Source organism: Mesorhizobium tamadayense, assembly GCF_003863365.1.
In the GTDB taxonomy this organism is placed as follows: Bacteria; Pseudomonadota; Alphaproteobacteria; order Rhizobiales; family Rhizobiaceae; genus Mesorhizobium; species Mesorhizobium tamadayense.
This window is the reverse complement of sequence record NZ_RQXT01000001.1, coordinates 281,201-330,801: the sequence shown is the minus strand read 5'-3', so window position 1 is coordinate 330,801 and position 49,601 is coordinate 281,201. Positions and strand designations below refer to the sequence as shown.

At 64.8% G+C, this 49,601-nt stretch carries 46 protein-coding genes (1 of these 46 cut by a window edge); 20 read left to right on the top strand and 26 right to left on the bottom strand.

Annotation, left to right across the window (positions count from 1 at the left end; genetic code table 11):
• Positions 1 to 67: 67 nt before the first annotated feature.
• The gene (locus tag EH240_RS01680; RefSeq protein WP_206075213.1) at positions 68 to 541 is read right to left on the bottom strand and encodes a hypothetical protein; all 474 of its coding nucleotides are present in this window, start codon (positions 539 to 541) and stop codon (positions 68 to 70) included.
• On the opposite strand from EH240_RS01680, the gene EH240_RS37795 reads away from it, so the two are divergent.
• The 4 genes from EH240_RS37795 (at position 525) to EH240_RS01665 (ending at position 3,789) form a co-directional block, all read left to right on the top strand.
• Positions 525 to 692, top strand: coding sequence for a hypothetical protein (locus tag EH240_RS37795; RefSeq protein ID WP_167483889.1), 168 nt, complete (start codon positions 525 to 527; stop codon positions 690 to 692). The two genes, EH240_RS01680 and EH240_RS37795, sit on opposite strands and share 17 nt — an antisense overlap.
• A gap of 246 nt (positions 693 to 938) precedes the next feature.
• On the top strand, positions 939 to 1,490 hold the full coding sequence (locus tag EH240_RS01675) for a MaoC family dehydratase (protein WP_124995671.1): 552 nt from the start codon (positions 939 to 941) through the stop codon (positions 1,488 to 1,490).
• Positions 1,491 to 1,492: 2 nt separating this feature from the next.
• A complete protein-coding gene (locus EH240_RS01670) occupies positions 1,493 to 2,647 on the top strand; it encodes a CaiB/BaiF CoA transferase family protein (RefSeq protein ID WP_425374761.1) in 1,155 nt (384 codons plus the stop codon).
• Positions 2,648 to 2,661: 14 nt separating this feature from the next.
• Complete coding sequence (locus EH240_RS01665) at positions 2,662 to 3,789, top strand: extracellular solute-binding protein (RefSeq protein ID WP_124995690.1); 1,128 nt, start codon at positions 2,662 to 2,664, stop codon at positions 3,787 to 3,789.
• Between the two features lie 35 nt (positions 3,790 to 3,824).
• Here EH240_RS01665 and EH240_RS01660 read toward each other — a convergent pair whose 3' ends face one another.
• Both EH240_RS01660 and EH240_RS01655 read right to left on the bottom strand, forming a co-directional pair.
• The gene (locus tag EH240_RS01660; protein WP_124995669.1) at positions 3,825 to 4,661 is read right to left on the bottom strand and encodes an amidohydrolase family protein; all 837 of its coding nucleotides are present in this window, start codon (positions 4,659 to 4,661) and stop codon (positions 3,825 to 3,827) included.
• A 123-nt stretch (positions 4,662 to 4,784) separates the two neighbouring features.
• Positions 4,785 to 5,570, bottom strand: coding sequence for an IclR family transcriptional regulator (locus tag EH240_RS01655; protein ID WP_124995668.1), 786 nt, complete (start codon positions 5,568 to 5,570; stop codon positions 4,785 to 4,787).
• Between the two features lie 158 nt (positions 5,571 to 5,728).
• Here EH240_RS01655 and EH240_RS01650 point away from each other — a divergent pair, with 158 nt between their 5' ends.
• From EH240_RS01650 to EH240_RS01605, 10 genes are all read left to right on the top strand, one after another.
• Entirely contained in the window at positions 5,729 to 7,042 is a 1,314-nt protein-coding gene (locus EH240_RS01650; RefSeq protein WP_124995667.1) for a type 2 periplasmic-binding domain-containing protein, read from the top strand.
• A gap of 106 nt (positions 7,043 to 7,148) precedes the next feature.
• Positions 7,149 to 8,045, top strand: a complete 897-nt coding sequence (locus EH240_RS01645) for a carbohydrate ABC transporter permease (protein ID WP_124995666.1) — start codon at positions 7,149 to 7,151, stop codon at positions 8,043 to 8,045.
• A 2-nt stretch (positions 8,046 to 8,047) separates the two neighbouring features.
• Entirely contained in the window at positions 8,048 to 8,914 is an 867-nt protein-coding gene (locus EH240_RS01640) for a carbohydrate ABC transporter permease (protein ID WP_124995665.1), read from the top strand.
• Between the two features lie 4 nt (positions 8,915 to 8,918).
• The gene (locus EH240_RS01635) at positions 8,919 to 10,016 is read left to right on the top strand and encodes an ABC transporter ATP-binding protein (protein WP_124995664.1); all 1,098 of its coding nucleotides are present in this window, start codon (positions 8,919 to 8,921) and stop codon (positions 10,014 to 10,016) included.
• A 2-nt stretch (positions 10,017 to 10,018) separates the two neighbouring features.
• Positions 10,019 to 11,140, top strand: a complete 1,122-nt coding sequence (locus tag EH240_RS01630; protein ID WP_124995663.1) for a mandelate racemase/muconate lactonizing enzyme family protein — start codon at positions 10,019 to 10,021, stop codon at positions 11,138 to 11,140.
• Position 11,141: 1 nt separating this feature from the next.
• On the top strand, positions 11,142 to 11,471 hold the full coding sequence (locus EH240_RS01625; protein ID WP_124995662.1) for an L-rhamnose mutarotase: 330 nt from the start codon (positions 11,142 to 11,144) through the stop codon (positions 11,469 to 11,471).
• Positions 11,464 to 12,537, top strand: a complete 1,074-nt coding sequence (locus EH240_RS01620) for a Gfo/Idh/MocA family protein (protein WP_124995689.1) — start codon at positions 11,464 to 11,466, stop codon at positions 12,535 to 12,537. The genes EH240_RS01625 and EH240_RS01620 overlap by 8 nt, the downstream gene beginning before the upstream one ends.
• An 8-nt stretch (positions 12,538 to 12,545) precedes the next feature.
• Positions 12,546 to 12,998, top strand: a complete 453-nt coding sequence (locus EH240_RS01615; RefSeq protein WP_124995661.1) for a MaoC/PaaZ C-terminal domain-containing protein — start codon at positions 12,546 to 12,548, stop codon at positions 12,996 to 12,998.
• A 20-nt stretch (positions 12,999 to 13,018) separates the two neighbouring features.
• Positions 13,019 to 13,753: an SDR family oxidoreductase gene (locus EH240_RS01610; RefSeq protein ID WP_124995660.1), complete on the top strand. Its 735-nt coding sequence runs from the start codon at positions 13,019 to 13,021 to the stop codon at positions 13,751 to 13,753.
• Positions 13,754 to 13,766: 13 nt separating this feature from the next.
• Positions 13,767 to 15,044, top strand: a complete 1,278-nt coding sequence (locus EH240_RS01605; RefSeq protein WP_124995659.1) for an L-fuconate dehydratase — start codon at positions 13,767 to 13,769, stop codon at positions 15,042 to 15,044.
• 90 nt (positions 15,045 to 15,134) lie between these two features.
• Here the strand turns inward: EH240_RS01605 and doeB are convergent, their stop codons facing one another.
• From doeB to ehuR, 10 genes are all read right to left on the bottom strand, one after another.
• On the bottom strand, positions 15,135 to 16,136 hold the full coding sequence (doeB, locus tag EH240_RS01600) for a N(2)-acetyl-L-2,4-diaminobutanoate deacetylase DoeB (protein WP_124995658.1): 1,002 nt from the start codon (positions 16,134 to 16,136) through the stop codon (positions 15,135 to 15,137).
• A 4-nt stretch (positions 16,137 to 16,140) separates the two neighbouring features.
• Positions 16,141 to 17,319, bottom strand: a complete 1,179-nt coding sequence (gene doeA / locus EH240_RS01595; protein WP_124995657.1) for an ectoine hydrolase DoeA — start codon at positions 17,317 to 17,319, stop codon at positions 16,141 to 16,143.
• Between the two features lie 40 nt (positions 17,320 to 17,359).
• On the bottom strand, positions 17,360 to 18,352 hold the full coding sequence (locus tag EH240_RS01590) for a cyclodeaminase (RefSeq protein ID WP_124995656.1): 993 nt from the start codon (positions 18,350 to 18,352) through the stop codon (positions 17,360 to 17,362).
• Positions 18,349 to 19,344: a hydroxyectoine utilization dehydratase EutB gene (gene eutB / locus EH240_RS01585; RefSeq protein WP_124995655.1), complete on the bottom strand. Its 996-nt coding sequence runs from the start codon at positions 19,342 to 19,344 to the stop codon at positions 18,349 to 18,351. Before eutB ends, EH240_RS01590 begins: the two co-directional genes overlap by 4 nt.
• Positions 19,345 to 19,527: 183 nt before the next feature.
• The gene (gene eutA, locus EH240_RS01575) at positions 19,528 to 20,304 is read right to left on the bottom strand and encodes an ectoine utilization protein EutA (protein ID WP_124995688.1); all 777 of its coding nucleotides are present in this window, start codon (positions 20,302 to 20,304) and stop codon (positions 19,528 to 19,530) included.
• Between the two features lie 5 nt (positions 20,305 to 20,309).
• Positions 20,310 to 20,969 carry an ectoine/hydroxyectoine ABC transporter permease subunit EhuD gene (gene ehuD / locus EH240_RS01570; protein ID WP_124995653.1) on the bottom strand — a complete coding sequence of 220 codons (660 nt, stop codon included), beginning with the start codon at positions 20,967 to 20,969 and terminating at the stop codon, positions 20,310 to 20,312.
• Positions 20,969 to 21,628 carry an ectoine/hydroxyectoine ABC transporter permease subunit EhuC gene (ehuC, locus tag EH240_RS01565; protein ID WP_124995652.1) on the bottom strand — a complete coding sequence of 220 codons (660 nt, stop codon included), beginning with the start codon at positions 21,626 to 21,628 and terminating at the stop codon, positions 20,969 to 20,971. Before ehuC ends, ehuD begins: the two co-directional genes overlap by 1 nt.
• Before the next feature lie 218 nt (positions 21,629 to 21,846).
• The gene (ehuB, locus tag EH240_RS01560) at positions 21,847 to 22,698 is read right to left on the bottom strand and encodes an ectoine/hydroxyectoine ABC transporter substrate-binding protein EhuB (RefSeq protein ID WP_124995651.1); all 852 of its coding nucleotides are present in this window, start codon (positions 22,696 to 22,698) and stop codon (positions 21,847 to 21,849) included.
• A gap of 156 nt (positions 22,699 to 22,854) precedes the next feature.
• On the bottom strand, positions 22,855 to 23,640 hold the full coding sequence (ehuA, locus tag EH240_RS01555; RefSeq protein ID WP_124995650.1) for an ectoine/hydroxyectoine ABC transporter ATP-binding protein EhuA: 786 nt from the start codon (positions 23,638 to 23,640) through the stop codon (positions 22,855 to 22,857).
• Between the two features lie 136 nt (positions 23,641 to 23,776).
• On the bottom strand, positions 23,777 to 25,162 hold the full coding sequence (gene ehuR / locus EH240_RS01550; RefSeq protein ID WP_124995649.1) for a MocR-like ectoine utilization transcription factor EhuR: 1,386 nt from the start codon (positions 25,160 to 25,162) through the stop codon (positions 23,777 to 23,779).
• Between the two features lie 84 nt (positions 25,163 to 25,246).
• Here ehuR and EH240_RS01545 point away from each other — a divergent pair, with 84 nt between their 5' ends.
• The 4 genes from EH240_RS01545 (at position 25,247) to EH240_RS01530 (ending at position 30,162) form a co-directional block, all read left to right on the top strand.
• Positions 25,247 to 25,738: an Lrp/AsnC family transcriptional regulator gene (locus tag EH240_RS01545; RefSeq protein ID WP_124995648.1), complete on the top strand. Its 492-nt coding sequence runs from the start codon at positions 25,247 to 25,249 to the stop codon at positions 25,736 to 25,738.
• Positions 25,739 to 26,152: 414 nt separating this feature from the next.
• Positions 26,153 to 27,646, top strand: a complete 1,494-nt coding sequence (locus EH240_RS01540; RefSeq protein WP_124995647.1) for an NAD-dependent succinate-semialdehyde dehydrogenase — start codon at positions 26,153 to 26,155, stop codon at positions 27,644 to 27,646.
• Positions 27,647 to 27,676: 30 nt separating this feature from the next.
• A complete protein-coding gene (locus EH240_RS01535) occupies positions 27,677 to 29,056 on the top strand; it encodes an aspartate aminotransferase family protein (RefSeq protein WP_124995646.1) in 1,380 nt (459 codons plus the stop codon).
• An 8-nt stretch (positions 29,057 to 29,064) separates the two neighbouring features.
• On the top strand, positions 29,065 to 30,162 hold the full coding sequence (locus EH240_RS01530) for an alcohol dehydrogenase family protein (RefSeq protein WP_124995645.1): 1,098 nt from the start codon (positions 29,065 to 29,067) through the stop codon (positions 30,160 to 30,162).
• An 11-nt stretch (positions 30,163 to 30,173) separates the two neighbouring features.
• On the opposite strand, the gene EH240_RS01525 is transcribed toward EH240_RS01530, so the two are convergent.
• A complete protein-coding gene (locus tag EH240_RS01525; protein ID WP_124995644.1) occupies positions 30,174 to 31,004 on the bottom strand; it encodes a GNAT family N-acetyltransferase in 831 nt (276 codons plus the stop codon).
• Positions 31,005 to 31,341: 337 nt separating this feature from the next.
• Here EH240_RS01525 and EH240_RS01520 point away from each other — a divergent pair, with 337 nt between their 5' ends.
• Positions 31,342 to 32,208, top strand: coding sequence for a hypothetical protein (locus EH240_RS01520; protein WP_124995643.1), 867 nt, complete (start codon positions 31,342 to 31,344; stop codon positions 32,206 to 32,208).
• Between the two features lie 158 nt (positions 32,209 to 32,366).
• Here EH240_RS01520 and amaB read toward each other — a convergent pair whose 3' ends face one another.
• From amaB to EH240_RS01465, 11 genes are all read right to left on the bottom strand, one after another.
• On the bottom strand, positions 32,367 to 33,881 hold the full coding sequence (gene amaB, locus EH240_RS01515) for an L-piperidine-6-carboxylate dehydrogenase (RefSeq protein WP_124995642.1): 1,515 nt from the start codon (positions 33,879 to 33,881) through the stop codon (positions 32,367 to 32,369).
• Between the two features lie 188 nt (positions 33,882 to 34,069).
• Positions 34,070 to 35,344: an RNA polymerase sigma factor gene (locus EH240_RS01510; protein WP_124995641.1), complete on the bottom strand. Its 1,275-nt coding sequence runs from the start codon at positions 35,342 to 35,344 to the stop codon at positions 34,070 to 34,072.
• Positions 35,341 to 35,715: a YciI family protein gene (locus EH240_RS01505; RefSeq protein ID WP_124995640.1), complete on the bottom strand. Its 375-nt coding sequence runs from the start codon at positions 35,713 to 35,715 to the stop codon at positions 35,341 to 35,343. Before EH240_RS01505 ends, EH240_RS01510 begins: the two co-directional genes overlap by 4 nt.
• A 108-nt stretch (positions 35,716 to 35,823) precedes the next feature.
• On the bottom strand, positions 35,824 to 36,915 hold the full coding sequence (locus tag EH240_RS01500) for a DNA topoisomerase IB (RefSeq protein ID WP_124995639.1): 1,092 nt from the start codon (positions 36,913 to 36,915) through the stop codon (positions 35,824 to 35,826).
• 74 nt (positions 36,916 to 36,989) lie between these two features.
• A complete protein-coding gene (locus tag EH240_RS01495) occupies positions 36,990 to 37,733 on the bottom strand; it encodes a glycosyltransferase family protein (RefSeq protein ID WP_124995638.1) in 744 nt (247 codons plus the stop codon).
• Positions 37,730 to 38,617, bottom strand: a complete 888-nt coding sequence (locus EH240_RS01490) for a glycosyltransferase family 2 protein (RefSeq protein ID WP_124995637.1) — start codon at positions 38,615 to 38,617, stop codon at positions 37,730 to 37,732. The genes EH240_RS01495 and EH240_RS01490 overlap by 4 nt, the downstream gene beginning before the upstream one ends.
• The gene (locus EH240_RS01485; protein ID WP_124995636.1) at positions 38,617 to 39,549 is read right to left on the bottom strand and encodes a glycosyltransferase family 2 protein; all 933 of its coding nucleotides are present in this window, start codon (positions 39,547 to 39,549) and stop codon (positions 38,617 to 38,619) included. Before EH240_RS01485 ends, EH240_RS01490 begins: the two co-directional genes overlap by 1 nt.
• 101 nt (positions 39,550 to 39,650) lie before the next feature.
• Positions 39,651 to 40,526, bottom strand: coding sequence for a transglutaminase family protein (locus EH240_RS01480; RefSeq protein ID WP_124995635.1), 876 nt, complete (start codon positions 40,524 to 40,526; stop codon positions 39,651 to 39,653).
• Positions 40,527 to 42,938 carry a circularly permuted type 2 ATP-grasp protein gene (locus EH240_RS01475; protein ID WP_124995634.1) on the bottom strand — a complete coding sequence of 804 codons (2,412 nt, stop codon included), beginning with the start codon at positions 42,936 to 42,938 and terminating at the stop codon, positions 40,527 to 40,529.
• 6 nt (positions 42,939 to 42,944) lie between these two features.
• The gene (locus EH240_RS01470) at positions 42,945 to 46,304 is read right to left on the bottom strand and encodes a transglutaminase family protein (protein WP_124995633.1); all 3,360 of its coding nucleotides are present in this window, start codon (positions 46,302 to 46,304) and stop codon (positions 42,945 to 42,947) included.
• 116 nt (positions 46,305 to 46,420) lie between these two features.
• Positions 46,421 to 47,617 carry an acyl-CoA dehydrogenase gene (locus tag EH240_RS01465; protein WP_124995632.1) on the bottom strand — a complete coding sequence of 399 codons (1,197 nt, stop codon included), beginning with the start codon at positions 47,615 to 47,617 and terminating at the stop codon, positions 46,421 to 46,423.
• A gap of 105 nt (positions 47,618 to 47,722) precedes the next feature.
• Here EH240_RS01465 and EH240_RS01460 point away from each other — a divergent pair, with 105 nt between their 5' ends.
• Positions 47,723 to 48,634, top strand: coding sequence for a LysR family transcriptional regulator (locus EH240_RS01460; RefSeq protein WP_124995631.1), 912 nt, complete (start codon positions 47,723 to 47,725; stop codon positions 48,632 to 48,634).
• Here the strand turns inward: EH240_RS01460 and EH240_RS01455 are convergent, their stop codons facing one another.
• On the bottom strand, positions 48,635 to 49,601 hold the 3' end of the coding sequence (locus EH240_RS01455) for a Tex family protein (RefSeq protein WP_124995630.1). Its footprint extends 1,364 nt past the window's final position; 967 of the gene's 2,331 nt are visible here — the last part of the coding sequence; the start codon falls outside the window, past its right edge; it ends in the stop codon at positions 48,635 to 48,637.

Sequence of the window (49,601 nt, the reverse complement as noted above, 5' to 3'; positions counted from 1 at the left end):
AAATGCACACCATCGACAAGCCGCCACCGGTCAATCCAAGCCGGCCAAGAGACCCAGCCTCTCCCAATCAGATGGCCTTCATATATGAATAACTTTCCCCGGACAGCCCTGCGGGCGATGGGGAAATATTGGTATAGACCACGTCCCTGCGTGCATGATGACCGTCGCGATCATTCCTGCTGGCATAGGGCCGGAACTCCGCGTCCACGGACCAGCTCGAGAGGTTGCAGCGGATTTCGTCGCCCTCCAGACCGCTATGCCTGGCATAGAGCGTGAGCACGGCGCCGACGACCCGGCCCGACTTCTCGAGGACGAAACCATATCGCGGAAAATCGGCGACCGCGGGCCGCTGCGACAGGCGGGTCAGCGCCTCGATCCAATAGCCATGGCTGCGCTCCGGAAAGCCCCTGTGCAGGCAATCCGCCACGCCTTCCCAATCCTCCTCGTCGAAGGGTCGGCAGCCGACACCGGGAGGGAATGCACCGAGAACCGCCATAGTCGACTCAAGAAAAAAGGCACCGGATATGATCGAGATCGGCATTATCCTGGCGATCGATTACCAACGAATTACACCGCCATCGACGCGAATTTTATTGGCCGGATTTGGCGATGCCATGTCGCGCGCCGTGCGCACAACGAGCAATCCGCGCTTTACAACCTTTCCGGCGGCAAAGAGTTGTAGGATTAACTAATATTCTTTCCTGCGTGATTTCTCGGAACCGTCACACGATTTCGTGGATGTCCAAAGTCGGCCTTCGCGCAGCCGAGCAAAGCCGCTTCGGCCTGACGGGCAAAATTTCCGTCCGACCCGCTTGTACCGAAATCTCATATGTGAATATAATCTTCACAAGAAAAGACTTTGGGGAGGATCGATTGTGTCTGGCTCCGGCCTTGGCCGGGCGGCGCGGCCTATTCTCCGGCAGCGGACGAACAGGACAATGACCAGCTTCCCGCCCACCGTCGGCGTCGCTTCGACACGCCCCTCCGACATGCCGGCCGATCACGCCGAGCTGCCGGTGTGGAACGCCGAAAACTGGTTTTACGAGGATTGGCCCGTCGGCCAGAAAATCCGCTCGCTCCGGCGCACCATGGCCGAAGGCGACAGCCATCTCTTCAACACCCTGGTGCTCGACATCCACCCTTACGTGCAGGATCAGATGTTCGCTGAGCGTGAAGGCATTTTCGGCAAGCGTCTGGTGGCGGGCGCGTTCGTCTTCTCCGCCGGGCTCGGCCTCGTCGCCACCAATTGCGTCAACGCCTTTTCCTACGGCTACGACAAGCTCCGCTTCATCAAGCCGGTCTTCATCGGCGACACCATCTATTCGATCCGCACCAACATGGAAAAGCGCCCCCGCTACAAGGACATGGGGCTGATCCGCGCCAGCTACGAAGTATTCAAGGGCGAAGGTGAGCTGGTGCTCTACTGCGAGCATCTTCAGACCGTGAAGTACAAGAACCCGGCCGATTTCGCCGGCAAGACGGAGAAGTGACCATGGCTGCCGACCTGCCGCTGTCCGGCCTTGTCGTTGTCGACATGAGCCAGTTCCTGTCGGGACCCTACTGCTCGCTGAGGCTTCTCGACCTCGGCGCCCGCGTCATCAAGATCGAGCGGCCCGATGGCGGCGACCTGTCGCGCCGGCTCTATCTCAGCGACACCGAGATCGGCGGCGATTCCACCATCTTCCACGCCATCAACCGGGCCAAGGAAAGCTTCGCGGTCGATCTGAAGAACGAGGACGACCTGAAAGCGTTGCGCGGGTTGCTCGCGAAGGCCGACGTGCTGATCCAGAATTTCCGGCCCGGCGTCATCGAGCGCCTCGGCCTCGACTATGAGCATGTGCGCACGCTCAATCCGCGCCTGATCTATGCCTCGATCAGCGGCTATGGCGAGGAAGGCCCGTGGGTGAAGCGTCCGGGCCAGGATCTGCTCGCCCAGGCGCGCTCCGGTGTGATGTGGCTGAACGGCGACGAGGATCAGGGTCCGGTGCCGTTCGGCCTGGCGATCGCCGACATGCTGGCGGGCGCCGCCTGCGCGCAAGGCATCCTCGCAGCGCTTGTCCGGCGCGGCATCACCGGCGAAGGCGGCCATGTCGAGACCAGCCTGCTTGAGGCGCTGATCGACTTCCAGTTCGAGGTTCTGACGACCCATCTCAATGACGGCCGGCGCCTGCCGCGCCGCTCGTCCTTCCGCAGTGCCCACGCCTATCTGGCGGCGCCTTACGGCGTCTATCCGGCGAAGGACGGCTTCCTGGCGATCGCCATGACGCCGATCCCGAAACTGGCCGATCTGCTCGAGATCGACGCGCTGGCGCCCTATCGCGACCAGCCGCCGACCTGGTTCACCGCCCGCGACGAGATCAAGGTGATCATCGCCCAGCGCATCGCGCAGAAGTCGGTCGATGAATGGCTGGCGATCCTCGAGCCCGCCGACATCTGGTGCGCGAAGGTCCTGAACTGGAACGAGATGCTGGAGAGCGAGGGCTTCAAGGCGCTCGACCTGCTGCAGACCGTGACGCGCGAGGACGGCGTTGTGATCCACACCACCAGGTCGCCGCTGAGGGTCGACGGCGTGCGCGCCAGGGTCGAGCGGGCAGCGCCGCTCGTCGGCGAGCACAGCGGGAAAATCCGAGCGGAGTTCGGCCTGTGACCGTGATCAAGGGCATGACCTGGAGCCATCCGCGCGGCTACGATCCGATGGTCGCCTGCTCCAGGCTTTGGCAGGAAAAGACCGGCGTCTCGGTCGAATGGGAGAAGCGCTCGCTGCAGGATTTCGAATCCTTCCCGGTGGAGGAACTTGCCCGCGCGTATGACCTGATCGTCATCGATCATCCGCATGTCGGCAAGATCACCGCCGAGAAGTGCCTGGCGCCGCTCGACGTGCCGGGCCGCGAGGCGGAACGCGAAGCGCTCGCGAGGGCAAGCGTCGGCCGATCCTACCCAAGCTACGCCTGGCAGGGGCGGCAATGGGCCTTTCCGATCGATGCCGCGACACAGGTGCAGGCCTGGCGGCCCGATTTGATCGAGGCAGCGCCGACGATCTGGACCGAAGTGCTGGAGCTTGCCCAGCAGGGCCGCGTGCTCCTGCCGCTCAGGCCGCCGCATTCGCTGATGTGCTTCTTCACGATGGCCGCCGATCTCGGCCGGCCATGCGCCGTCGACGGGCCGGACGATCTGGTCGATCCCGAGACCGGCGAAACCGTCCTCGAAATGCTGCGCGAGATGGCAGCGCTCGTCGATCCGCAATGCCTGACGATGGATCCGATCGCGGTGTTCGAGAAGATGGCCGAAGCCACCTCTCGCATCGCCTGCGCGCCGCTGATCTATGGCTACGTGCCTTATGCGAAAGCCGGGTTCCGACCGAACCGGCTCGCCTTTTGCGACATGCCGTCCGTGGGCGGCAACGGCTCGGTCGGCTCCGCCCTCGGCGGCACCGGCATCGCCGTCTCGGCCTTCTCCACTGCGAGCAAGGAAGCGATCGACTTCGCCTACTGGATCGCCAGCGGCGACGTGCAGCGCGGCCCCTATGCCGCCGCCGGCGGCCAGCCCGGCCATGCCGCCGCCTGGGAGGACGAAGCCGTCAATGCCGCGACCGGCGACTTCTATCGCGGCACGCGGACAACGCTGGAAGGCGCCTGGGTGCGCCCGCGGCATGACGGCTACATGCCCTTTCAGCAGGCAGCGTCCGACCGCCTCAACGAGGGCCTTGCCGGCAGAGAGGATGCGCAGCGCGTCGTCGCCGACATCAACCGCCTTTTCCAGGAGAGTTTCGCGCCGGCCGTCGCCGGCTAATGTATGTCACCCAACCTGCGCAGCGCCGTTAGGGCTTACAGCCGCCAGAGCTTCTTCGCATTGCCGGAGAGCAGCCTCGCGCGCTCGGTCTCGCTCGCGCCGGCAAGGAGCGCATGCGTCGCCGCCACCCAGCCAAGCAGCCCGCCGCCCAAGGTGCAGACCGGCCAGTCGCTGCCCCACACGACGCGGTCCCAGCCGAAGCTTCCGATCGTGTGCTCGACATAGGGCCGAAGCGTCTCGGCGGTCCAGATCGCGGGATCGGCATAGGCGACGACGCCGGAGATCTTGCCGACGACATTGGGGCGCCGCGCGATCTCGGCGATCTGCTCGCGCCAGGGATGCTCGGCCTTGCCCTTGATGTCGGGCACGCCGCAATGATCAAGGACGAACTGCACGTCCGGCGCCAGATCGACCAGCGCGATTGCCTGTTTCATCTGCCTCGGCAGGACGCAGAGATCGAAGGTCAGCCCGCTGCCGGCGATACGTTTGATGTTCTCGCGGAACAGGGCGCCCTCGGAAACATCGTCAGGCACGACATGCAGCACGCGGCGGAAACCCTTGACGAAGGGATCGGCCTTCACCTTGTCCAGCCAGGCGGCGAAGCCAGCCTCTTCCGGTCGGCAGGAGACGATCGCGCCCCTCACCAGGCTGCCCGGCTTCTTCGACAATCCTTCGACATGGGTCGTCTCGGCCGCGATATCGGCCGGGTCGACGTCGACCTCCATATGCAGCGCCAGCTCTATGCCCGCGCGACGCGCCTCGGTGGAGTATTCATCTTGGGAAAAATCACGGTCGAGCGCCGGCACCCCGGACAGCCACGGATAGCGCAGCGCCGTCTTGTCGATGAGATGCAGGTGCGTGTCGACGATCATGGCTTCCTCCCTTGTCGCGCTTATGCGTGTCGCCCAAAACTGTGCAGCGGTTTTACGAAAAACGACATGCATCAAAACATAGATTCGATCATCTCACGGGAGAATTCATCATTCAAATAAGAATTATATCCGCATCTGCATATCCGAGCCGGCGAGCTGCGACAGCTTCGCCGCGGCGGCCTGCAGCAGCGTGATCGTCCTGGTGATATCGGGCGCGGCTGGCGCGTTGACCAGAGTGATGTAGGGGATGGTGAGCGCCGCGATGCCTCGGCCGTCCGAGCCGATCACTGGCGCCGACAGATTGTAGACGCCGGCCGTCTGCAGAGAGGCCATCATCTCGTAGCCCCGGTCGCGCACCTGGTCGAGGCGGGCGAAGAAGTCGGGCGACTGCTTCATCTCTTCGTTGGTGCGCAGATGCTCGGCGATCATCATCTCGCGCTCTTCCGGCGAGCGGAACGCTAAGAGCACATGCCCCGATCCGGTGTCGAACAGGCTGATGTGCGAGCCGACGCGGATCGAGATGCCCCAGTAATGCGGCGCTTCCTGCTGGGCGATAACCACGGCATTGCCGCGGTCGAACACCACGAGCTGGTTCGCCTGCCACGTGGTCTCGGCCAGCTCGCGCATGATCGAGGTGGCGTAGGAGACCAGCCTGCGCACCGGCGCATGCAACTGGCCGAGCCCGAAGAGCTTCAGTGTCAGCGAGTAGCGGTCGCCGTCGGGGCGGGTGACGTATCCGCGTTTCACCAGCCGGTCGAGCATCCGGTAGAACTCGTTGGGGCTGCGGTCCAGACGCTTGGCGATCTCGGCCTGGGTCAGGCCGCCATCGACGCTGGCCAGCAGCTCCAGGATGTCCAGCCCCTTGTCCAGAGCCGGCGCGCGATATCGGTCTTCCTCGTCGTCCTGCACCGGATGCCCCTCTGGTGAATTTCTATCTTCATATACGCAAGAGAGCCTTCATGGGAAGAAGTTTCGGCTTGACGATTTATGAATAATTTGTTTGCATATGAATGAAGCGACGAGCTTCAAGGTCACGGCGGCGTACTGCCGTCCCAGGGAGGATACTCATGAACAGACTGCTTTCCGGCGTCGCCGCCGGCGCATTGGTCATGGCGTCGGGCGCGGCGTTCGCGGCCGACCTGCCGGGCAAGTTTCCCGGCGTCACCATCGACGCCAAGCTGATCGGCGGCCAGCAATACGAGAAACTCTACGAGCGCATTGGCGAGTGGGAGAAGGCGACCGGCGCCAAGGTCAATGTCATCTCCAAGAAGAACCATTTCGATCTCGACAAGGAGATCAAGTCGGACATCGCTTCCAACTCGATCACCTGGTGCGTCGGCTCCAACCACACCTCGTTCGCGCCGCAATATCCGGGCATCTACACCGACCTCGCCAAGCTGCTGCCGAAGGAGGAGATCGACGCCTTCGTGCCGGCCAACATCGCGGCCGGCACGCTCGACGGCAAGCTGGTGATGCTGCCGCGCGCGCAGTTCGATGTCTCGGCGCTCTATTACCAGAAGAGCCTCTACCAGGACGAGGCTAAGAAGAAAGCTTACAAGGAGAAATACGGCGAGGACCTCGCGCCGCCGGACACGTTCGACGAGATGGCGCAGCAGGCCGAATTCTTCGCCAGCCCGCCCGATTTCTACGGCACGCAATATGCCGGCAAGGAAGAGGCGATCAACGGCCGCTTCTTCGAGATGCTGATCGCCGACGGCGGCGAATATCTCGACAAGGACGGCAAGCCGGCCTTCAACTCGGAGGCCGGCGTCAAGGCGCTCGACTGGTTCGTCAACCTCTACAAGGCCAAGGCAGTGCCTGCCGGCACGACCAACTATCTGTGGGACGACCTCGGCCAGGGCTTCGCCTCAGGCACCGTGGCGATCAATCTCGACTGGCCGGGCTGGGCCGGCTTCTTCAACGACCCGAAGTCGTCCAAGGTCGCCGGCAATGTCGGCGTCAAGGTTCAGCCCAAGGGCTCGTCCGGCAAGCGATCGGGCTGGTCCGGCGCGCATGGCTTCTCGGTGACCGAGAACTGCGCCAGCAAGGAAGCCGCCGCCTCTCTGGTCTGGTGGCTGACCAACGAGGACAGCCAGAAGCTGGAGGCCGCCGCCGGCCCGCTGCCCACCCGCACCAAGGTGTGGGAGTGGGACCTCGAGCAGGCGAAGTCCGATCCTTACAAGACCGAAGTTCTGCAGGCCTTCCAGGAGGCTGCCAAGAACGCCTTCCCGGTGCCGCAAACGCCGGAGTGGATCGAGATCTCCAACGCCGTCTACCCGGAACTGCAGGCCGCCATCCTCGGCGACAAGACCTCCAAGCAGGCGCTGGACGACGCTGCCGCCAAGGCGACGCAGATCCTCGAGGACGCCGGCAAGCTCTAAGGACTATCCTCCCGGCGGCGCCGGTCCTCGTGACCGGCGCCGCTTTGACCGATGCGGCCGTCCTGCGACACGATCGCCGGCCGCGCAAACATCTTTGGGACATTGCATGACGGCCAAGCGGCTTTCCGCGCCAACCCTTCTCCTGCTGCCGGCCGTGCTCGTGCTGGCGGCGGTGGTGGTCGTGCCGCTGTGCCTGTCTTTCTATTCCAGCTTCACGCCGTTCAGGCTGACGCGTCCCGAAACCTTCTTCACCTTCATCGGCCTGCGCAACTATCGCAACATCCTGTCCGACGCGAATTTCTGGTGGGCCTTCGGCCGCACCGTGCTTCTGCTCACCATCGCGCTCAATCTCGAGATGCTGCTTGGGCTCGGCCTCGCGCTGCTGGTCGAGAAGGCCAGCCGCGGCCAGCGGGTCCTGCGCACCATCATGATGTTTCCGATGATGTTCTCGCCGATCCTGGTCGGCTTCCAGTTCAAGTTCATGTTCAACGACAATATCGGGCTGGTGAACAACGCGCTGCAGTCGCTCGGCCTGACGCAGGAGGCGATCCCCTGGCTGATCGAAGGCCACCTCGCCTTCATCGCCATTTCGATCGCCGAGATCTGGTCCTCGACCTCGATCTTCGCGATCCTGATCCTTGCCGGCCTGCTTGCCATGCCGAAGGAGCCTGTCGAGGCGGCGCGCGTCGACGGCTGCACACCGTGGCAGACCTTCCGCTATGTGACCTGGCCCTTCATCATGCCCTTCGCCTATATCGCCATGACCATCCGCTCGCTCGACGTCGCGCGCGCCTACGACATCGTCAAGATCATGACGGATGGCGGCCCGGCCGGCCGCACCGAACTGTTGTGGACGCTGGTCGCGCGCACCGCCTACAGCGATGCGCGCATGGGCGTGGCCAACGCGATGGCCTATTTCTCGATCCTGCTGTCGATCGTCTTCACCGTCTACTTTTTCAGGAAGCTCGCCGCGGCGCGCACTCAGATCGGCGCGGAGTGGTGACGATGGAAGCCAACGCATCCGCCCGCCTGAAACGCCGCGTAGCGACCGTCGCGCATCGCGTCGGCCTGTTCCTCGCCATGCTTTTCATCTGCCTGCCCGGCATCTGGATCGTGCTGTCCTCGCTGCGGCCGACGGTCGAGATCCTCGCCAAACCGCCGGTCTGGATCCCGCAGCAGGTCTCGCTCGATGCCTACGTCGCCATGTTCAGCGGCGTCGGCAAGGGCGGCATTCCGGTCGTCGACTATTTCCGCAATTCGCTCATCATCTCGGTGACATCGACCGTCATTGCGATCGCCATCGGCATGGCCGGCGGTTACGCCTTCGCCCGCTACAGGTTCCGCGGCAAGTCGGCGATGTTCCTAGGCCTGATGCTGACGCGCACCGTGCCCGGTATCGCGCTGTCGTTGCCGCTGTTCTTCGTCTATGCGCGGCTCGACATCATCGACACGCATTTCGGCTTGATCCTGGCCTATGTTGCGCTCAACGTGCCGTTCACCATCTGGCTGATCGACGGCTTCTTTCGCCAAGTGCCGAAGGATCTCGCCGAGGCCGCGCAGATCGACGGCTGCACGCGCTGGCAGGCGTTCTGGCAGGTCGAGTTTCCGCTGGCCGGACCGGGTATCGCGTCCGCCGGCATCTTCGCCTTCCTTACCTCCTGGAACGAGTTCGCTCTTGCCTCGCAGCTGACGCGCTCGATCAATTCGAAGACGCTGCCCGTCGGGCTGCTCGACTACACCGCCGAATTCACCATCGATTGGCGCGGCATGTGCGCGCTGGCCGTGGTGATGATCATTCCGGCGCTTATCCTCACCTTCATCGTCCAGAAACACCTCGTCGGCGGCCTCACCTCCGGCGCGGTGAAAGGTTGATCCGATGGCGATAGTCTCGCTCAAGAAACTGACCAAGCGTTACGGCAACATGGAGATCGTGCACGGCATCGACCTCGACGTCTCCGACCGCGAATTCATTGCACTGGTCGGACCGTCGGGCTGCGGCAAGTCGACCACGCTCCGTATGATCGCCGGGCTGGAGGACATCTCCGGCGGCACGATCGAGATCGGCGACCGCATCGTCAACGACCTGCCGCCGCGCTCGCGCAACATCTCGATGGTGTTCCAGTCCTACGCGCTCTATCCGCACATGACAGTGCGCGAGAATCTCGGCTTCTCGCTGAAGATCGCCGGCGCGCCGAAAGAGGAGATGGACCGCCGCGTCGCCGAGGCTTCGGCCATCCTCGGCCTCGATGCGCTGCTCGAGCGCCGTCCCTCCCAGCTTTCCGGCGGCCAGCGCCAGCGCGTCGCCATGGGCCGCGCCATCGTGCGCGACCCGGACGTCTTCCTGTTCGACGAGCCGCTCAGCAATCTCGACGCTAAGCTGCGCACGCAGATGCGCACCGAGATCAAGAAGCTGCACGCCAAGGTGAAGTCCACCGTCATCTACGTCACGCATGACCAGATCGAGGCGATGACGCTGGCCGACCGCATCGTCATCATGCGCGACGGCTATATCGAGCAGGTCGGCACCCCGGACGAAGTCTTCCAGCGGCCGGCGACGCGCTTCGTCGCGGGCTTCATTGGCTCGCCGCCGATGAACCTGCACGAGGCGACGGTCGCCGACGGCAATGTCGTCTTCGCCGGCGGCCAGAGCCTGCCGCTGCCCGGCCGATTCAAGGCCAATGTCAGCGCCGGCGACAAGGTGGTGTTCGGCCTGCGTCCGGACGATCTCTACCCCGTGGGCCACGGACTGCATTCGGGCGATGCCGCCGACGTCCACGAGATCGAACTGCCGGTGACAGTGACTGAACCGCTCGGCAACGAGACGCTGGTGTTCGCCGAATTCGACCGCCGCGACTGGGTCTCGCGCATGCTGAACCCCAAGCCGTTGAAGGCGGGCGACCGTGTCGCAATGCACTTCGACCTGTCGCGGGCGCATCTCTTTTCCGCGGAAACCGGCAAATCCCTGAGGGTCTGACGATGGCGAAGATCGAGAAAGTCGAGCTTGCAATGGTCGATCTGGTGCCGAAGGTGAAGCGCACCGACGCCATCCAGAGTTTTGTCAGCCAGGAGACGCCGATCGTCACCATCACCGATGCCGACGGCGCGGTCGGCATGGGCTACAGCTATACGATCGGCACCGGCGGCTCTTCGGTGATGCGGCTTCTGGCCGACCACCTCGCGCCGCGCCTGATCGGGCAGGACGCCGACCAGATCGAGGCGGTCTGGCACGATCTCGAATTCGCGACCCACGCGACCACCATCGGCGCCATCACGGCCATCGCGCTCGCCGCAATCGACACCGCGCTCTGGGATCTTCGGGCAAAGAAGCAGAAACTGCCGCTCTGGAAGCTTGCCGGCGGCGCCAAGGACCGCTGTCCGCTCTACACCACCGAAGGCGGCTGGCTGCACATCGAGACGGCCGCACTTGTCGAGGATGCGCTCGCCGCCAAGGCGAAAGGCTTCACCGGCTCCAAGGTCAAGATCGGCAAGCCGCACGGCTCTGAGGATTTCGCCCGGCTTTCGGCGGTGCGCAAGGCCGTCGGCGATGGCTACGAGATCATGACAGACTGCAACCAGGGCTTTTCCGTCGATGAAGCCATCCGCCGCGCCGAGCGGTTGCGCGAGCTCGATCTCGCCTGGATCGAGGAGCCGCTGCCGGCAGACGACATCGACGGCCATGTGCGTCTGTCGAATTCGACCGCGACGCCGGTGGCTGTCGGCGAGTCGCTCTATTCCATCCGCCATTTCCGCGAATATATGCAGAAGGGCGGTTGCAACATCGTCCAGGTCGATGTCGGCCGCATTGGCGGCATCACGCCCTGGCTGAAGGTGGCGCATATGGCGGAAGCCTTCGACATGCCCGTCTGCCCGCATTTCCTGATGGAATTGCATGTCAGCCTGGCCTGCGCGGTGCCGAACGGCAAATATGTCGAGTACATTCCGCAACTGGACGAGTTGACGGGCAAGAAGATGGTGATCGAGAAAGGCTATGCGCTGGCGCCGAGTGAGCCGGGCCTCGGCATCGACTGGGATTTCGAGGCTCTCAAGGCGCGCAGCATCGCCGAGTTCAGCTCAACCGTCACAAAACGGAGGAATTGAGATGCAGCGAATGGGCATGGTGCTCGGCCTGAAGCCGGACAAGGTCGAGGAATATGTGCGCCTGCACGCCGCCGTCTGGCCGGATGTGCTGAAGATGATCTCGGCCTGCAACATCAAGAACTACTCGATCTACCTCAAGCGGCCGGAGAACCTGCTGTTTTCCTATTTCGAATATCACGGCACCGACTACGCCGCCGACATGGCCAAGATGGCCGCGGACCCCAAGACCCAGGAATGGTGGGCGGTGTGCATGCCGTGCCAGGAGCCTTTGCCGACCAGGCGGGAGGGCGAATGGTGGGCGATGATGGATGAAGTCTTCCACCATGACTGACGCCTTCGATCCGGCATCGCTGGCGCAGTCCTGGCCAAGCCCTGCGAAGCCGCGCCCGATCGTGACCTTCGGCGCCGGCTCGATCGTCGGCGACGCGCATTTCCCAGCCTATCGCAAGGCCGGCTTTCCGGTCGCGGGTCTCTATGATCCGGATCAGGCCAAGGCGCAGACGCTGGCCGAGAAATGGGGCGTGACGGCGTTCCGCTCGGTGGACGAGGCGGCAGCCGTCAAGGATCCGATCTTCGATCTTGCCACGCCGCCCGGCCGGCACGCCGAGGTCCTGAAGGCCCTGCCCGACGGCGCGGTGGCGCTGATCCAGAAGCCGATGGGCAACTATCTCGGCGAGGCGACCGAGATCCTCGAAATCTGCCGCGCCAAGAAGCTGAAGGCGGCGGTGAACTTCCAGCTCCGCTTCGCGCCGATGATGCTGGCGCTGAAGGACGCGATCACCAAGGGCTGGCTGGGCGAGGTTGTCGACTTCGACGCCTGGCTGGCGCTCGCCACGCCGTGGCAGCTTTGGGAATTCCTGCTCACCGCGCCGCGCGTCGAGATCGCCATGCATTCGATCCATTACCTCGACCTGATCCGGCAATTGCTCGGCGACCCCGAGGGGGTTCACGCGAAAACCCTCGGCCATCCCAATCACAGCGTAGCGCAGACCCGCACCAGCGCCATCCTCGACTATGGCGACACTGTGCGCTGCGCGCTCTCCATCAACCACGACCACCAGTTCGGGCGCCGCCATCAGGCCTGCGAGTTCCGCATCTGCGGTACCGAGGGTGCTGCCTACGTCAAGCTCGGCCTCAATCTCGACTATCCGCGCGGCGAGCCGGACGTGCTGGAGATCTACCCCAAAGGTGGATCCGACTGGGTTAGCGTCCCGCTCTCAGGCGCCTGGTTCCCCGACGCCTTTGTCGGGCGCATGGCCAATGTCCAACGCTTCGCTTGCGGGGAAGACAAAGAGCTGGTCAGCTCCGTCGAGGATGCCTGGAACACGATGGCGCTGGTGGAAGCCGCCTATCGATCGAGCGCGGCGCCGGCGACGCCTCTGGCGGGGAAACCGTAAGGAACGGCATGGAACAGGTCACCTATTTTGAAGACTACGAGATCGGTTCGTCGCGGCTGACCGGCGGCCGCACGATCACCGAAACCGATTTCGTCGTCCATGCCGGCCACACCGGCGATTTCTTCCCGCACCACATGGACGCCGAGTTCATGAAGACGACGCCCTTCGGCCAGCGCATCGCGCATGGCACGCTGGTGTTCTCGGTCGGTGTCGGACTGACGGCGACCATCATCAATCCGGTCGCCTTCTCCTATGGTTATGACAGGCTCCGCTTCATCAAGCCGGTGTTCATCGGCGACACGATCCGCACGCGCACGACGATCGCCGCGAAGGAGGACGACCCGAAACGGCCCGAGTCGGGGCGCGTTATCGAACGCATCGAAGTTTTGAACCAGCGCGACGAAGTGGTGCTGGCCGCGGACCACATCTATATCGTCGAGCGGCGCAAGCAGCCGGCCTGAGATTCGGAAGGAGACACGACATGGCTCATTCACTGGACGGCAAGACCGTCGTCGTCACCGCGGCTGCGCAAGGCATTGGCCGCGCCAGCGTGCTCGCTTTTGCCGCGGCCGGCGCAACCGTGCATGCCACCGACATCAACGAGGCCGCGCTGGCCGAGCTCAACGGGCAGAAAGGCATCGTCACCCGCAAGCTCGATGTGCTGAGCGACGATGCCGTCAAAGCCGCCTTCGCCGAGATCGGCCGCGTCGACGCGCTGTTCAACTGCGCCGGCTTCGTCCATTCCGGCTCCATCCTCGAGATGAAGGACGAGGACCTCGACTTCGCTTTCAATCTCAACGTGCGCGCCATGATCCGCACCATTCGCGCCGTGCTGCCCGGCATGCTGGAGCGCGGCGGCGGCGCCATCATCAACATGGCGTCGGTCGCCGGCGCCCCAAAGGGCGTGCCGAACCGCTTCGCCTATGGCGTGACCAAGGCGGCCGTCATCGGCCTGACCAAATCGATCGCCGCCGACTATGTCGCCAGGGGAATCCGCTGCAATGCCATCTGCCCCGGCACGGTGGAGAGCCCCTCGCTCGAAAGCCGCATGCGGGCTCAAGGCGACTACGAGGCCGCCCGCGCTGCCTTCATCTCCCGCCAGCCCATGGGAAGGCTGGGCACGGCCGAGGAGATCGCCGATCTCGCCGTCTATCTCGCCGGGGCTACTTACACGACCGGGCAGGCCTATAATATCGATGGCGGCTGGTCGATCTGATGAGGCACCGAGCATGACCCGCATAACCGATCTTCGCGTCTTCGACCTGCGCTTTCCGACGTCGCAAAGCCTCGACGGCTCGGACGCGATGAACCCCGACCCGGACTATTCCGCGGCCTATGTCATCCTCGACACCGACGCCCCGTCGCTGAAGGGCCACGGGCTCACCTTCACCATCGGCCGCGGCAACGAGATCTGCTGCGCGGCCATCGAGGCGTTGCGCCATCTGGTCGTCGGGCTCGACCTCGAATGGGTCAAAGAGGATCCCGGCCGTTTCTGGCGTCACGTGACCGGCGACAGCCAGCTGCGCTGGATCGGTCCGGACAAGGGCGCCATGCATCTTGCGGTCGGCGCGGTAGTCAATGCCGTCTGGGACCTGTGGGCGAAGGAAGCCGGCAAACCGGTCTGGCGTCTGGTCGCCGAGATGAGCCCCGAGGAGATCGCGCGAATCGTCGACTTCCGCTATCTCACCGACGCGATCACGCCGGCCGAAGCGCTGGAGATCCTGAAGAAGGCCGAAGCCGGTAAACAGGAGCGTATCGCCACGCTTGAGCGCGAAGGCTACGCCTGCTACACCACCTCCGCCGGTTGGCTCGGCTATCCCGACGACAAACTGCGGCGGCTCTGCCAAGAAGCGGTCGACCAGGGTTTTGACCACATCAAGCTGAAAGTTGGCCGCGACCGCGCCGATGACATCCGCCGTCTCAGGATCGCCCGCGAAGTGATCGGTCCGGACCGCTACCTGATGATTGACGCCAACCAGGTCTGGGAGGTCGACCAGGCGATCGACTGGCTGGGTGACCTCGCCTTCGCCAAGCCCTTCTTCATCGAGGAGCCGACCAGCCCGGACGACGTCGCCGGCCATGCAAAAATCCGCAAGGCCGTGGCGCCGATCAAGGTCGCGACCGGCGAGATGTGCCAGAACCGGATCATGTTCAAGCAGTTCATCGCCGGCGGCGCGATCGATGTCGTGCAGATCGATTCATGCCGCATGGGCGGCCTCAACGAGGTGCTGGCCGTGCTGCTGATCGCCGCCAAGTTCGGTCTGCCGGTCTGGCCGCATGCCGGCGGCGTCGGCCTGTGCGAATATGTCCAGCACCTCTCGATGATCGACTATGTCGCGGTATCAGGCACCAAGCAGGATCGAGTGATCGAATATGTCGATCACCTGCACGAGCATTTCCTCGAGCCCTGCGTCATCGAAAACGCGGCTTACATGCCGCCGACGGCGCCGGGCTTCTCGATCGAGATGAAGCCGGATTCCATTGCCGCCTACCAATTCCACGGTTGAACGCGAGCCGTACTCAGGCAATTTGCCTGCGTACGTCATCTTCCTCTTCAATCGCTCAGCACGATGCGTGATCTGGCGCTACGATCGGCATCAACCGACCTCGACGGCCAACACTGAGACGCAATCGCCGGCCTTGACCAGGCCCGGGAAATGGCGCGCGGCCAGCAGGCCCGACATTTTTGCCTTGATCTCCTGTGGCGCGATGCCGGTCCGGCCGGTCGAATGGATGCGCGCCACGACTTGGCCTTCCTCCACTTTCCCGCCGAGATCGACCATGGTCTCGATCATGCCGTCGTCCTCGGCGAAGGCGAAGCAGTCGCCCGACGGCATGTCGAGCCACTGAGTTGGAGTCTTCTCGACCGCACCAGCTACAATGCCGGCATGGCGAAGCACGTTGAGCACGCCGCGCCTGGCGATCCGCACCGTCTCGGCCCGGGACGTGCCGCCGCCGCCGAGCTCGGTGGTGACGAAGACCTTGCCCATCTCCTCGGCCGCCGTGTCATACATGCCGACCGTGTCGATCTCGGTCATGCGCATCGAGAACGGCGCCGAGAAGGCCTCGACCGCGGCGAAGGCCTTCTCTTCCTGCGCCTTGTCCAGCAGCGTGTGTGCCGCGCAGAACGGCATGAAATCCAGCGTCTTTCCGCCTGAGTGGAAGTCGAGCACGATGTCCGCGCGGGGGAGCAGCTCACGCTGGAAATAGTCGGCGATCTTGTCCGTCACCGTGCCGTCGGGCCTTCCGGGGAAAGAGCGGTTCATGTTGCCCTTGTCGATCGGCGAGGTGCGCGTGCCGGCGCGGAAGGCCGGATAATTCATCGCCGGCACGATGATGACCGTGCCGGAGACATTCCTTGGATCGAGCGTGCGGGCGAGTTCATAGAGCGCCAATGGCCCCTCATATTCGTCGCCATGATTGCCGCCGGTAAGCAGCGCCGCCGCCCCATTGCCGTTGCGGATCACGCAGATCGGGATCATCACCGAGCCCCAGGCCGAATCGTCGCGGCTGTAAGGCAGGCGCAGGAAGCCGTGCTGAACGCCGTCGCGCTCGAAGTCGACGGTCGGCGCGATCGGCGATGGACGCAAAGCTGACATCGGCTCAGTCCTTCACGAACAGTTTGCGCGGCACATTGGCCAGGCACTCGACACCGGTGTCGGTGATCAGGATCGACTCGGTGATCTCCAGCCCCATCGTCTCCAGCCACAGACCGGTCATGAAATGGAAGGTCATGCCGGGCTTGAGCTCGGTGCGGTCGCCGGGGCGCAGGCTCATGGTGCGCTCGCCCCAGTCCGGCGGATAGGAAAGACCGATCGGATAGCCGGTGCGGTTGTCCTTGACGATGCCGTACTTCTTCAGCACGGCGAAGAACGCATTGGCGATGTCCTCGCAGGTGTTTCCCGGCTTGGCTGCGGCAAGACCTGCCTGCATGCCCTCCAGCGTCGCCTTCTCGGCATCGAGGAAGGCCTGTGTCGGCTTGCCGAGGAAGACGGTGCGCGACAGCGGGCAATGGTAGCGGTTGTAGCAGCCGGCGATCTCGAAGAACGTGCCCTCGCCCGCCTTCATCGGCTGGTCATCCCAGGTCAGATGCGGTGCCGAGGCATCGGCGCCCGACGGCAAGAGCGGCACGATCGCCGGATAGTCGCCGCCGATCCCCTCGACGCCGCGCGTGCCGGCATCGTAGATCTCGGCGACCAGATCGCATTTGCGCATGCCGACCTCTATCCTGTCGACGATGCGCTGGTGCATCGCCTCGACGATGCGGGCGGCGTTGCGCATGTAGCCGATCTCGGTCGGGCTCTTCACGGCGCGCTGCCAGTTGACCAGCGCGGTGGCGTCGACGAAACGGGCGTTGGGCAGGTGCTTCTGCAGAGCGGCGAAGGCGGCCGCCGAGAACCAGTAATTGTCCATCTCGACGCCGATGGTGAGCTTGTCCCAGCGGCGATCGGCCAGCACGCTGGCGAGATAGTCCATCGGGTGCCGCTCGGTCGACTGCACATAATGGTCGGCGTAGCCGATGATGTTGTCATGCGCGAGATAGGCGGTGCGCTTGGCGCCATTGGCGTCCTGGCCGCGGCCGTACCAGACCGGCTCGCCCGAAGGCGGCACGATGACCGCCTGATGCACGTAGAAGGACCAGCCGTCATAGCCGGTCAGCCAGGCCATGTTGGAGGGATCGCTGGCGATCAGCAGATCGACCCCCTTGGCCTCCATGGCTTTTCGCGTCTTGGCGAGGCGATCGGCAAATTCGCCTCGCGAGAATTTCAGGTTTGGCTGCATCGTTCTTGATCCTCGTTTGTTGGGCCTTGCGGCCAGGTAATCAGCTTTCAAAAATGGTTCCGGCGTTCGCCGCCCGCGCGCGGTCGCGGGCTAAAGTGGCGATCGCCGTGTCCTGCACGCCGGTGCCGGTAAGGTCGGCGATGGTTATATCGCCGGCCGAGCGTCGTCCGTGCTTTTCGCCGGCGATGATCTGGCCAAGCTCGGTGACTTCGGCGTCGGCAGTCATCACGCCAGCCTCGATCGCGTGGTGGAGCTCGCCGAGGCGCCGCGTCTGTTTCGCGCTGTCGGCGACATAGAGATCGGCCATGCGGATGATCGCCGGCGCGATCTCGTTCTTGTGCTCGGCGTCCGAGCCCATGGCAGTGATGTGCTGGCCGGCCGAGACGAAACCGGCCTTGATCAGCGGCTTGGTCGAAGGCGTGGTGGTGACGATGATGTCTGCCTCGGCTGCCGCCTTTGCGGCATCCGGCTCGGCGCGCACCATGATACCCAGCCTTTCGCGCAGACGGGCGGCGGTCGCCTCGGCCTTGGCGGCGTCGCGGGCCCAGATACGCGCCTCCTCGATCGGCCGTACGAGGCGCAGCGCTTCCAGTTGCAATCCGGCCTGCACGCCGGCGCCGAAGATCGCCGCGACCGAGCTGTCCGCTCGCGACAGATGCTTGGCCGCTACCGCGCCGGCGGCGGCAGTGCGGATATCGGTGAGATAGCCATTGTCGAGCAGCAGCGCCTCGACAAGTCCTGTCTTGGCCGAAAGCAGCACCATCATGCCGTTGACGCTGGGCAGGCCGAGCTTCGGATTGTCGAAAAATCCAGGGCTTATCTTGATGGCGAAGCCATCGATGCCGGGCACATAGGCGGTCTTCACGTCGACCTCGCCGCGGTGCTCGGGGATGTCGAGCCTGAGGATAGGCGGCATCGCCACCGGCAGCGTGGCCAAAGCGCGGAAAGCGTTCGCGATGCAGGCGACAGCATCGAGATCGAGCGTCACGATCTTGCGCAGTTCGGCTTCGGTCAGGATGGTCATGCGGCTCATGCGGCGCGCTCCGCGGTTGATGGCTCCTCGCCGCAGACGATCCTGCGGTGCAGTGCCATGTCGATGTTCCGGCCGGACAGGATAAGCACCGTCGGGCCGCTCGGTCTGATCTTGGCTGCGAGCAGCGCGCCGATGCCGACGGCGCCCGCGCCCTCGACGATCTCGCGCTCCTGTTCATAGGCGTGGCGAATGCCGGCGGCGATCTCGTCCTCGGAAAGCAGGATGACGTCGTCGAGCAGGTCGCGGCACATGGCAAGGGTCAGCCGGTTGTCGAGGCCGATGCCGCCGCCGAGTGAATCGGCCAGCGTCGGCAGTTCCTCGACCTGCACGGGCCGGCCGGCGTCGAGGCTCGCCTTCATCGCGGCGCCGCGCGCCATCGAGATGCCGATGACCTTTGTGCTCGGGCTCACCCCCTTCACGGCCGCGGCGACGCCCGATGCCAATCCGCCGCCGGAAAGCGGCACCAGCACGCTTGCTGCGTCCGGCACCTGCTCCATGATTTCCAACCCGAGCGTGCCTTGCCCGGCGATGATGTCGGGATGGTCGAACGGAGGCAGCATCACCAGCCCCTCCTCCGCGACGAGCCTGTCGACCTCACGCTGGGCATCGTCCTGGCTGTTGCCGACGATGCGGATGTCCGCGCCGAGGCGGCGGATGGCGTCGAGCTTGTTTTCAGGCACCAGCCTGGACATGCAGATCACCGCGCGCATGCCTTCGAGCTTCGCCGCATGCGCGAGCGCGCGGCCGTGATTGCCGGTCGACGCCGCGACGACCCCGCGCGATCTTTCTTGCGGGCTCAACGCGGCGATCGCGTTGGACGCGCCGCGCAGCTTGAACGCGCCGGTGGTCTGGTGGTGCTCCAGCTTGAGGTGGACGGGATGGCCGGTGCGATCCGTCAGGGACGGCGAAAGCACGGTTGGGGTGGCCAAGATCTTGCCGGCGATGCGCTCACGCCCGGCGCGGATGTCGTGAAGGGCGATGGCGCGCGTCATCGGAGGACCCCTTCTGGCCTGCCGGCCATCTCCCCCTCAAGGGGGGAGATTCGCTGCTGCCACGCTTTCGCCAATCGTTGACGTCGCAGGACGAGCGGCGGCGCCGAAGCTGCTGATCTCCCCCCTTGAGGGGGAGATGGCCGGCAGGCCAGAGGGGGTCGCTCGTGAATACGGGGCATAATCTTACTGCACCAACAGCTTCGTCATCAGCCGGCCGAACTGCGGCCTCGGTATGTCGTCGCCACAGAGCCGCAGGCAATTCCAGGCGCTGGCCTGGTTGCTGGTGACGACCGGGCGGCCGATCGCCTCTTCCATGCCGGGAACCGCAAGCGCCGCGCGCAGCGCCGTGCATGAGACGAACAGCGCTTCGGCCTGCACGTGCGTTGCCTGGCGCGCCAGCTCGATGAGAGAGGCCGGCGCGATCCGCGCCATCTCGCGGTCGTCCTCGAAACCGAGGCAGGTGAAGCTCTCGATGTCGAAGCCATACGCGGCGAAATAGGTTGCCATCGGCCGGCTGGTCTCGACGGTGTAAGGCGTGAGAATGCTGATCCGCTTCGCCCCAAAAGCGTTCAAGCCGCGCACGCCGGCCATGGGCGGCGTGACCACAGAAACATTCGGTTTGGCCGCCTGTATCGCTGCCTCGACCTCGGCATCGCCGATCACCACCGAGGCCGACGTGCAGGAGTAGCAGACGGCGTCCAGCGGCTCGTCCGGCAGGATGAGCGCCGCGCCCGCCGAAAGCTGCGGCTGCATCTTGCGCAAATTCTCCGGCGTCGTCGGATTGGCATAGGGGATGCGCGCGACATAGACGCCGATCCGCTCGCTCGCCACCATGCGGCGGAAATCGACCTCGCTGGTATGGTCGGTGGCTAAAGCGATCAGACCGACGCGTTTTTCGAGCGGACGCGCATCGAGGGCGGGCCGGCGCGATGCCAGCTGGATTTCGGGCAACTGTCTCATGACTTTCATCTCTCGATCCTGCCGTAGCGGTGCTCCAGCCAGCGCAAGAGTACGACGGAGCAGAGGCTGATGACGAGGAAGAAGGCGCCGACCAGCGTCATCGGCTCGATGTAGCGGTAATAGGTGTTGGCGACGCTCTTGGCCTGGTTCATCAGCTCCAGCACGGTGATCGCAGAAAGCAGCGGCGTTTCCTTGAACATGGCGATCAAGTAGTTGGCCAAGGCCGGGATCATCGGCGGGATCGCCTGCGGCAGGATGATATACGTCCAGCTATTGTAGCCGCTCAGATTGCAGGCCTTGGCCGCCTCCCACTGGCCGCGCGGCACATTGTCGATGCCGGCGCGATAGACCTCGGCCGTATAGGTGCCGTAGTGCAGGCCAAGCCCGATGACACCCGCCACCAGCGGCGGCAACAGGATACCGAAATCGGGCAGCACGTAGAAGATGAAGTAGAGCTGCACCAAAAGCGGCGTGCCGCGGATGAACTCGGCGAACCAGCCGACGCTGCGCGACACGGCCCGGTTCGGCGAACGCCGCGCCAGCGCTATCGCCAGGCCGACGATCGCCGCCAGGACCGAGCCGAGCACCGTCGCCAGGATCGTGATCTTCACGCCCTGGATCAGTGTCGGCATGATCTCGCGGACAAAGTTCCAATCCCACTCCATCAGACACGCACTCCATCGAGGCCGCGCGCCATGCGGCGCTCCAGCGAGCGGATGCCCCAGGAGATGATCAGCGCGAGCCCGAAATAGATGACGAGCACGGAAACGAAGGGCATCAGCGTGCTGCCGGTCTGCGAGCGCACCACCTGCGCCTGGAAGGTGAGATCGGCGAGCGAGATCAGCGACACGACCGACGTCGCCTTGAGCAGCTCGATGGCGTTGTTGCCGAAGGTCGGCAGCATGACCAGCAGCGCCTGCGGCAGGATGACGTGGCGCATGCCTTGCCAGCGGCCGAGGTTGAGCGCCGTGCAGGCCTCGTATTGCTCGCGGCCGATCGACAGGATGGCGCCGCGCACCACTTCCGCCGCATAGGCGCCGACATTGAGGCCGAGCGCCAGCACGCCGGCCTGCAGCGGCGTCAGAGACAGGCCGGCGAAAGGCAGCACGAAATAGGCCCAGAACAGCTGAACGAAGATCGAGGTGCCGCGGAAGAACTCGATATAGGTCGTGGCGAGCGCCCGGATGACGAAGAAGCGCGACACGCGGCCAATGCCGGCGAGGAAGGCCATGATCAGCGCGAGCACCGATCCCATCAGCGTCAGCTCGATGGTGACAAGCGCTCCCTGCAATATCAGGCCGAGATAGCCGGACCACTGGGTCATTGAATCAGAAGTTCCTACGTTTGGTTTTGGCTCCTTCTCCCCGTTCACGGGGAGAAGATGCCGGTCCACCCTCCGTAGCTGCAGCGCAGCTGCTGCGAAGGACGGGCAGGCAGCGCGAACTTACGAAGGTATGGCGCTCGAAGGTATGGCGCTGCCCCTCATCCGTCACTTCGTGACACGTTCTCCCCGTAGAACGGGGAGAACGAAGATGTCGCGCCCTACTTCGCCGCGCAGAGCTTCTCGCGCGTCGTCGACATCGCCGCCTTGGCCGAGAAGCCATAGGGCTCGATGATCTTGGCGAACTCGCCGGACTTCTTCATCTTGGCGAGCTCGACATCATAAGCATCGCGCAGCGCCTCGTCGCCCTTCTTGAAGGCGGCGCCGTCGCAATAGACGGGCGCGCCCTGCACCGGGGCGATCACTTCGAGGTTCGGGTCGTTGGCCTTCTTGATGAGGTCGTTGATCGAGAGCACCGGCAGCGAATAGGCGTCGATGCGGCCGTCCTGCACCATCTTCAGGCCGCTCTGGCCGTCCGGCACGACGATGACGCGGTCGCGCGGCACGCCGGCGGTGAGAGCCAGCTTCTCCTCGGTGCCGCCGCCCGGCGCGCCGACGGTGGCGGAGGCGTCCTTGGCGATGTCCTCATAGCTCTTGAAGCCTTTCGGATTGCCCTTCTTCACCAGCATCGCCTCGGCATCGCACAGCACCGGCTCGGAGTAGGCGACCGCCGCGCAGCGCTCCGGCTTCATGAACAGGCCGGCGGTGACGACGTCGAAGCGGCCGGCCTGCAGGCCGGGGATCATGGCGCCATATTCGGAGATGGAGGCGACGATGTCGTTGACGCCGAGGCGCTTGAAGATCTCGCGCGCCACGTCCGGCGCCGCGCCCGAGACCTTGCCGTCGGCGGCCACCGCCGTGTAGGGCGGCTCGTTGGCAATGGCGACGCGGGCGAAGCCCTGCGCCTTGAGCTCTTCCAGCTTTGCGTCGTCGGCCGAACGCGCGCCGGAGGCGAGCAGCATTGCGCTTACTCCGAGACCGGCAACGCCAGCCAGGATGCCAAGTTTCTTCATCGTTCCCAACTCCTTAGTTTCTCTTCTTGGTTTGCTCTGTTCAGGCGGCTCTCGCCGCCTCTTGAGGGACGACTTCATCGCCCTCGGGACGACTCTGTCGGCCATGAGGACGACTCTGTCGCCCCTGGGACGACTTTATCGCCCGTTGCATTGCGGTCAGACGCGATGTCCGGCCGCGATGATCTTCTTCAGGAAGCCCTGCGTTCGCTCCTGCTTGGGATGGCGGAAAATCTCATCGGGCTTGCCTTCCTCGACGATCCTGCCGCGGTCGAAGAACAGCACGCGGTCGGCGAAGTCGTGGGCGAAACCCATCTCGTGGGTGACGAGCAGCATCGTCATGTCGGTCTCGGCGGCGAGCTTGCGCATGACGTTGAGCACCTCCTCGACCAGCTCGGGGTCGAGCGCCGAGGTCACCTCGTCGAACAGCATGATCTTGGGTGACAGCGCCAGCGCCCGGGCGATCGCCACGCGCTGCTTCTGGCCGCCCGAGAGCTGCGCCGGCATCGCCTTGGCCTTGTCGGCCAGCCCCACCATGTCGAGCAGTTCCATCGCCCGCTTCTCGGCAGCAGGGCGCGCGACCCCCTTGGTCAGCATCGGCGCCAGCGTCACGTTGTCCATGACGCATTTGTGCGGGAACAAATTGAAGAGCTGGAAGACCATGCCGATCTTCTGGCGCATCTTGGCGAGGTGGCGCTCGTCGGCCGGCAGCAGCCGGCCGTTGCGCTCCATGTGGTAGAGCTGCTCGCCGTCGATCTGGATATGGCCGCCGTCGATCTTCTCCAGCGTCATCAGGATGCGCAGGATCGTCGTCTTGCCGGACCCGGACGGGCCGATCAGCGCCAACTTCTCGCCCGGCATGACCTGCATCGACAGACCGTCCAGCACCTTGAAGGTGCCGAAGCTCTTCGAAATGGCGTCGACCTTGATGATGGGTGCGGGCAATCCATTTCCCCGTTTTGGAGAAGCCTATGCCCTTAACGATGCGAAACGCGCTAAATCATGTCAATTAGGAAAATAATATCATGACAATATTTCGAGCGTAGCACAATTTCAGGGCAATTTGCGCTCCGCTTGCGCATCATATGGCGAGCAGAAGATGCTCTGGATCGCCAAGCAGGAGCTTGGCGACAACGCTCAAGCCCGCGCGCAGTTCCCCCTCGGTGGTCGATCCGAGCGAGATGCGCACGGCCGGATGCCAGGGCGTGTCGGCAATGCGGAAAGAAGTGCCCGGCGCGATCGCCACGCCGCGCAGGCGCGCCTGCGCGACAAAGCTCTCCTCGGCGCGGTCGCCCGGCAGTTCAAGCCACAGATGCAGACCGTCGCGATGGACGCGGTAGTCGACGCCCGCGAGCACCTCCGCGGCGATCTCCTGCCGGCGTCTCAGCGCGCCGCGCTGCCAGTTGACCAGCTCCATCGCCGTGCCGTCGTTCACCCAGCGCGTCGCGATCTCCGCCACCATCGGCGTCGCCATCCAGTTCGAGACGAGATGGCGGTTGGCGACGGCCGCGACGTAGCGGTCGGGCACCGCAAGATAGCCGATGCGCAGCCCTGGCACGACGATCTTGGTGAATGAGGTGACGTAAAGCGTCCGCTCGGGCGCGAAGGCGGCGACCGCCGGCGGCCGGCCTTCGACCAGAGGCCCAAGCACATCGTTCTCGATGATGGCAATGTCATGCTTGCGCGCCACCGCCGCGATCTGCTCGCGCCGGCCGGCGTCCATCAAGGTCGCCGTCGGGTTGATCACCGAAGGTTGGACGAAGACCGCGCGGATGTCGGAAAGCCGGCAGGCTTCGTCCAACGCTTCCGGGATCAGCCCGTTGTCATCGATCGGCAGGCCCTCGAGATTGAAGCCGAGATAGCGGGCAAGCGGCACCAGCGTGTGGTGGCCGATCGCCTCGGTGGCGACGGTCGAGCCGGGCGGCGCCACACTCATCAGCGCCACCGTCATGCCGGCGGTGGCGCCATTGGTGAGGCTGACGTTCTGCGGCGAGGCTTCGAGGCCGCAGAGCTTCAGCCACTCGACGGCTACCGCGCGATGACGCGGGAACACCATGTTCGGCCGGAACGACAGCGCCGAGCTCGACGGCAGATTCTCGGCCAGCCAGCCCAGCGCCTGCTTCAGCTTCTCCAGATGCATCGGCTCGCAGACCGGCTTCAGGATGGAGAGGTCGATGACCTCGCCCAGCCGTTCCGGAAGGTAGGGCGGCTCCGGCTCGCGGCGCTGCGTCTGTACGAAGCTGCCGCGCCCGACCTCGCCGGAGATCAGACCGCGGCGGATCAGCTCCTCATAGGCGCGGCTGACGGTCTGCACGGAAAGCTTCAGGTCCTCCGCAAGACGGCGATGCGTCGGCAGCCGCGCGCCGTTGGCGAGCCGCCCGTCATGGATCGCGCGCGCGAACTGGTCGGCCAGCGAAAGATAGGCCGGCCGGCGGATGAGCGCAGGATCTGGTTGCCATAATGTCATGACTTATTAGAGATCGAAATCAGTGCAATTGACAATCGAAATAATGCATCGTCATGGTGTCCCGGACAGAAAACGGGAGCCGGCATGGCGGCAGCGAAACTCGACCCGATCGACCTCAAGATCCTGGACGCCATCCAGCGCGACGGGCGCATCACCAAGCTGGCGCTGGCCGAGAAGGTCGGCCTGTCGCCGACGCCTTGCTGGATGCGGCTGCGCAAGCTGGAGAAGGCCGGCATCGTTTCCGGCTACCATGCCGCGATCGCCATGCGCGCGATCGCGCCGGTGGCGACCGTGCTGATGGAGGTGACTTTGGCCAGCCACCGCCAGGCCGACTTCGACCGTTTCGAACGGGTCATCCGCGACATCCCCGAGATCGTCGCCTGCTGGTCGGTGGGCGGCGGCGTCGACTATGTGTTGAAGGTCATGGCGCGCGACATCGACGCCTATCAGCGGCTGGTCGACGCCTTGCTCGAACGCGAGATCGGCATCGACCGTTACTTCACCTACATCGTCACCAAGACGGTGAAGGAGGAGACAGTGTTGCCGGTCGCCGATCTGCTGCCGGGGCAATCGTGACGGACCTTTAAGATCGCTTACCCGGGAGATTGAGCCGAACCGACCGTCACTTCGTCATCCTGGGGCGGAGCAAGGAGCGAAGCGACGCGGCGCAGACCCCAGGATCCATGCCGTGACGTTAAGGCGTTGCAACGGTGCAGAATTCTGCTCCGCTGCGCTTCGGCCATAGGTTACGGCATTGGATCCTTGGGTCTCCGCGACGGAGCTACGCTCCTGCTTCGCCCAAGGATGACGAAGTTGAGGGACTCGGCCAATGTTCACGGTTCGGTAGCACCGCCGGCCGGCAAGCCAGAGAGATCATCTGGACCCGCGGGCCAATAGAGACAATCTCTCTACAAGCGGCTCCCGAAACAGCCTCTCTGTCTCGGTTGCGCGACTAATCTCTCCACATCGCCTTGGCACCGGAGACAATCGATGTCCGCGCATTTTGCCCGCACGAACCACCACGACGCGCTCGACCGCCTCACTGACCGCCGCCTGCTGCGCGCGCTCGCCTATGTCGACGGCCATTGGACCGCAAGCGAGTCGGCGGAAAGTTTTGAAGTCACCGATCCGGCGACCGGTGCCACCGTCGCCTTCGTCGCCGCGCTCGATGCCGGGCAGACGACGCAAGCGATCAGTGCTGCCTCCCGTGCCTTCCCGGCCTGGCGCGCTGTGCTGCCGCAGGAGCGCTCCAGGATCTTACGAAAATGGTTCGATCTGATCATCGCCGCCAAGGACGATCTGGCGCTGCTGATGACGCTGGAACAGGGCAAGCCGGTGAAGGAATCGCTCGGCGAGATCGACTACGCCGCCTCCTTTGTCGAGTGGTATGCCGAGGAAGCAAAACGCCTCAACGCCGAAAGCGTCACCAGCCATCTGCCGAATGCCGAGATGACGGTGCGCCGCGAGCCGCTTGGCGTCGTCGGCGTCGTAACCCCGTGGAATTTTCCGTCGGCCATGCTCACCCGCAAGGCCGCCGCCGCCCTTGCCGCCGGCTGCACCGTCGTCGCACATCCCTCCTCTGAAACGCCGCTGTCGGCGCTGGCGCTGGCCGAGCTTGGCGAGCGCGCCGGGCTGCCGGCGGGCGTCTTCAACATTGTAACCGGCGATGCGCGGACGATTGTCGGCGCGATGTGCGCTGATGCCCGGGTGCGCGCCATGAGCTTCACCGGCTCGACCGAGGTCGGCCGACTGATCGCCGCGCAGAGCGCGCCGACGATGAAGCGGCTGGTGATGGAGCTCGGCGGCCATGCACCGCTGATCGTCTTTGACGATGCCGATATCGACAAGGCGGTGACGATCGCGCTCGACGCCAAGTTCGCCACCTCCGGCCAGGATTGCCTCGCCGCCAACCGCATCCATGTGCAGCGGCCGATCTATGACCGGTTCTGCGCCGCCTTCGCCCGCAGCATCGAGGCGCTGCGGACCGGCAACGGGCTTTCCGATGAAACCGATATCGGGCCGCTGATGCACGAACGGGCGGTCAAGAAGGTGGAGGAGCAGGTGGCCGACGCGCTCGTACGCGGCGCGCGTTGCCTCACCGGCGGCAACCGCCACGCGGCCGGGCCGCTGTTCTATCAGCCGACGCTGCTGATCGACGTGCAGGACGATGCGCTGATCATGCATGAGGAAACGTTTGGTCCCGTCGCTGCCGTGACGCCATTCGACGACGAGGCAGAAATTGTCGCCCGCGCCAACGCCACCGAATATGGCCTTGTCGCCTATGTCGTGACCGAGAACGGTGCTCGCCAGCAGCGCATGGGCCGCGCGCTGGACTATGGCATGGTCGCGATTAACCGGGTGAAGATCACCGGCGCGCCGATCCCGTTCGGCGGCGTCAAGCAGTCCGGCATCGGCCGCGAAGGCTCGCGCCACGGCCTCGAAGCTTTTACCGACCTAAAGTACCTTTGCCTGGATGTTGCGTAGGCCATCCCGGAATTTTCAAGGAGTTAAAAAATGCTCGAACAGTCTAACGAACTTTCCGCCTGGGATCGCGACCACTTCTTCCACCCCTCGACGCATATGGGAACGCATGCGCGCGGCGAATCCCCGGCGCGCATCATGGCCGGCGGCGAAGGCGTCACCGTCTGGGACAACACCGGCAAGAAGAGCATCGATGCCTTTGCCGGCCTCTATTGCGTCAATGTCGGCTATGGCCGCCAGAAGATCGCCGACGCCATCGCCGACCAGGCGAAGAACCTCGCCTATTACCACGCCTATGTCGGGCACGGCACCGAGGCCGCGATCACGCTCGCCAAGATGATCATCGATCGCGCGCCGAAGGGCATGTCGAGGGTCTATTTCGGCCTTTCCGGTTCCGACGCCAACGAGACCAACATCAAGCTGATCTGGTACTACAACAACGTTCTCGGCCGGCCTGAGAAGAAGAAGATCATCTCGCGCTGGCGCGGCTATCACGGCTCCGGCGTCATGACGGGATCACTGACCGGGCTCGAGTTGTTCCACAACGCGTTCGACCTGCCGCGCGCGCCGATCCTGCACACCGAGGCGCCCTACTATTTCCGCCGCGCTGACCGCTCGATGACCGAGGAGCAGTTCTCGCAATATTGCGCCGACAAGCTCGAGGAGATGATCCTCGCCGAGGGTCCGGACACCGTCGCGGCCTTCATCGGCGAGCCGATCCTCGGCACCGGCGGCATCGTGCCGCCGCCGGCCGGTTATTGGCAGAAGATCCAGGCGGTGCTGAACAAATACGACGTGCTGCTTGTCGCCGACGAGGTGGTGACCGGCTTCGGCCGGCTAGGCACCATGTTCGGCTCCGACCATTACGGCATCAAGCCGGACCTGATCACCATCGCCAAGGGCCTGACCTCGGCCTATGCGCCGCTCTCCGGCGTCATCGTCGCCGACAAGGTCTGGCAGGTGCTGGTCAAGGGCTCCGACAAGCTGGGCTCCCTCGGCCACGGCTGGACCTATTCGGCGCATCCGATCTGCGTTGCCGCTGGTGTGGCCAATCTCGAATTGATCGACGAGATGGACCTAGTAAGGAACGCCGGCGAGACCGGCGCCTATTTCCGCGCCGAGCTTGCCAAGGCCGTCGGCGGCCATAGGCATGTCGGCGACGTGCGCGGCGACGGCATGCTGGCTGCGATCGAATTCGTCAAGGATCGCGACGATCGTGTCTTCTTCGATCCCTCGCTGAAGGTCGGTCCACAGATCGCCACGGCACTTGGCGAGCGCGGCGTCATCGGCCGTGCCATGCCGCAGGGCGACATCCTCGGCTTCGCGCCGCCGCTCTGCCTGACGCGCGAGGAGGCCGACACCGTGGTGGCGAAGACGGCGGACGCGATAAAGAGCGTGTTTGCCAGCATCTGAGAAGTGACATGAATGCAATGATCCCAACCGTCCCGGCAACAATGGCCGCCGTGCAGCTCATCGGCCATGGCGGCATGGAGAAGCTCGTCTACCGCACCGACGTGAAAGTGCCCTCGCCGGCCGCCGGCGAGGTGCTGGTCAAGGTCAGCGCCTGCGGCATGAACAACACCGATGTGTGGGTGCGCCAGGGCGCCTACGGCACGGAGGAGGACGCGGCCGCCGTCTCGACCTGGCGCCGGCAGGGCAACACGCTGACCTTCCCGCGCATCCAGGGCACTGACACTGTGGGCATCATCGTTGCCGTCGGCGACGGGGTGCCTGCCAGCCGCATCGGCGAACGGGTGATGGTCGACTTCTCCATCTATAACCGCGACGACGATTCGCTCGCCGACATCGACTATATGGGCCACGGCCGCGACGGCGGATACGCCGAATACCAGGTCCTGCCGGCCGAGAACGCGCATGTCGTCGATACCGACCTCAGCGATGTCGAGCTCGCCACCTTCTGCTGCGCCTATCTCACCGGCGAGCAGATGCTGGAGCGCGCGGGCTTGAAGGCCGGCGAGCGGGTGCTGGTCACAGGCGCCTCCGGCGGCGTCGGCTCCGGCATCGTGCAGCTGGCGCGGGCCCGCGGCGCCATTCCCTACGCCGTCGTCGGCAAGGGCAAGGAGCAGGCGGTGCTCGACATCGGCGCCGAGAAGGTCATCACGCGCGGCGTGGCCGATCTGCCGGCCGCCGTCAACGAAGCGACCGCCGGCAAGCCCATCGACGTGGTCGCCGACCTTATCGGCGGCGCGATATTCAACGACCTGCTGCGCATCCTGCGGCCCGAAGGCCGCTACACCACGGCGGGCGCGATTGCCGGTCCGGTGGTGCAGTTGGACCTCCGCACCATGTATCTCAAACAGCTTCAGCTCCATGGCTCGAGCCAAGGCACGCGGGCGGATTTCCGCCGCATCGTCCGCTACATCGAAGAGAAGAAGATCCGCCCGCTGGTCGGCGGCGTCTACAAGCTGTCGGACTTCCACCGCGCCCAGACCGATTTCATGGCCAAGGACTTCGTCGGCAAACTGGTGGTGATGCCGGACGCCGTGGCGGACAGCTGAGACGGCCAGGATCAACCCAGCTCCAGCGTCGTGATGCCGAAAACCTTCGACGGGGCATTGCCGGGCTTGCCGCCCTTGTACATGCGCGTCGTCGTGAAGCCCGGAGCCATGCCGGCAGCCTGAAGCATTGCGGCGAAGCCGACCTGGGTGGCCGGCACATCGATATGCAGCGCTTCGCCCGCCCTGTCCGCCAGCGTCGCCACCAGCGCCAAGGCTATGTCCATCTCGTCCGCGAACAGCGGCCCGACCTTGAATCCCTCCCGGCATCGGCGCGCCACGCCATAGCCGGCAATGCCGGCCGAACCGGCGGACATGAGTGCAATCCGGGGCGCCTGCAGCCATTCCCGCAGGAAGGCCTCGCGCGGCGCCGGGAAGCACTGGCGATCATAAGCCAGGATCTCGGCAAGGCTGGCGTCCGTCACGGGCAGCATGTCGCTGCCCTCGGTCAGCCTGGCGGGACGACCGCTGAAGCGGACGGTCTCGTAGGCAGGCACGAACCACTTGCGCTGATAGTTGGCCCGCTGCTCGGCCACCCCGTCGAGCCCGATGATGCGATCGCTGAGCCGTTCCATGCCGGCGTCCCAGACCGCCTTGCCATGGCCTTCGCCACGCCGGTCGGGCCGGCAGATATAGAGGCCGATGAAGCCGAAACCCGCGCCATAGGCGACGGCCGAAATGCCGGCCACCATCTCGCCGCCGACGAAGGCGCCGATGAACCCGTCCGGATCGGCCGCCCGCAACGCGGCGGCATCGCCGATGCCCGGATTCCAGCCCTCCGCCGCCGCCCAGTCGACGAGCGTTTCCACCTCGCTGGCGGTCAGCGCCCGGACGGTTCTCGGCATTGTTTCACTCGGCTGCGGCCTGATGCGACGATTTCAAGCCGCAACGATAGGTCGCCGCCGGCAGGTTGCAAAGACCACATCTGGACGTCGCCGACCTGGCCACGCCACGAAAGTCGAGCGCCGATGCTCCTCAGCCGCTTCGCGAAGTGGCCGCCCGGTGAACGCGAAACCCGTCGAGCCGATTGATATCGGGACGGGTTTTCCGAACCGATGCAAGGGGTTAGCAAGGAATGCGCTGAGCAATCGTCCGTTGTTCGAAAGAGCAACTGGACACAACCGGCGAAGGCTATAAATCTTCATTTGCCGTTGCTTGGTTTGGATGGGAGTGCCGCAGGAAATGCCGCTGAGTGCCGAAGAGATCGCCAGTCATCCGGCAACTCTCCGCGGTGTCCAGGAGCAGTCGCGCGCGCTGATCCATATCTACGAAACCAGTCCGCGCCTTGCCGCAGTCTTTGCCACCCAGCAGCGCTGGCTGCTCGGTCACGTCGGGCTCGCTTTGCATTTCAGGCACGACCCCAATGACCGCCGCACCGAAATGACGGTGGCGCGTTTCATCGAGGTCGTGCGCCGCAATTCAGTCGCCAGCCGCAACACCGCCGAGGCGTTTGTCAAGGAAATGCTGCACTACAACGTCGCCGAGTATCTTTCGACGAGCGGCGATGGCCGTGCTCACCCCTTGCGGGTGACCGCGGCCACCATCGAGACCTTCACCGGCTGGATCCATGCCCATTTGAGAACGCTCGATCGCATCGACGGCGGAAGCCGGCTGGCAACTTTCCTCGAGCGGCCCGATATGCTGGCAAAGCTGCAGCCGTTGATCTGCGACGGGCTGCTCGCGTCCGTTCCGGTGCGCGAACCCCAGCAAACCTTCTCGTTGTTTATCTGGCTGAACAACGGCGGCATCGTCATGGACTGGCTGATGTCGGGCATCGATCCGGAAGACGCCAACCTCGAGAAGATTCCGACCAGCGTCATTTCAATCGGCGAATTCGCGCATTGGCTGAAGCTCTCGCGCACGCATCTGGCGCGCAAGCTCCACGACGCCGAGGTGCTTGGCAGCATCGGCTGGGTCGGCCAGCGCGGCCATTCCGTCATGTGGGTCTCGCGGCAGTTCTTCGAGGAATACATGGCCGTTCAGGCAGCCAAGCTCGCTATCGTCGACGCAGCCTTCGCGACGTGTTTTTCCACGGCCAGCGAAAGCTGAGCGCCACACCGACAGCATCCCGGGCCTAGAGCGGTTCACCGTTTCATGGAAGCGCCGAACCGCTCTATCTCTTTGTTTTGACGCAATTCCGGACGGAAAACCGTTTCACACTTTTCCTGGAATTGCTCTAACCGGACCCGTTACAGCCCGCGTCATCCTCAATCGATGTCGAAAGACACACCCTGCGCCAGCGGCAGCGCTTTGGAGAAGTTCACCGTGTTGGTCGCCCGGCGCATATAGGCCTTCCAGGCGTCCGAGCCGCTCTCGCGGCCGCCGCCGGTCTCCTTCTCGCCGCCGAACGCGCCGCCGATCTCGGCGCCGGAGGTGCCGATATTGACGTTGGCGATGCCGCAGTCCGAACCATCGACGCCGAGGAAGCGCTCAGATTCTTGCAGGTCACGCGTGAAGATCGACGACGACAGGCCGGCGCCGACCGCATTGTGCAGCTCGAGCGCTTCATCGAAATCGGCATATTTCATCACGTAGAGGATGGGCGCGAAGGTCTCTTCCGTCACCGGGGAAACTTGGGCAGGCATCTCGACCAGGGCCGGATGCACGTAGTAGGCATCCGGATGGCCGTTCTCGACCCGCGTGCCGCCGGTGACCTTGCCGCCATGCGCCTCTGCTTCCTTCAACGCCTTCTGCATATTGTCGAAGGCGGCCTTGTCGATCAGCGGACCGACCAGGGCGCTGGTCTCCAGCGGATTGCCGACCGAAACGCTCTGATAGGCTTTCTTCAGCCGCGGCAGCAGCGCGTCGTAGACGCTTTCATGCACGAACAGGCGTCGCAGCGTCGTGCAGCGCTGCCCGGCCGTGCCCATGGCACCGAAGGCGATCGCCCGCAGCGCCATGTTGAGATCGGCGCTCGGGCAGACGATGCCGGCATTGTTGCCGCCGAGCTCCAGCACCGCGCGGGCGAAGCGCTTGGCGAGCCGCGGGCCGACGTCGCGGCCCATGCGGGTCGAGCCCGTGGCCGAAACCAGCGGCACCTTTGGATGGTCGACCAGCACCTCGCCGACGGCGCGGTCGCCGATCAGCACCTGGAGCAGGCCTTCCGGCGCATCGGCGCCAAAACGCATGGCGGCGCGCTTGAAGATGGCCTCGCAGGCAAGCGCGGTCAGCGGCGTCTTTTCCGAAGGTTTCCACACCACGGCGTCGCCGCAGACAAAGGCGAGCGCCGCGTTCCACGACCACACCGCAACCGGAAAGTTGAAAGCCGAGATCACACCGACGACGCCGAGCGGGTGCCAGGTCTCCATCATGCGGTGTCCGGGACGTTCGGTGGCGATGGTCAGGCCGTAGAGCTGGCGGGAAAGACCGACGGCGAAATCGCAGATGTCGATCATCTCCTGCACTTCGCCGAGGCCCTCGGACGGGATCTTGCCGACCTCGATCGACACCAGACGGCCGAGCTCCGCCTTATGCGCGCGCAATTCCTCGCCAAGCAGGCGCACCAGCTCGCCGCGCTTCGGTCCCGGCACCAGCCGCCATGCCTGGAACGCCTTGTACGCGGCATCGATGGCGTCGCCGGCATCGGCCGCCGAGATCGACTTCAGCGCCGCGATCTGTTCGCCCGTCACCGGGCTGCGCACGATGAGGTCGCCGCCGGAAAGCGCATCCTTGGCCACGCCGAGTTTCTCCAGAAGTGAGGCCGTTTCCTTCGCTATCGTCATTTTTTTGTCCCTTTCAGATCCCGCCGTTGATATGGCGCGGGCCGAAGCCCTGCACTATAGCTGGCCGTGCCCTCCGGCACGTCCAGGCGCTTTTTCATGGCGTGGCATTACTCGCTTCAGGGAAAAACCGCCACCCCGGCATGGTCCAAGCCCGGTCCGCAAAATTGGGCCAGTCCGCCGAAGCGGGATCAGCGTGCCTTCTTTATCGACGACTTCTCGGTGCTTTCCTTGATCAGCCGGTCGATATGCATGCGGATATGGGCCGCCTCGGCGGCGGTGTTGGCAAGCGCGATCGCGCGGTCGAAGGCCACATGCGCTTCCTCGTTTCGGCCGAGTTGCATCAACAGGCCGCCCTTCAGGCCGAAGAAGTGGAAATAGCCCGCCAGCCGGTCTTCCAGCGGCTCGATCATGGCGAGCGCCGCTTCCGGGCCGCGCACCTTGCTGACGGCGACCGCGCGGTTCAGCGTCACCACCGGAGACGGCTGCATCTGCTCAAGCAGGCCGTAGAGCAGGTCGATCTCGGTCCAGTCGGTATCCTCGGGCGTCGCCGCCCGCGCATGCAGCGCGGCGATCGCCGCCTGTACCTGGTAAGGGCCGGGCTTGCGATGGCGCAGCGCCTTGTCGACCAAGGCCAGGCCCTCGTCGATCATCTTGCGGCTCCAGAGCGACCGGTCCTGGTCCTCGAGCAGCACGATCTCGCCATTCTCGTCGAAGCGCGCCGGCGCGCGCGCATGCTGGAGAAGCAGCAGCGCGGTCAGCCCCATGATCTCCGGTTCCTGCTGAAACAGCCTCAGCAGCAGCCGGGCGAGCCGGATTGCTTCCTCGCAGAGCGGGGCGCGGGCCGGCGCCTCGCCGCCATTGGTCGAATAGCCCTCGTTGAAGATGAGATAGATCATGGCCGCGACCGCCGCGAGCCGCTCCGAGCGCTCGACCGGACCCGGCGTCTCGAACGGCACGCCGGCGTCGGCGATGCGCGCCTTGGCGCGGGTGATGCGCTGCTCCATGGCGCTCTCGCCGACCAGGAAGGCACGCGCGATCTGCTTGACGGTCAGGCCGGAGACGATGCGCAGCGCCACCGCGATCTGCTGCGTCGCCGGCAGGTCCGGATGGCAGCAGATGAACAAGAGCCGCAAGATGTCGTCGCGATAGTGCGCGCCGTCCAGCCGCTCGGCTATGTCGCTCTCGGCATCGTCGAGATCGGAGATATGCTCCTCTTCCGGCATCGGCGCCTGCTTGGCGCGCTTGCGCACGGCGTCGATGCCGCTGTTGCGGCCGACGAAGATCAGCCATGCCGCCGGATCGCGCGGCGGGCCGTTCTTCGGCCAGTTCTTCAATGCCCTCAGGCATGCGTCCTGGAAAGCTTCTTCCGCGGCGTCGAGGTCGCGGAAATAGCGCAACAGCGCGCCCATCGCCTGCGGACGGGCGGTGGAGATCGCGTTGCTGATCCAGGTCAGGTCGGTCATGCGGGAACCTTGGTCGGATTGAAGATGGAGATCGGCCTGATCTCGTAGGAGCCGCCGCTCGGATTGACCTCGGAGAGTTCGCGGGCGAACTCGACGGCTTCATCCAAGTCCTGGCATTCGAGCGTGTAGAAGCCGAGGAACTGCTCCTTGGTCTCGGCGAACGGGCCGTCGAGCACCATCGATTCGCCCTTGACCTTGCGGAGCGTCGTCGCGGCGGTCGTCGGCAGGAGACGCGCCACGGGTCCAAGCCGGCCTGCCTTGGCGTATTTGTCCTGGACGTCGAGGAGCTTTGCCATGACCTCGTCGTCCTGTTCCTTGCTCCAGGAGCAGACGACGTCTTCGGAGGCGTAGCAGAGGATGGCGTAGAGCATGGTCTCGTCCTTTCCGTATCAAAGGACGAGACAGTAGGACCCTTCCCGACACAAGGTCGATAAAAAATTAGGGCGATCACGGGCTTACCCTTGTGCGCCTGCCGTTCGTCAGGCTCCGCGCGCCTTAAGCCATCTGAGCACCAGTGTCTCCTCCTCATCGAGGCCCGGCATAAGGCGCTTCCGCTTGTTGGCTTCCGCCATTTCGCTAAGCAGCTTCCCCTCGGCCCACGCCTCGAAGACGAGCGGGTGGATATAGCACTGGCGGCAGACGGCTCGCGTGTTGCCGAGCCGTTCAGCGACCTTGTCGACGATACTGTTCATCACCCGCTTTTGCCGGGTCATGCTTTCGGGAAGCTCCGCCTGCGCAAGCAAGGATGCCGCATGGATGGTGCCGCCCCAGGTGCGGAAATGCTTGGAGCTGAACTCCGGGCCAGACGCGTCGCGGATATAGCGGTTGATGTCCTCAGAGCGCACCGGCCGGCGATCGCCGTCTTCATCGAGATATTGGAACAATTTCTGGCCCGGCAGGTCCTGGGCGCCGCGCACGATTTTGGCTATGCGGCGATCGACCAGCCTCAGCTTCCACTCCTTGCCGGATTTGCCCTTGAAGGCGAAGCGCAGGCTGGAACCGGTGATTTCTACATGGCGGTCGCGCAACGTGGTCAGCCCGAAACTCTTGTTTTCCCGGGCATAGGCGGCATTGCCGACACGAATCATGGTGTTGTCGAGCAGCCAGACGACCGAGGCGACCACACGTTCGATCGGCAGGCCGTGCCGGCGCAAGTCGGAATCGATCTGGCTCCGGAGATCAGGCAACGCCTCGGCAAAAGCAACAAGACTGGAATATTTGGCGCCGTCCCGCTCCTCGGTCCATTGCGAGTGATAGCGGTACTGCTTGCGCCCGCGCTGATCCCGGCCGGTCGCCTGGATATGGCCGTTGGGCTCGGGCGAAATCCACACATCCGTCCAAGCCGGCGGGATGACGATCGCCTTGATGCGGTCAAGCGTCGCTGCGCTGACCGCGCTCCCGTTCGGGCCGACGTAGGAGAATCCCTTGCCTTTTCTCAGGCGCCGGATGCCCGGATCGGCGTCGCTGACATAGCTGAGCGAAGCGCGCTCGGCGGAACTCTGCACGCCGTTCTCTTGCGTTTCCTCACCGCCCGCCAGACGGTCGGAGGACGATTGTGCTCGTTGCAGCATGATGGCTCCACGGAACTTGTCCGTAGATAAGCCGCCCGACAGGCGGCTGGTTCCGCTGTCCCGGAGAGCGCCCTTCAGCCCTGCCGGTCGGCGGACACGTCCGCCATCCTGAGCCCACCATCGTCGGTGTGGGCGGGAAAGTAGTCTCGCCCGGCCGGTATCACCTCAAGAACCGCTTCCGACTCATCCGCCAGATAGTCGTAGCCGATCTGCTGCAAACGGCGGTCCGGATCGAGATGATTGTAGAGGTCGCGACGTGCCGCGCGCCGTTTTGGTTCGATCATCTTCAAATGATAGAGATTGAGGCCGCTGTCCCGGAGCTTGAAGCGAAGGTCTTCCGGGAACCAAGCGCCATGAAGCCCTTGCGATCTGTGCAGGTCCGGGCGGCAGGCGGGGAAAAGCCTGTGCTGCATCTTCTGGCCCCAGACGCCGTCGACGCGATAGCTTGCCGGCGTATACATCTCCCTTAAGCGAAATCCCCAGGCATTGCGCCGCGATCCGCTGGTCAGTTGGCCGATTCGGTCGGCGGCCGCGGTTTCCAGCCTCTCATCGGGATCCATTGCCAGGATCCAATCGGCGCCTGCTTCATAGGCTGCACAGAGCAGAGCGTGCCGCCTCTGCGGTTCGCTGCTGAAAACCTCGGCTGCAGCTCTGTCGTCGAAGGCGATCCAGCCGTCCACGACAGGATCGAGGTTGGCGATGAGGTCGGACACCAGATGCGCATCGTAGCGATAGCTGAAGACGGCGACGATCCGTTGCCGCGACCAGAACCATCGACCGCGCCGCCAACGCAGCGGCTTCATCTCGACCGCGATCACTGGCGCCGGCCTTGCGTGTCGCCATACTTGGCGCCGACGGCCGCGCCCAATGATTTGGCGAACAATGCCAGCCAAACGATCGGCAGCGAAAGCATTGCGAAATCTCTATCCTTTTCGGGCAGGCCTTCTTTTGCGAACTTGCCGACATTTCGCCGGTCCCGAAATACCGCTCGGAAAACGCGCGACGGCTTTTTTCCTCCAGCGGATTTGAGGTAGGCGCCATATCGGCGTCCGCGCCGATACTGATCGGCTATCACCTTGGCCAGCCGCGTCTCGTTGCGATGGACGGTGAGCACCGCTGGCTCCCATAATGGCTCCATCGCCTTTGGCAATCGCGCCATGAATTCGGTGTCTTCTCCAGACGTCATCTGCTCGCCGAACAGCCCATACCGGTCGAACAGCTTTCGGTCGAAGGAAACGCCGTAACGAAGTGCCTTATGAGCGGGAAGACCGGGCAGGCGCCGCATGTGCATGGCGAGATGCGCTGCGCAGGCAACCAGATTGCGCGGATGGCTGTTCAAAATCGCGCTCGCCACTGCAGGAGCGCCGCTGCGGTGGTGCCGCAGCCTGGCTTCGGCCCATCCCGGGCAGGCGAGACAATCGTCGGCGAGAAAGGCGACGAACGGAGCCTGCGTTGCCGCGATGCCGAGATTTCGCGCGGCTCCGACATACAGCCGCCGCTCGACATTGATTACCTTCACATCGAGGACTTTCACATCGAGTCCGGCATTGGCCAGAAGGGTCTCGGCATTCCCGCCGCCGGAGTTCACGACCACGACCTCGAGCGGCTTGCCCTGATCGAGCACCGACCTCACCGCCGCCACCAACCCGGTGGGCGCCCGGAAACCAATCACCACGACTGCGAGTTCCGGCCCGTCGCCCATCAGGCGTTTTGCAACTGGATCTGCTGGCCCCACAATCGGCGCCGCGCCGCGATCTTCAGCCGGTAGCGCATGCAGCGCCAGATGTCGGTGGAAACCTTGGGGGCGGCTTCGGCGACGGTCAGGAATTTTGTTGCCGTTTCGAGATCGCCGCGGGCATAATGGACGCGTGCGATCTTGAGAGCCACAAGCCCTTCCCGCGCCTTCAACGACGATTTCGCAATGCCGCAGTCGGCGAGCTCGCGCAGCGCCAGGCGCCATTCGAGGAAGCGCCGCGCAGGCTTTATCGCAAAGCGGTCATCGGAACGCTCCGACGATACGAAGTAGATCATGATAGGTTGCGTCACGACCGCCATCGAAGCCTTGCTCATCACCCGTGCCCAGAACAATGTGTCCTCGTCGTAGGCAAGCCCGGTCGGGAAGCACGTGTCGCCGACCGCGCGCCGCGACACCAGCGCGCTGCCGACGGCAATCGACCGGATCCTGCCTTCCAGATAGGCGGAGGCATTGGCGAGCCCGGCATTCGTATAGCCGGCCGGCATTTTGAACTGCCGGTCCCGGCCGTCGTTCCGCCGACGGTAGGCGCCGACTACCATATCCGCGCCTGGCATCGTCCGGGTCTTGGACAGCACCCGCAACCCGCCATCGAGATGCAGGTCGTCGGCATCGATCATGTAAATCCAGGGAAAGCGTGCATCGGTCAGCGCAAGATTGCGGGGGCCGCCTGCGTCCCGGCAATGCGACTGGACGACGCGCAGCGGCAAAGCCAGCCGCGAGGCTGCATCCGCGGCCACGGCCGCCGTATTGTCCGTTGAGGAATCGTCGACCAATATCACTTCGCCGATGATCTCGGCCTCCGAACGCAAGGTTGCCAACGTGTCGGAGACAGTTGCCGACGCATTGTGTGCTGGAATGATGACACTGACCGCTGTCAACAGTTGAACCCCACGCCAGTGCCCGGCCGGCCCACGCCCGGTGGCAAGATAGCGGCCGAATCGCGATTTGAGAAGCAGCCCGCGCGACCGGTGGCATGCTTTCAGGCAGCCACCGGAATGACGTCGACCGCCTGCTCGCCGACCTGGCCGCCGGTGGTTTTCAAGACGCCGACGATCGGCGCCACGTCGGAATAGTCGCGGCCGTGTCCGACGGTGATATGGTCGTTGCTCGCCCGCATGCCGTTGGTCGGATCGAATTCCTGCCACCCGGCGTCGCGGCCGCACCAGGCCTTGACCCAGGCATGCATGGCGTCGGCGCCCTCAAGCCTGGGTTTTCCTTTCGGCGGGATGGTGCGCAGGAAGCCGCTGACATAACCGGCGGGGATGCCGAGCGCGCGCAGCCCGGCGATCATGATGTGCGAAAAATCCTGGCAGACGCCGCGCTTCAGCGCGAAGGCATCGCCGGCCCGCGTCTGCACGGTGGTCGCCTTGCCGTCATAGGTGAAATCGCGGTGGATGCGGTTGCACAGATCGACCGCTGTGGCGACCGCCGAACCGGCGAGGCTTTCCCGCGCATAGGACGTGATCGCTGTATCGATGCCGGCGTGGTCGCTGGCGGCGAGGAAATGATGCGGCGCGACGGGGGACAGCGAGCGCACCGCGTCGAGCTCCGCCTTCAAGCCGTGGATGTCGGGCGAGACGTCGAGGCCAGGTTCCGGCCGCGAGACCGAGACCCGTGCGCTCATCCTGATGTCGAGTTCCTCATGCGCGTCGCGAAAGGCGATCGAGGTGACGTTGTTGCCGAAGAAGTCGGAAAAATCCGCCCGCTCGGTCGGCATCGGCTGGAACGACAGCGAGGCCGCGATTACCCGCTGCACGCCGGGAATCGTTTGCGGCAGCACGCGCACCTGGTGCCTGCCGCCGCCGGCGGCAGCGGCGTAGTCGTAGTGCAGATGGAGCCTGATGTCGTAAAGCATCTAACCGAAATAGGCCTTGGCGAGGCTGCTGTAGAGATCGCCGATCTGGTTGGCGATATCGTCGAGCACCTTCGCGGTCATATCCTGCGGCTCCATCACGGCAATCGCCGTGTTGAGCTGCAGGATTTCCTTCGCCGCGGGCGACATGTGTCCCTCGCCGCCGACGGATGGCAGCATGCCGATCTCGGCCTTGAGCCGCTCGAGCTGGAACAGGATCGAGCGCGGGTTGAGCGGGTCGAGCGCGAGCAGGTCGATCACCGTGCGCCGGCCGGCCTGCACCGGATATTGCCGGCGGTGGGTCATCACGCTATCGCCGATCTCCAGCATCATGTCGAGCGCGCCGTCCGGCGCGCCGTTTCCGGTCAGCCGCGCCAGCGTGCGGGCTATCTGGATGCCGCGCTCCAACCGGCGGCCGATCTCCAGGAAACGCCAGCCGGTGAAGCGGTACATGTTCTCGTGCAGCAGGCCTGAGAAGCCGGCGAGCTTGCGCAGCATGACCGTCATTGCCCGCGTCGCGTCATCGCCGGGAGCTACGGTCGAGGCGAATCTATGGATGGTCTTCGACAGGTCTTTGAGCGCCAGCCAGCCGTCCGGCGAGAAGCGGTCGCGGATCTGGCCGGCGCTGTAGACGGCGCTGTCCAGCATGCCGATCAGCCCCAGCGGAATCGCCGACTCGACCTCGATGCCGAACGGCTCGAGATAATCCTCAATGCCGGCGAGCAACGGCATCTCTGGGTCGGACGTCTCCGCCAGCCTAACGTGATAGGCGCGCAGCACGCGTACCGTGTCTTCCGAGCGCTCGATATAGCGGCCGAGCCATGTCAGGTTCTCCGCCGCGCGGCTGGGCAGGCTGCCCGGCATGGTGCGGGTGAAGCTGTCATGCTCCTGCGGCAGCAACGTCTCGCGCTCGACCGGCCTGTCGCTGACCACCCAGACATCGGCCGCCTGGCCGCCGCGCTGCATGGCGATCGCGGTCGGGTCGAGCGAGAAGCCGACGCGCGCAAAGCCGCCGGGCATCACCGTCCAGCCCTCCGGCGTCCGCGCCAGGTACACGCGCAGGCTGGCGGGCCGCGGCTCCAGACGGCCTCCTATGTAGACGGGCGTCGTCGAGAGCGTCACCGCTTCCTGGCCCACAAATGCGACGCCGTCGGCTTCGATCCGCGCGATGAGATCCGCCCTTTCGCCGGCCGGCAGCGCCGAGCCGAGCCGCGTTGCATCGTCGTCCTCGAAAGCAAGCCGCGTCGACAGCGCCGGGCCGACCATCATGCGATCGATATTGGCAAGCACATGATTGCGCTCGGCCTCCTGCCCGCACCACCAGGTGGCGATGTTCGGCAGGGAAAGGTCTTCGCCCCGCAATTCGCGCGCGATCCTCGGCAGGAAGGAAAGCAGCGCCCGCGTTTCCATCAGGCCCGAGCCGAGCGCATTGACGGCCGAAACCGCCCCCCGGCGGACCGCCTCGACCAGTCCCGGCGTGCCGATCTGCGAATCGGGCTTGAGCTCGAGCGGATCGGCAAAGGCTGCATCGAGCCGCCGCCACAAAACGCCGATCGGCATCAGCCCCGAAACGGTGCGGACCATCAGCCGGCCGCCGGAAACGGTCAGGTCCTCGCCCTCCAGCAGCATGATGCCGAGATAGCGCGCGATATAGGCGTGCTCGTAATAGGTCTCGTTGAGCGGTCCGGGCGTCAGGATGGCGACGCGGCCGCCCGAGTCCTTCGCCATGCCGTTCAGCGCATCGCGGAAGCGGCGGAAGAAGCCGGCGAGGCGATGCACATGCATCTCGCCATAGATGTCGGACAGCGCGCGCGTGGTGGCGACGCGGTTTTCCAGCGCGAAGCCTGCGCCCGACGGCGCCTGCGTGCGGTCGCCGAGCACCCACCAGCGCCCGTCCGGGCCGCGGCCGAGCTCGAAGGCGACCATGTGCAGGAAATGGCCATTGGCCGGCCGGGTGCCGACGACAGGGCGCAGATATTCCGGGCTGGCCGCGATCAACCCAGCCGGCAGGATGCCCTTTTCGACCAGCCGGTTCGGCCCGTAGATGTCGACCAGCATCGCCTCGAACAGGTCGGCGCGCTGGACCAGCCCGGCACTGATCTCGACCCATTCCTTTTCGTCGATCAGCAGCGGAACATGCGCCAGCGGCCATTCGCGCTCGTTGGCACCGGCCTTGTCGTAGACGCGGTAGTAGACGCCGGCGTCGCGCAGGTACTGGTCGGCGCGGGCAAAGCGCTGTCCGAGCGTCTCCGCTCCCAATTCGTCCAGCGCTCCGATGAAGGAACGCCATGCCGGGCGCGGGCTGCCTAATGCGTCGACCATCTCGTCGACGACGCCGCCGATCGGCCGGTAATGCTCCAGCAGGCTATGCGCCCGCGGCCTGCCGCCCGCCCGTTTCTGATTCCCCTTTGCCATCGCTGATCAGAGTCTTGCCGGCCGCCTTAGGTCAAGGGTCATCGGGAATTCTTCAGAGGCTTCTTCGGCGTGGAGCACATAGCCGCCCGGGGTGTGGCCGCGCGGCTCGAAGCGGGCGAGCCGGCGCGCCTCGGCTTCGTTGCCGTTGACAGGGAAGGTGTCGTAGCTGCGCCCGCCCGGATGCGCGACATGGTAGACACAGCCGCCGACCGAGCGGCCCGACCAGCGGTCGTAGATATCGAACACCAGCGGCGTGTTGACAGGCAAAGCCGGATGCAGGCCGGACGCCGGCTGCCAGGCCTTGAAGCGCACACCCGCCACGGCGACCTCGCGATTGTCGGTCACCTTCATCGGCACGATGCGGCCGTTGCAGACGACGGCGTGGCGCTCCGGATTGAGGCCTTCGGTTTTCACCTGCAGCCGTTCGACCGAGGAATCGACGAAGCGCACGGTGCCGCCGATCGCGCCTTGTTCGCCCATGACATGCCAAGGCTCCAGCGCCTGCCTCAACTCAAGCTTGACGCCGCCATGCTGCACCTCGCCGCAGAAGGGAAAGCGGAATTCGAGCTGCGCGGCGAACCATTCGGGCCGGAACTCGAAGCCGTTGAATTTCAAGTCTTCCAGTACGTCGAGGAAATCCGCCCATACATGATGCGGCAGCATGAAGCGGTCGTGCAGCGATGTGCCCCAGCGCACGAAGCGGCCGTCGAGCGGGTTCTTCCATGCACGAGCGATGATGGCGCGGACGAGAAGCTGCTGCGCCAGGCTCATGCGCGCGTTGGGCGGCATCTCGAAGCCGCGGAACTCGACCAGGCCGAGCCGGCCTGTCGGGCCGTCCGGCGAGAACAATTTATCGATGCATATCTCGGAGCGATGCGTGTTGCCGGTGACGTCGGTCAAAAGATTGCGGAACAGCCGGTCGACCAGCCACGGCAAGGGCGCATTGCCCTTGTCCGGATGCGGCACCTGCGCCAGTGCGACCTCGAGCTCATAGAGCAAATCGTGGCGCGCCTCGTCGATGCGCGGCGCCTGGCTGGTCGGGCCGATGAACAGACCCGAGAACAGATAGGACAGCGACGGGTGCCGTTGCCACTGCAGCACCAGGCTCTTCAACAGATCCGGCCTGCGCAGGAACGGGCTGTCATTGGGCGTCGCGCCGCCGACCACGACATGATTGCCGCCGCCGGTGCCGGTATGGCGGCCGTCGATCATGAACTTGTCGGTGCCGAGCCGCGACTGCCTGGCTTCCTCGTAGATCGCGGTCGTCGTGGCGACGCATTCCCGCCAGTTGGCGGCCGGGTGGATGTTGACCTCGATGACGCCGGGATCGGGCGCGACGCGGATGACGTTGAGGCGCTGATCCTGCGGCGGGCCGTAGCCCTCGATGTGCACCGGCAATCCGATCGCGCGCGCCGCATTCTCGGCGGCGGCGACGAGTTCGAGATAGTCCTCCAGCGCCTCCACCGGCGGCATGAACACGCAGAGCCGTCCGTCGCGCGGCTCGACCGAAAGCGCGGTGCGCACCGCGCCGCCGATCTCGGTGATCACCTGCTCGACGCGATCCTGCTGGCCGGTCGCAGCCGTGAAGGACACCGCCTGCTGGCGGCGCGCCATTTCGTCGGCGCCTTCAAGCTCCGCTGGGGCGGATGCCGGCAAGATGGCTTGCCGCGACGGCAACGGACCGCGCGGCAGCGACGGATCGACCGGCACGATATAAGGGAATTGCGCCGGCGGCACGTAAGGCAGCGTGCCGAGCGGCAGGCGGTAGCCGACCGGCGAATCGCCGGGCACCAGGAACAGCCTGCCGCGCCTGGTCTTCCATTTCTCCGAGCGCCAGTGTTGTCCCGTGGCCTGGCTGTTCCAGCGCTGCACCGGCAGCACATAGCCGGACGGCTTGGTCAGGCCACGCTCGAACACACGCGCCATGCGGCTGCGCTCTTCCGGATCCTCCAGCTTCGAATTGGACGGATCGACATTGTCCGGCAGCTTGCCCTCCTTGAGCAGCCATTCGGCCGGATCCTCATAGGCCTCGCTGACCATCGATTTCTCGATGCCGAGCTCGCCGGCCATCGCTTTGAGCAGGCTTTCGGCCTGCTGCGGGCCGATATCTGCTTCGCTCTTTTCGCGCGCGATCAGCGACGGGTCGCGCCAGACCGGCTCTCCGTCGGTGCGCCAGTAGAGCGAGAAGGTCCAGCGCGGCAGGCTCTCGCCCGGATACCACTTGCCCTGCCCGTAATGCAGGAAGCCGCCCGGCGCGAAGCGCTCGCGCAGCCGGCGGATCAACTCATCCGCCTTATCGCGTTTGGTCGGCCCGACGGCGGCGGTGTTCCATTCGGCGGACTCGAAATCGTCGATCGACACGAAGGTCGGCTCGCCGCCTATGGTGAGCCGCACGTCCTGTTCGTGCAAAACCGCATCGACCTTGTTGCCCAGAGCATCGAGTGCTTCCCAGCTCTCGTCCGAGAACGGCTTGGTGATGCGCGGGTGCTCGGCGATGCGGTCGACACGCATGTCGAAGCCGAAATCGACATTGGCGAAGCTCGCCATGCCGGAGATCGGCGCGGCATTGCGGAAATGCGGCGTCGCCGCCAGCGGCACATGGCTCTCGCCGGTAAGCAGACCGGAGGTCGGGTCGAAGCCGATCCAGCCGGCGCCCGGAATATAGACTTCGCACCAGGCATGCAGGTCGGTAAAATCGACCGCGGTTCCAGGCGGCCCGTCGAGCGAAACCAGATCGGGCTTGAGTTGGATCAGATAACCGGAAACGAAGCGCGCCGCGATGCCGAGGTTGCGCAGTATCTGCACCAGCAGCCAGCTTGTATCCCGGCACGAGCCCTTGGCCGCGGCGAGCGTCTCCTCCGGCGAATAGACGCCGGTTTCCATGCGCACGATATAGGCGATCTCGCGCTGCAGCCGTGCATTGAGGTCGACGAGGAAATCGACAGTGTTTCTTGGGCTGCGATCGATGGTGTTCAGGAATGCCGACAGCAGCGGCCCTGCCGGTTCCGGCGTCCGGTAGATGGCGAGATCGTCCCTGACTTCCTCCGGATAGTCGAACGGAAAGGTTTCGGCCGAGGGTTCGACGAAGAAATCGAACGGATTGTAGACCGTCATGTCGGCGACGAGATCGACCTCGATCTTGAACTCGTTCACGGGCTCCGGGAAGACGAAGCGAGCGAGGAAGTTGCCGTAAGGGTCCTGCTGCAGGTTGACGAAGTGGTTCTTCGGCTCGACCTTCAGCGAGTGGCTGAGCACCTTGGTGCGCGAATGCGGCGCCGGCTGCAGCCTGATCACCTGGGGACCAAGCACCACCGGCCGGTCGTATTTGTAATGGGTCAGGTGGTGGACGGCTGCCAGTATTGCCATGGTGCCCCGGAGAACGGCGTTTCAATCGCCGAACCCTGACACAAATGAAGGTCATTCTCCAAGCAGAGATGTTGCGCTGCACCTAATTTAAGCAGCGTTGCCGGCTAAGGGGTCGCTTAGAAAAACGCCTGGATGCCCGTCTGCGCCCTCCCGAGGATCAGCGCATGCACGTCATGCGTGCCCTCATAGGTGTTGACCGTCTCCAGGTTCTGCGCGTGGCGCATCACGTGGTAGCCGATCTGGATGCCGTTGCCGCCATGCATGTCGCGGGCCTGGCGGGCGATGTCGAGCGCCTTGCCGCAATTGTTGCGCTTGACGATCGAGATCATCTCCGGCGCCATCTTGCCTTCGTCCATCAGCCGGCCGACGCGCAACGAGCCCTGCAGGCCGAGCGCGATCTCGGTCTGCATGTCGGCGAGCTTCTTCTGGAAGAGCTGCATGCCGGCGAGCGGCTTGCCGAATTGCTTGCGGTCGAGGCCGTATTGCCGCGCCCGGTGCCAGCAATCCTCGGCCGCGCCCATCGCGCCCCAGGAAATGCCGTAGCGTGCCCGGTTGAGGCAGCCGAACGGTCCCTTCAGGCCCGAGACATTGGGCAGCAGCGCCTCCTCGCCGACCTCGACGCCATCCATCACCACCTCGCCAGTGATCGAGGCCCGCAGCGAGAGCTTGCCGCCGATCTTCGGCGCCGAAAGCCCCTTCATGCCCTTTTCCAGCACGAAGCCGCGGATTTCGTCCTTGCCGTTATCGCCCTTCAGCTTCGCCCACACGACGAAGACATCGGCGATCGGCGCGTTGGAGATCCACATCTTCGATCCGGAGAGCCGGTAGCCGTTGGCGGTCTTCTCGGCGCGCGTCTTCATGCCGCCCGGATCGGAGCCGGCATCCGGCTCGGTCAGCCCAAAGCAACCGATCCATTCGCCGGAGGCGAGCTTCGGCAGGTATTTCTTGCGCTGCTCTTCCGAGCCATAGGCATGGATCGGATACATGACCAGCGACGACTGCACGCTCATCATCGAGCGGTAGCCGGAATCGATGCGCTCGACCTCGCGCGCCACCAGCCCGTAAGTGACGTAACTGGCGCCGAGCCCGCCATACTCTTCCGGAATGGTGATGCCGAGCAGGCCCGCCTCGCCCATCTCGCGGAAGATCGAGGGATCGGTCTTTTCCTCGACATAGGCTTCCTCGATGCGCGGTGCCAGCTTGTCGGCTGCGAACGCGGCCGCGCCGTCGCGCACCATGCGCTCGTCCTCGGAAAGCTGGTCCTCGATCAGGAAAGGATCGTTCCACACGAAAGCATTCTTCTCGGCGGCCATGGCCTGCTCTCCCGGCAATATTTTGAGGTGCCCGGCTTATCGGCCTCCACATGGAAAAAATCAAACAAAATTGCGTCACGGATCAATGAGGGATAGTAATGGATCATGAACGTCCAGCGTCGCCTGTTGCCGAATATCAGCGCCCTTGCCGCCTTCGAGGCGGTGGCGCGCCTCGGCTCCTTCACCGCCGCCGCGCGTGAGCTCGATCTGACGCAAGGCGCCGTCAGTCGGCAGATCAGCCTTTTGGAGGAACAATTCGGCCGCCGGCTGTTCGAGCGCGACAGCCGCAATGTGCGGCTTTCAACGGCCGGCGAAATCTATGCCGAAGCGGTGCGCTCGGCGCTTGGCCAATTGCGCGACGCCGCCCTCGGATTGATGAGCAATCGGCATAGTGGCGTTCTGAACCTTGCCATCCTGCCGACCTTCGGCGCGCGCTGGCTCATGCCGCTGATCCCGGATTTCGTCGCCCGCCATCCCGACGTCACCATCAATTTCGCCACCCGCATCGGCCGTTTCGACTTCGCCCGCGAGCGGCTCGACGCCGCGATCCATCACGGCATGCCGGACTGGCCGGACGCGGATTGCACGCTGCTGATGCGCGAGACGGTCGCGCCCGTCGCCGCGCCGGAATTCCTGGCGGAGCGGAAGATCGCGACACCGGCCGATATCAGTCGCCTGCCGCTGCTGCACATGGCGACGCGCCCCGGCGCCTGGGGCGAATGGTTCGAGCATCAGGGGCTGACCACGCCGACCGGCCCCGGCATGCAGTTCGAGCAGTTCAGCACGGTGGCGCAGGCCTGCATGGCCGGGCTCGGCGTGGCGCTCTTGCCGCAAATTCTGATTGCCGGCGAGTTGCAACGCGGCCAGTTGGTGCCGGCGCCCGGCCTGCCGATGCAAAGCCGCAGCGCCTATTACCTCGTTGTGCCGCACGACAAGCGCGGCCATCCGCCGGTCGCCAGTTTTCGCGATTGGCTGCTGGGCCAAATTGATGAGGAGCCGGCTGTTCTGGCGTGGTAGCTATTTCCGCTTCATCGCCTCCGCCAGCGCCGCACCGAACGCGCCCTGCTGGGAAGGACTTTCCGGCTGCCGTTGCGGCGCCGGCGAACGCGGCGCAGGCTTGCCGCCTTGCTCACGCTGGCCGCGACGCGAGGCTCCGCCATCGCCATCCTTGCGCATCGACAGACCAATGCGCTTGCGCTTGATGTCGACATCGACCACCCGCACCTTCACCACATCGCCGGCCTTCACCACCTCATGCGCGTCCTTGATGAAGCGATCGGCCAGTTGCGAGACATGCACCAGTCCGTCCTGGTGCACGCCGATGTCGACGAAGGCGCCGAAGGCCGCGACATTGGTGACGGTACCTTCGAGCAGCATGCCGGGCTTCAGATCCTTTATATCGTCGACGCCCTCGGCGAAGCTCGCCGTCTTGAAGCCGGGGCGCGGGTCGCGGCCCGGCTTTTCCAGCTCGGCGATGATGTCGCGCACCGTCGGCAGGCCGAAACGCTCGTCGGCGAAGACGCGCGGATCGAGCGCCTTGAGCGCGGCGCTGTCTCCCATCAGCGAGCGCACGTCGCGCCCGCAGGCGGCGACTATTCTTTTCGCCACACCATAGGCTTCCGGGTGAACCGCGGAGGCGTCGAGCGGCTCGGTGCCGTTGGGGATGCGCAGGAAGCCGGCGCACTGCTCGAACGCGCGTGGTCCAAGACGAGCCACGCTCAACAGGTCGCGCCGCGTCGCGAAGGGACCGCCAGCGTCGCGATGCGCGACGATCGCTTCGGCGAGCGACGGCCCCAGCCCCGAAACCCGTGCCAAGAGCGGCGCCGACGCCGTGTTGAGATCGACGCCAACGGCATTGACCGCGTCCTCCACCACCGCCTCCAGCGAGCGGCCAAGTCGGTACTGGTCGACATCGTGCTGGTACTGGCCGACACCGATCGACTTCGGCTCGATCTTGACCAGCTCGGCCAGCGGATCCTGCAGG

What these genes read in the sequence shown, in the direction of transcription:
- EH240_RS01480 (WP_124995635.1), bottom strand. Translation starts at nt 40,526, where the DNA reads ATGCTTTACGACATCAGGCTCCATCTGCACTACGACTACGCCGCTGCC.
- EH240_RS01650 (WP_124995667.1), top strand. Translation starts at nt 5,729, where the DNA reads ATGAACAGACTGCTTTCCGGCGTCGCCGCCGGCGCATTGGTCATGGCG.
- EH240_RS01670 (WP_425374761.1), top strand. Translation starts at nt 1,493, where the DNA reads ATGGCTGCCGACCTGCCGCTGTCCGGCCTTGTCGTTGTCGACATGAGC.
- EH240_RS01605 (WP_124995659.1), top strand. Translation starts at nt 13,767, where the DNA reads ATGACCCGCATAACCGATCTTCGCGTCTTCGACCTGCGCTTTCCGACG.
- EH240_RS01680 (WP_206075213.1), bottom strand. Translation starts at nt 541, where the DNA reads ATGCCGATCTCGATCATATCCGGTGCCTTTTTTCTTGAGTCGACTATG.
- EH240_RS01615 (WP_124995661.1), top strand. Translation starts at nt 12,546, where the DNA reads ATGGAACAGGTCACCTATTTTGAAGACTACGAGATCGGTTCGTCGCGG.
- EH240_RS01460 (WP_124995631.1), top strand. Translation starts at nt 47,723, where the DNA reads ATGAACGTCCAGCGTCGCCTGTTGCCGAATATCAGCGCCCTTGCCGCC.
- EH240_RS01640 (WP_124995665.1), top strand. Translation starts at nt 8,048, where the DNA reads ATGGAAGCCAACGCATCCGCCCGCCTGAAACGCCGCGTAGCGACCGTC.
- EH240_RS01645 (WP_124995666.1), top strand. Translation starts at nt 7,149, where the DNA reads ATGACGGCCAAGCGGCTTTCCGCGCCAACCCTTCTCCTGCTGCCGGCC.
- EH240_RS01525 (WP_124995644.1), bottom strand. Translation starts at nt 31,004, where the DNA reads ATGCCGAGAACCGTCCGGGCGCTGACCGCCAGCGAGGTGGAAACGCTC.
- EH240_RS01625 (WP_124995662.1), top strand. Translation starts at nt 11,142, where the DNA reads ATGCAGCGAATGGGCATGGTGCTCGGCCTGAAGCCGGACAAGGTCGAG.
- EH240_RS01475 (WP_124995634.1), bottom strand. Translation starts at nt 42,938, where the DNA reads ATGGCAAAGGGGAATCAGAAACGGGCGGGCGGCAGGCCGCGGGCGCAT.
- EH240_RS01510 (WP_124995641.1), bottom strand. Translation starts at nt 35,344, where the DNA reads ATGACCGACCTGACCTGGATCAGCAACGCGATCTCCACCGCCCGTCCG.
- EH240_RS01665 (WP_124995690.1), top strand. Translation starts at nt 2,662, where the DNA reads ATGACCTGGAGCCATCCGCGCGGCTACGATCCGATGGTCGCCTGCTCC.
- EH240_RS01540 (WP_124995647.1), top strand. Translation starts at nt 26,153, where the DNA reads ATGTCCGCGCATTTTGCCCGCACGAACCACCACGACGCGCTCGACCGC.
- ehuC (WP_124995652.1), bottom strand. Translation starts at nt 21,628, where the DNA reads ATGACCCAGTGGTCCGGCTATCTCGGCCTGATATTGCAGGGAGCGCTT.
- eutB (WP_124995655.1), bottom strand. Translation starts at nt 19,344, where the DNA reads ATGACGCGCGCCATCGCCCTTCACGACATCCGCGCCGGGCGTGAGCGC.
- EH240_RS01675 (WP_124995671.1), top strand. Translation starts at nt 939, where the DNA reads ATGACCAGCTTCCCGCCCACCGTCGGCGTCGCTTCGACACGCCCCTCC.
- EH240_RS01505 (WP_124995640.1), bottom strand. Translation starts at nt 35,715, where the DNA reads ATGCTCTACGCCATCCTCTGCTACGCCTCCGAAGACGTCGTCTGCTCC.
- EH240_RS01630 (WP_124995663.1), top strand. Translation starts at nt 10,019, where the DNA reads ATGGCGAAGATCGAGAAAGTCGAGCTTGCAATGGTCGATCTGGTGCCG.
- eutA (WP_124995688.1), bottom strand. Translation starts at nt 20,304, where the DNA reads ATGAGACAGTTGCCCGAAATCCAGCTGGCATCGCGCCGGCCCGCCCTC.
- EH240_RS01635 (WP_124995664.1), top strand. Translation starts at nt 8,919, where the DNA reads ATGGCGATAGTCTCGCTCAAGAAACTGACCAAGCGTTACGGCAACATG.
- doeB (WP_124995658.1), bottom strand. Translation starts at nt 16,136, where the DNA reads ATGTCAGCTTTGCGTCCATCGCCGATCGCGCCGACCGTCGACTTCGAG.
- ehuD (WP_124995653.1), bottom strand. Translation starts at nt 20,969, where the DNA reads ATGGAGTGGGATTGGAACTTTGTCCGCGAGATCATGCCGACACTGATC.
- EH240_RS01530 (WP_124995645.1), top strand. Translation starts at nt 29,065, where the DNA reads ATGAATGCAATGATCCCAACCGTCCCGGCAACAATGGCCGCCGTGCAG.
- EH240_RS01465 (WP_124995632.1), bottom strand. Translation starts at nt 47,617, where the DNA reads ATGGCCGCCGAGAAGAATGCTTTCGTGTGGAACGATCCTTTCCTGATC.
- EH240_RS01520 (WP_124995643.1), top strand. Translation starts at nt 31,342, where the DNA reads ATGCCGCTGAGTGCCGAAGAGATCGCCAGTCATCCGGCAACTCTCCGC.
- EH240_RS01590 (WP_124995656.1), bottom strand. Translation starts at nt 18,352, where the DNA reads ATGAGCCGCATGACCATCCTGACCGAAGCCGAACTGCGCAAGATCGTG.
- EH240_RS01620 (WP_124995689.1), top strand. Translation starts at nt 11,464, where the DNA reads ATGACTGACGCCTTCGATCCGGCATCGCTGGCGCAGTCCTGGCCAAGC.
- EH240_RS37795 (WP_167483889.1), top strand. Translation starts at nt 525, where the DNA reads ATGATCGAGATCGGCATTATCCTGGCGATCGATTACCAACGAATTACA.
- EH240_RS01470 (WP_124995633.1), bottom strand. Translation starts at nt 46,304, where the DNA reads ATGGCAATACTGGCAGCCGTCCACCACCTGACCCATTACAAATACGAC.
- amaB (WP_124995642.1), bottom strand. Translation starts at nt 33,881, where the DNA reads ATGACGATAGCGAAGGAAACGGCCTCACTTCTGGAGAAACTCGGCGTG.
- ehuR (WP_124995649.1), bottom strand. Translation starts at nt 25,162, where the DNA reads ATGACATTATGGCAACCAGATCCTGCGCTCATCCGCCGGCCGGCCTAT.
- EH240_RS01490 (WP_124995637.1), bottom strand. Translation starts at nt 38,617, where the DNA reads ATGGGCGACGGGCCGGAACTCGCAGTCGTGGTGATTGGTTTCCGGGCG.
- EH240_RS01500 (WP_124995639.1), bottom strand. Translation starts at nt 36,915, where the DNA reads ATGCTGCAACGAGCACAATCGTCCTCCGACCGTCTGGCGGGCGGTGAG.
- EH240_RS01535 (WP_124995646.1), top strand. Translation starts at nt 27,677, where the DNA reads ATGCTCGAACAGTCTAACGAACTTTCCGCCTGGGATCGCGACCACTTC.
- EH240_RS01660 (WP_124995669.1), bottom strand. Translation starts at nt 4,661, where the DNA reads ATGATCGTCGACACGCACCTGCATCTCATCGACAAGACGGCGCTGCGC.
- ehuB (WP_124995651.1), bottom strand. Translation starts at nt 22,698, where the DNA reads ATGAAGAAACTTGGCATCCTGGCTGGCGTTGCCGGTCTCGGAGTAAGC.
- EH240_RS01610 (WP_124995660.1), top strand. Translation starts at nt 13,019, where the DNA reads ATGGCTCATTCACTGGACGGCAAGACCGTCGTCGTCACCGCGGCTGCG.
- EH240_RS01545 (WP_124995648.1), top strand. Translation starts at nt 25,247, where the DNA reads ATGGCGGCAGCGAAACTCGACCCGATCGACCTCAAGATCCTGGACGCC.
- doeA (WP_124995657.1), bottom strand. Translation starts at nt 17,319, where the DNA reads ATGCAGCCAAACCTGAAATTCTCGCGAGGCGAATTTGCCGATCGCCTC.